Here is a 57,671-nt window from a genome sequence, read left to right as displayed (position 1 = left end):
AGCCCCGTAGATGGGCGTTTCTGGACGGCCATCCTCTTCAAAAAAATTGACCCCACCACCCACACAGAAATTTAAAGAGAGATCACTGTCTAGCGCCTCAATACAACTCACCAGCCCCTCGGGACATGGTATATCATCTGAAGCAACAAAATAAATATAGCCCTCAGCTGACATCTCAAGCCCAAGGTTCAATGAGGACACCAAACCTGCATTTTTCTTAGTCACCAGTTCAACCGGAACCCAGGGATGAACTTCAATAAACCTAGAAACTTTCTCTGCGGTAGAATCAACAGAGCCATCATCAATCACGATAACCTTGAAGGCAGGCAGTTTGATCTTAATGAGGGATTCCAGACACTCGATTATAAAATCTTCGTGATTATACGCGGGAACAATGACTGTTAACATTTTTCTACCATAACCACTGATTTATTCTTGAGTGTATAACTAACACACACCACAACAACTGCCCAATAGCATGCGTAATTTACTGTATAGGCCATCGCGGTACCCACCAGCCCGTACTTTTCACACAGCAGCCTTGTTAATACATAAAGCGTGATTGAAAACACGATCTCCGTCACCATGAACAGCTTAAACATGGCTTTACCCAGCATCACATAGGCAAACAACCAACTGCATATCTTCATGATGTCACCCACTACCTGCCAGCCGAAAAGCTCGCGCATGGGTGCAAACTCGCTGGAAAATAGCACTTGAATAATGAAGTCTTTCAATAGGTAAATAATCAAGGCTGCAACGACGGTGAACGGCACAATTATTTTATAACCGTTCAATATCTCTTTCTTAATATCAGACAGTCCGACGAGTTCTGATAAACGCGGTAAATAATAAACACTCAGCGTGGTGGTCATCAGCATCAGGTAGGCGGCACTGAGTCGCCACATGGCCTCCCAGTAGCCAGCCGCCTCCCAGCTGATGGTCTCCCCCAAGTAATCACGAATGAGAATTTGGCAGACCGGCATGCATGCCGCCGACGTGAGAGCCATGGCCGTAAACTTGCTCAAGTTTAGGGCCGTTTCTTTATCCACACGGCCAAACAAGTATCTAACTTTGAACCACGGACGCGTGGTGCACAGATACAACGTAATAAAAAAGCTCAGCGACTGGTATACCGCCAATGCAACTAGAGCACCGTACAAACCAAAGTAAATCGTGAGGCCACCGGTGACCAATAGCGCAAAGATACTCCCGGCGATATTGGCGGTCACATAAAGAACAATTTCTTTTTTGCCGTTCAGAATCGCCAACAACAATGTGTTCAACGTGAAGAAAGCCAAGGTCGCAGCAAACCAGATGAACACACCATTGAGCGCCCTGTCCTTAAGAAAGAACGCTGCCAGTTCGTGACTGAAATAAACAATCACCAACGCTGTCAACACGCTACCCACTAAGGCGATTGTGCCTGAAGCCTGCCAGACTCTGCGTTGCTTTTCTTCGTCTGCATGGTACTGCGCTGTGTATTTTGTGACCCCAGTGTTAATCGCCCCACTGGAAAAGGTAGTAATCATTTGTACAGCATTTTGAAACTGCCCTAACGCTGCATAGCCTGATGGCCCTACATACAGCGCCAGGACTTTATTAATCCCCAGCAGGGTCAGCATTTTTATCAGTACTGCGATGCCATTCAACAAGCCGGTTCTAATAAGATTCATAGTACTAATCGCGCACCGCAAAGCTGTTGCACGCGCTGATCACAGCCGTGACTTGTTCGTCGGTCAATGTCGGTCCCATTGGCAGGCTAACGACTTGATCGTGAATCAACTCTGAGACAGGAAGCGATAATTCGCTCAGCTCTTTATAAGCTTGCTGTTTGTGCGGTGGGATCGGGTAATGAATCAGTGTCTGCACACCTTGCGTCTGCAAGTACTGCTGGAACTCAGAACGGTGCGCACTGCGGATGACAAAAAGGTGCCAGGCATGCTGACCCTGCTCCGGTACCTGCGGCAGAACGAGCAGCGGGTTTTTGATTTCAGCTACGTACCGTTCGGCAATCTCGCACCGGCGCTGAGTTTCTTTATCCAGGTAGTTTAATTTCACACTCAAGACAGCCGCCTGAATCTCATCCAGCCGACTGTTCACGCCCTGATAAAGATTGCGGTACTTTTCATGAGAGCCGTAGTTTCTGAGTGCCAGTACTGTTTCTGCCAAGATCGGATCATTCGTGGTAATCGCGCCAGCATCGCCCAATGCGCCCAAGTTTTTGCCCGGATAGAAACTAAAACCTGCAGCATCGCCCCAGTTGCCTGCTTTTGTGCCGTCTATGTGAGCGCCATGAGATTGGGCACAGTCTTCTAGCACCAATAGATCGTGACGCTTGGCAACCGTCATGAGAGCAGGCATGTCCACCAAACGGCCATATAGATGCACAGGCAAGATAGCCCGCGTTCTTGGCGTGATGGCTTTTTCAATCAACGTAACATCCAGGTTATACGTTTCTAGATCCGGCTCAACGAGCACTGGAACGAGGCCATTTGCCGAAATCGCCAAGATACTAGCAATGTAGGTATTGGCCGGGACGATCACTTCATCCCCATCCTGAATTTTGCCCAGTACTTTCCAGGCGGACAGCACTAATGTCAGCGCATCCAGACCATTGGCCACCCCGAGACTGTACTCGGTGCCACAGTATTGCGCGAAAGCCGACTCGAAGGCTTTTAACTCATTGCCCTGAATGTACCAACCCGAATCTATTACACGGGAACAGGCCGCTTTCAGTTCATCAGCGTACTGAGCATTAATACTTTTCAAATCCAGGAACGGGATCATTTTTTTTACCACGCTGATGAAGTGACTGTTTTTTTCGAGAAACGGTTTATAAACCGCTGGCGTCATTACAAAATAGTCATTGTCGGCATCTTCACTGACTTTCTGTGCCCCCAGACGCTCGTGAAACTTAATAACGCCGCCATTCTCCTTTCTCACTTCGAAATGGCACGATTTGAATCCCAGCTCCTCGAAGCCTACGGCGTACACCAGCATTGCACTTTCAATTGCGGCCTTGGGTGTTTTGTCTTTATTGAGAATCCAACTGCCCCAAGAAAAAGATGCCCGCTCAGGCTGGAAATCGTACAAGCGCACAGTGCCCACCGGCTCATTATTATCGATGCGACGGATCACAAAATAAAATTCATGCCCTTCTGCTTCACGCAGCTTGTACTTTTTTAACCACTCAGCCTGGCTGGCAACACCACCCGTCACGTGTGACAAGTGCGTGTTATATGTCGGGTCCACGCGCAAGGAGTGTATAAACTGCGCATCGTCGGGAACGGCAAGATCCAAGCGTATCGTTTTGCCTGATTTACTCTGCATCTTTACTTACCCATGACATGAACGATTCATAGTTACGAATATAATCACTCTCATCGTATTCATCACTGGCGAGCACCATCATCACGCAATCCGCAGAAAACTCATGCATCTCGTGCCAGATTTTGCTTTTGATCAACACGCCTTTGTCAGGTCGATCTAACCAGATATTTTTTTTGCTCGTACCATCGTCCAGCATCATTCGGCATCGACCCGATATGCAGACAGCCATTTGGTCCAATTGCTTGTGCGCGTGAAAGCCGCGGCTGATATTTTCTTGCGTGCCAAAGAGGTAATAAACCCTTTTGATCGTAAAGGGCACGGCCAGGCCGCGGGTTAAGGCAACCAGGCTACCCCGCTCATCACCGATAACATTTAGGGTTCGAACTTCATCCGTTGGCTCGGCCTGCCACGATGGAAGTTCTGCCTGCTCTAAGCGCGGTGCAATCTGGTCTTTATCACTGACCAGATACTCTTCTAACGCAGGCCAGTTAATGGACAGCGTCGCATCATTCCAAAGCACGCTGCGCTCTGCATTTTTGTTGTAGAAGTTCGTGGTCTTGTAATGGAAATGGGTATTGTCTTCAAGCGCTACAAAACCATGTGCAAACCCTTCAGGTATCCACAGCATTTTTTTGTTTGATGCACTCAGCTCTACACCGACCCATTGCCCGAAGGTGGGTGAACCCACCCGAATATCCACAGCAACATCGAACGCAGCGCCTTGCGTCACGCTCACCAGCTTGCCTTGGGCAAAAGGCTCAAGCTGGTAATGCAGGCCGCGCAGCGCGCCTTTCTTTGAGCACGACTGATTGTCTTGTACAAACGGCTTGGGAATGGGGAGGCCCAACTGAAAAAGACCGTCTGCGAAACGCCGCTCATTGAAGCTTTCCATAAACCAACCGCGGTCATCTTCGAACACGTTAGGTTCGATCAACACCACGCCTGGCAAGGCCGTCTGGACGAAATTCATCAGGCTGATTTCTCCGACAACAGTTTGTAGAGGTATTGGCCATAGCCTGTTTTCTTGAGTTTTTCTGCCTGAGCACCTAACACGTCCGCTGAAATCCAGCCGTTATTGAATGCAATCTCTTCAAGGCACGCCACTTTCAAGCCCTGACGCTGCTCGATGGTATGCACGAAATGACTCGCTTCGAGCAGGGACTCGTGAGTGCCAGTGTCTAACCAGGCAAACCCGCGCCCTAACATTTCTACGGTCAAACCTTTCTGGTCCAGATAGGCGCGATTCACGTCTGTAATTTCAAGCTCACCGCGCGGGGACGGTTTTATGTTTTTGGCAATTTCGACTACTTGGTTGTCGTAGAAATACAAACCCGTTACCGCATAGTTTGATTTCGGCTTTTCAGGTTTCTCTTCAATACTTAATGCACGGCCCGTGGCATCAAACTCGACAACACCAAAGCGCTCGGGGTCAGACACATGATAACCAAACACTGTTGCACCACTGGCCTGCGACATTGCACTGCGCAAATTATCCGAGAAGTGCTGACCGTAAAAAATGTTGTCGCCAAGAATCAAACAGACCGGGTCATTGCCAATGAATGCTTCGCCAATGATAAAGGCCTGCGCCAGGCCATCAGGGCTTGGCTGCTCTGCGTAGCTAAGTTCAATACCGTACTGGCTGCCATCCCCCAATAATTTCTTGAAGCACGGCAGATCTTCAGGCGTCGAGATGATCAGAATTTCACGCATGCCGGCCAGCATGAGCACAGACAGCGGGTAGAAGATCATGGGCTTGTCGTAGATCGGCAACATCTGCTTGGACACGCCCAAGGTCAGCGGGTGCAGGCGTGTACCTGAACCACCTGCGAGGATGATGCCTTTACGGTTGATGGTGTTCATCTCTTGAACAATTCCTTATCTATTCAGTTCAACGCCTGTAACGCTGACAGGCGAATGGTTGAGTTCTATTCTTAATTAAACACGCTACCGCCCCAGGATTGATCGTCAATTTCCTGAGAACGGTTTTAAATTCATCATTGCCCAGGCACGAAGCCTGAGGACGGCTTAGCGGCCAGCAATACGGGTTATGGGCAAAGTAATCTGTTGCTGCTGGTTCATCAAATGAATCAGCAATACCACTCTTTCATTCCCATCCATCGCCACGAAAATAGACTCAACGCCTTCGAAACCCTCATCAAGGATCGTGACTTCATCTCCGGGGCGATAGGCAGGAATCACATGCGTCTGCGCACGCCATTGCAGATGGGTTATCAACGCATGACTTACTGCCAAGGGCCGCCCGCCGAAAGCAACCACTCGGCTCACGCCACGGGTTGAACGCAAAGGCGCCCAATTGGCGTCATGTGGCATGCGAATGAAAAGATAGCCCGGGAACAAGGACTCTTCGATGAGCCGCTGCTTGCCACGCAATTGTCGTTCACGTCGACACGTGGGGCGTGAGCACACGTAGCCCTGACGCACGAGATTGTCTTCTGCTCGTTCATCCTGTTTGGGCTTGCATTGCACCAAGTACCAGTCGCCTTGCGCGGCAAGACTGGGTACCCGCTGCACAGTGGCTAGACGCTTATCCATGGACCATTCATTTATGCGTACTTCCGTGATTTTTCATCGTGCTTGTCGTTGCTTCGACAGCAAGTCGCAGTGTTTTTATCGTGACTGTGTGCATGTTGGTTGGCTTTTATCAGCCCGAGGGAATCAACAGATTAACTGGCAGACTTTGAGTGCGGTACAACGCTTGCAGTTCAATCGCTAATGCCTCTTTTGCAGGCATCTCACCATGCACCAGGCGTATCTCCTCAGGCCACTGCCCTATCCTTGAGACGAAATGCAGTAAATCCTGCTGATCCGCATGTGCTGAATACCCGCCTATGCTGGTGACTCCTGCGCGAATGATACAGCGCTCGCCTTCCAATTCAACATAACCCCCACGGGGACCAAATTTTTGTATGGCCGCACCAGGCGTGCCTTTTGCCTGATAACCGATAAAGAGTACGTTATGTCTGGGGTTTTCGAGCATGGCCTTCAAATAATTAACGATGCGGCCATTGGAGCACATGCCATTTGCAGCAATCACAATCGCCGGACGACCGGTGCTCTTGAGATAGTTCACGGTTTGCAGGTGTTTCTTATGACTGTCGATGGTAATCAGCTGTGAAAACCGAAGCGGCTTGCGGCCACCTTTTAGGCGCTGTTGTGCTCCATCCGCCCAAAAACGTTCCAGCTTTTGATATTCATCTGTAAGCCGACTGGCCAGTGGCGAATCGAGAATGATCGGTAACTCTGGCCAATTGACGGGTAGAGTGCGGTCTACATCAGCTTCGCCAGACAACTGCGCAAGCAGCGATTTACGGTGGAGAATATCTTCGATTTCGTAAAGTAACTCTTGAGTACGTCCCAGACTGAACGCAGGAATCAAGAGCGTGCCGTGATCTGCCAACGCTTTATCAATAGCACTTTCAAGCCGTGCCTGACGGGTAGAACGGTCTTCATGCGGGCGATCGCCATAAGTGCTTTCGAGTACCAGTACGTCAGCTTTTTCGGGCGGTACGGGTGCTGCCAGTAAAGGCGCATTCGAAGCCCCCAGATCTCCTGAAAAAACGATCCGTCGGTTCACGTTTAATTGGGGGTAGGTTAGATCACACTCCACATAGGCAGACCCCAATATGTGACCTGCCTTTTGCAAACGGATCCGCGCCAGTAGTCCATCGCTTTGCTCGATGACGAACCATTGATTGAAGGGCAAAGCAATAATCTGCTCTTGTACACGCTTCACATAGCGATCAACCTTGCTTTCGTCACGACTGAAGTCGAGCTTGAAGGCATCCTCCAGTACTAATGGCAATAACTTCGCTGAAGGCTCACTGCAGAAAATTGGACCTTTGAAGCCCGCAGCCAACAAGTAAGGAATGCGTCCAATGTGATCCGCGTGCACATGGGTGACCACCAAGGCTTTAACATCACCCAGTTCAAAAGTAATCGCTGGCGTATGCTCTTCACCACCACTACCAAGCGATTTTTCGCCACCTTGAAACAACCCACAGTCTATTAACAGGCTGCTGTAGGCATCCATCCTCAATTGGTGACATGAACCTGTGACGCCCGTGACAGCGCCATGGTGAATGATGTTAGGGTACGGCATAAGCTTGCTCTCGATACAGCTCCATGAAGAGGCAATTAGCCCACAAGTGAGACTGGGTTTCAGCCAGCCTCAGGGCCGATCAGGATCGATCGTTTTGCAAGACTTTTCCATTACCCTTTTCACTTGCCAGTTTTGCTGTGATTACTGGCGAGCCAACCCCTGACAACTGAGCGCGGCGCGTGCTCAGCAAGTGGCGTATCAGCACGATGAGAACGCCCAATATGGCACCCAGAACCAACCCCAACGCAAGGATCAGTGCCTTTTTGGGCTTAACGGGACGCATCGGTTCCAGGGCTTTACGGTCCACAGACACAAGCTTCAGATTGGAAATATCGAGATTGCTCAAGTTGCCAAGCCGTACCACTTCTGCACGCAGTGGTTCTACCCCACTCAGGAAGACGTCTTCATTTTGACGCTGCTTGAGGACCTCGACTTCACGATTGCTTTGCAGCAATTGCAATTCACGCGCTATTTGAGCAATGCGTCCCTCAGTAAAGTCATCGGTTTTGCGCTGTTGCAGTGCCGAGCGCTCGGCCTCAAGCGCTTCAACACCCATAAAGTACAACGGGATTTGCTGATTGTTGATTTCAGTGCGCATAACACTGGAATCACCCATACGGGCTGAGTCACCCAGCGCAGAAGGTGTCGTCGGTTTTTGAATACCCAATGACTTGGCGATCCCGATTGCTTCAGTCAGCTGTGCCATACGGTCTGTACGCACAACTTTGAGCTGCTGGCGCAGCGCCTTGAGTTCATCTTGCAACTGGGCACGCTTCAGATTGTCGGCTTCTTGAAGCGTGGCGATACGCGCCTCTTTGCCCATCTCGTAACTTGAGCGAGCAGCATCGATCTTGCCTTTCAATTCAGTCAATCGATTATTGACGATCACTTTCAAGTCAGAGGCGATCTGTTCACGCTCAGCCTTGACTGCATAATCCACAAATCCATTAAGGATCTGTACACCGTCTACGCCCTTGGGATAGTTCAACTCCAAGGCAATAAACGCGCTTAAGGAATCGGCTTTTTTAGGATCGGGCAGGACCAGCTTCAACGAGTCTCGATTGAACTCCTCGAAGCTCTGCTCAAGGGTTCGTCCAGGGCGCTTGAACTGGGTAAAGAGTTCTTGATTGTCACGAAAAAAGCCTAATCTTGAATCATAGGATTCAAGGCTTGCACCGACTTTCAGCAATGCCTCACTCGGGGGGAGCGTGTAAACGCCGGAACGATTGAGCGCATCAAGCTCATTGATGGCGGCAGGCCGCAGTACGCTGGTGACTTGGTATTCAGGCGTTACGGCATAGACATAGCCCAATGCAACTAGCCCGCTGACGACCGTGGCGGCGATGATAATTTTCTTTTGCTGCCAAATAGCCTGAAACAAGGCAAACAGATCAATCTCATCCGACGATGAGCCACCGGGTATACGAGAAATACTAGTCACAACAAGGGCCTGCCTTCAAAAAGAAACTGCGGGCTCGTCATGCAGAAATTTTCTAACGTGCTTGTATTTGGTTTTTATTTTCTATCGGGTATTGGCATCACTGCGCACCAGATGAAGCACAAAAAATAGCTGGCAATCGAGAACAGCACGCATTCTGCCAGTATTACCAAACAATACAAGACTTGACAGTATGTAGGCGTTTTCCTCCGACAAGACGTACAGATTGATCCGCACATGCCCTATCAGGCAACTCGACACATCAATGCTCGGAAAACACCGTACTCACTCAGCCCAATCAGATCGGCAGGTTTAAACAGTCCGCAATTTGCGTTTCAGCACGGCAGATTTGCGCCAGTAGGCCAAGTAACCCAAGAGCGGACCAATCATCAACCCGACCAGCAGCGCTCCGACAAAAAACAAAGAAGCTGGCAACTGAGCGGTGTGCCAGCCAAAAAAAGTCAATGATGCGGGCTGCTGGTTTTCGAGTATGAAAATAATCACACCAAAGAAAACCAGCAGTGCGACTACCACTACAGCCGTGCGTTTAAAGCTACGCATGTGCGCCTCCTTCTTCCTTAAGGATCAAAGATCATCTTCCTCATCTTCGTTCACCCGATCGCGCAATTCCTTGCCCGGCTTGAAGTGAGGCACGAACTTACCGTCAAGACTGACAGACTGGCCGGTCTTTGGATTACGCCCAACACGGGGAGCACGGTAGTGAAGTGAGAAACTGCCAAAGCCACGGATCTCGATACGATCCCCTGTCGCCAGGCATTGTGACATTTGTTCAAGCATAGTCTTGATGGCAAGCTCCACATCTTTAGAGGAGAGCAGCCCTTGATGGGTGACAATTCGTTCGATCAACTCCGACTTCGTCATATTTTTCCCTTCTTTTTCAAGCAGCTAGATCAGCGCTCCGAAGGTTTTAGCATGATCAAATGATTTTGAACAGCCCAGGGATTGACTTATCTTCAGGAATATTGAAGGAACTTTTCATGATCCACCTTTGGCCGTCAGCACCACGAGGCTGGGTGCAGCCGATACTCAGCGAAACGACTCCTGACAGAAGCAATATTGATTAGCAGCCACGACCAGCTGCATCCCCCCCATGCGTCTCGCCTCTCCACCTTTCGAAGCTCTAGCAGCCAACATTGCGGGCTAACGCTAACCCAACCATTCGACTACCCAAAGCCACAAGCGCGCTTGCGCTTGCCCATCAAATCGCAGGCACAAAAAAGGGCGACCTAAGTCGCCCTTTTTCATGGTCAATCAGAACTTAGTTCTGTTTTTCCATTTGTGCACGCAGCAGGTCGCCCAGAGTGGTCGGACCAGCAGCGATCTCAGAGGTAGCTGGCTTGTCGCGCAGGCTCTGGATTGCTTCTTTCTCTTCAGCATCATCTTTCGACTTGATGGAGAGTTGGATCACGCGGCTTTTACGATCAACACTGATGATCTTGGCTTCTACTTCTTCGCCTTCTTTCAGAACGTTGCGCGCGTCTTCAACGCGGTCACGGCTGATTTCGGAGGCTTTCAGAGTCGCTTCGATATCGTCGGCCAGAGTGATGATGGCGCCTTTAGCGTCAACTTCTTTCACGATGCCCTTAACGATTGCGCCTTTGTCATTCTCTTGAACGTACTCGGAGAACGGATCGCTTTCCAGCTGCTTGATACCCAGGGAGATGCGCTCACGCTCTGGATCAACAGACAGGATAACGGTGTCCAGCTCGTCGCCCTTCTTGAAACGACGTACGGCTTCTTCGCCCACTTCGTTCCAGGAGATGTCGGACAGGTGAACCAGGCCGTCGATGCCGCCGTCCAGACCAATGAAGATACCGAAATCGGTGATCGACTTGATGGTGCCGGAGATTTTATCGCCCTTGTTGAACTGGCCAGAGAAATCTTCCCATGGGTTAGATTTGCACTGCTTGATGCCCAGGGAGATACGACGACGCTCTTCGTCGATGTCCAGAACCATAACTTCCACTTCGTCGCCGACTTGTACGACTTTCGAAGGGTGGATGTTTTTGTTGGTCCAGTCCATTTCGGAAACGTGTACCAGACCTTCAACGCCTTCTTCCAGCTCAGCGAAGCAGCCGTAGTCGGTCAGGTTGGTTACACGCGCGGTAACGCGAGTGCTTTCTGGGTAACGGGCTTTGATAGCAACCCATGGATCTTCGCCCAGCTGCTTGAGGCCCAGGGAAACACGATTGCGCTCGCGATCGTACTTCAGAACCTTGACATCGATCTCGTCGCCAACGTTGACGATTTCGGAAGGATGCTTGATACGCTTCCAAGCCATGTCGGTGATGTGCAGCAGGCCATCGACGCCACCCAGATCGACGAATGCGCCGTAATCCGTGAGGTTTTTAACGATACCTTTAACTTGCTGACCTTCTTGCAAGGATTCCAGCAGCGCTTCACGCTCTGCCGAGTTCTCTGCTTCAAGTACGCTGCGACGCGAAACAACAACGTTGTTGCGCTTCTGGTCAAGTTTGATGACCTTGAATTCCAGCTCTTTGCCTTCCAGGTGCGTGGTGTCGCGCACTGGACGAACGTCAACCAGAGAACCTGGCAGGAACGCACGGATGCCGTTAACGTCGACAGTGAAGCCGCCTTTAACCTTACCGTTGATAACGCCCTTAACCACTTCTTCTGCTGCGAAGGCTGCTTCCAGAACGATCCAGCATTCAGCGCGCTTGGCTTTTTCACGGGACAGTTTGGTTTCGCCAAAGCCGTCTTCGACCGCGTCCAGCGCAACGTGAACTTCATCACCGATGTTGATGTTCAGTTCGCCAGCGTCGTTGTGGAACTGCTCCAGCGGGATGAGGCCTTCAGACTTCAAACCAGCGTGAACGGTTACCCAACCAGCTTGGTAATCGATATCAACGATGATAGCGGTGATGATAGAGCCTGCCTGAAGATTCAGGGTTTTTAGGCTTTCTTCAAAGAGTTCTGCAAAGCTTTCGCTCATTTTAATTCCTGTTGATCTAGGGCGAAGGAATACGCCCATCTGCCACATTCCAGACAATGTGGGTTACGTTCATATAAAAGAAGGCATGCAGGACTATTTCTGGTCTCCTGCACGCTTTCTTGGTCATCTGGCGATATCGCGCTGGGCGATCTCGCTTCTGATGCGTTCAAGCACCTGCTCGACAGATAACTCCGTAGAGTCTAGCTGTATGGCATCAGCCGCCGGTTTGAGCGGGGCTATTGCACGCTGCATATCACGCTCATCGCGGGCACGTATCTCGTCCAGCAGACTAAGGAGACTAACATCATCGCCCTTAGCCTTCAACTGCAAGTAGCGGCGCCGAGCGCGCTCTTCGGCACTGGCCGTCAGAAATATTTTCAATGGCGCATCCGCAAAAACCACCGTTCCCATGTCACGACCATCAGCAACCAAGCCAGGAAACTCCTGAAAAGCACGCTGACGTTCCAGCAAAGCCACGCGAACCGCGGGCAAAGCAGCAACTTCGGATGCCCCGGCGGCTACACTCTCATTGCGAATATCCTGGGTGACATCGGCGCCCTCAAGAATAATTCTGGCTGGCTTACCTTCTGTCGCCGCGACGAACTGCACGTCCAGATGCCTGGCTAACCGACTCAACAACGCTTCGTTATCCACACCCACCTTCACACCATGATCGCGGGCAGCCAATGCCAGCAAACGGTATAAGGCTCCCGAATCAAGCAGGTTCCAGCCCAACTCCTTGGCCAGTCGCCCCGCGACCGTGCCTTTCCCCGAACCGCTCGGACCATCGATGGTGATCACCGGCGCCTGAGTCATCACGATTGCGCCTCTTGCGCTACACGCATGCCAACTTGCTTGCACAACGCCAGAAAGTTCGGGAACGAGGTGGCGACGTTAGCGCAGTCATGGATACGGATAGGTGCAGTTGCGCGCAGCGAGGCCACACTGAATGCCATCGAGATCCGGTGATCACCGTGACCGTGAACCTCGCCCCCACCGATGGAGCCGCCATCAATGATGATGCCGTCCGGGGTTGGCTCACACTTCACACCCAAAGCCTGCAAGCCATCTGCCATGACCTGAATACGATCGGACTCCTTAACCCGCAACTCCTCTGCGCCCCGCAGGATCGTGCGCCCTTCAGCGACCGCGGCCGCTACGAACAATACCGGGAACTCATCAATGGCCAACGGCACCAAGGCTTCAGGAATTTCGATACCTTTAAGCCTGGCTGCACGCACATGCAGATCCGCGACAGGCTCGCCGCCCACTTCCCTCTCGTTTTCAAGGGTGATATCAGCGCCCATCAAACGCAGGATGTCGATTACACCGGTGCGGGTCGGGTTGATGCCGACATGCTCAAGCACCAGATCAGAGCCTTCAGCGATCGAGGCTGCCACCAGGAAGAAGGCCGACGAGGAAATATCGCCCGGCACTTCAATGTGTGTCGCTGTCAATGCGTGACCCGACTCAACAGATGCCGTTGCCCCGTCAACATTTACCGGGTAGCCGAAACCGCGCAGCATGCGCTCGGTGTGGTCACGGGTCGGCGCCGGCTCTGTGACAGAGGTTTTGCCCTCAGCGTACAAACCAGCCAGCAGCAGGCAAGACTTCACCTGAGCACTGGCCATCGGCAAGGTGTAATCCATGCCCTTGAGCTTATGACCGCCACGAATGGTCATCGGCGGACGACCCTCGGCAGCCGTCTCAATGACCGCGCCCATTTCACGCAACGGATTGGCCACCCGATTCATTGGACGCTTGGTGAGCGACGCATCGCCGGTCAGGGTGGTATCGAAGGGTTGAGCCGCCAGCAAACCCGACAACAGACGCATCGATGTCCCGGAGTTGCCCAGATAAATTGGACCAGGCGGCGCTTTCAAACCATGCAGGCCAACCCCATGAATCGTCACGCGACCATGATGCGGACCTTCGATGACCACGCCCATGTCACGGAATGCCTGCAAGGTTGCCAGGGCGTCTTCACCCTCAAGGAAACCTTCCACTTCTGTGGTGCCTTGCGCCAAAGAACCCAGCATGATCGAACGGTGAGAAATGGATTTATCGCCTGGTACACGAATCCGGCCAGTTGCTTGGCCACCAGGGTTTGCCAGGAAAATCAGATCTTTAGAATTCATAGGGTCCACATATGCCCGGCGGGCCAGGATTTTACCGAAATGCTCGCGGGCAACCCGGGCGCGCGTGAACACGCCCAATAGCTGGTGCCCGTCCCCTGCATCGACCGCGTCGCGCAAGGCGTCGAGATCAGTGCGAAATGTATCCAATGTGCGCAGCACCGCCTCGCGGTTCGCAAGGAAGATGTCATGCCACATCACCGGGTCGCTACCTGCGATTCTTGTGAAATCGCGGAATCCACCCGCTGCGTAACGAAAAATGTCGAGGTTCTCATTGCGCTTGGCAAGTGAGTCAACCAAACCGAAAGCCAGCAAGTGTGGCAAATGGCTAGTTGCCGCCAGGACTTCATCGTGACGTTCAACTTGCATATGCTCGACGTCAGCCCCAAGGGCACGCCACATTGCGTCAACCACAGCCAACGAAGCAGCATCGGTCTCAGCCACCGGCGTCAAAATAACCTTGTGCCGCTCGAACAGGTTGGCATTGGACGCTTCCACGCCGCTCTGCTCTGACCCTGCAATCGGATGCCCCGGAACGAATCGCGCCGGCATGCCACCAAATGCCTGAGTTGCCGCACGCACGACATTGCCTTTGGCACTGCCCACGTCGGTCAGTATCGCTGGCCCCAGATCCATACCCGCCAACAGGACGAGCATTTTTTCCATGGCCAGGATCGGCACGGCCAACTGAATCACATCAGCGCCCTTGCACGCCAGCGCCAAATCAGTTTCACAGCGATCGACCACGCCCAGTTCAACAGCCAGTGCGCGTGACGCCGCGTCGAGATCGACGCCCACTACCTCTGCGCACAAACCACTTTCACGCATGCCCTTGGCGAAAGAGCCACCAATCAGACCCAATCCAACCACCACCAAGCGCCCAAAAACAGGTTTGACACTCTGACTCGACATAACATCAACCACGAACAAGCACCTTGGCCAACGCCTCAAGCAAGCGAATGTTTTCCGCTGGCGTACCAATCGTGATGCGTAAGTGGTTCGGCATACCGTAGTTGGCCACCGGACGCACAATCACACCTTCACGCAGCAGACCCTGATACACAGGCGCCGCCTCTTGCCCAAGGTCCAATGCAATAAAGTTGCCTTTGGAAGGGATCCAGCTCAAGCCCAATACCTGGAAGCCATCCTGCAATTGCTGCATCCCGGCGTCGTTCAGACGGCGGCTTTGTGCCAGGTAATCCGTGTCCTGCAATGCTGCGCAAGCAGCGGCCAGCGCCAGACTGTTCACGTTGAACGGCTGCCTGACGCGGTTCAACACATCAGCCACAACGGCAGTCGACAGGCTATAGCCAACACGTAACGCCGCCAGGCCGTATGCCTTGGAGAACGTACGCGACACCAGCAGGTTTGGATAGGCGGACAAAAACTCGAGACCGTCCGGCAACTCACCGCCGTCTGCGTATTCGATATAGGCCTCATCCAGCACCACCAGCACTCCCGGCGGAACGTCCTGCAAAAACTCGTTCAAGGCATCTGTATCGAACCAGGTCCCCGTCGGATTATTCGGGTTGGCGATGAAGACCACGCGCGTGTTGCAGTCGATTGCAGCCAGCATGGCAGGCAAATCATGGCCCCATGCCTTGGCTGCAACAACACGGGCTTGCGCCCCCACCGCTTGGGTCACAATCGGATACACCGCAAATGCATGCTCACTGAACACGGCATTCAAGCCCGGCGCCAGATAGGCGCGCGCAACCAGCTCCAGGATGTCATTGGACCCATTACCCAGCGTGACCTGATCCATCTGCACATCACAGCGCTCGGCCAGCAAGCTTTTGAGCGCAAAACCATTGCCATCGGGATACCGCGTTAGCTCAACCAGCGCATCATTTATGGCTGCCAGCGCCCTGGGGCTGGCGCCCATTGGGTTTTCGTTGCTCGCCAATTTGACGATGGTTTCAGGGCTAATGCCCAGCTCACGCGCCAACTCGTCCACAGGCTTGCCCGGGACGTAAGGCGAAAGTTGTTGCACGCCCGGCTGTGCCAGGGCGAGAAAATCATCGCTCATGTCAAACCGCCTTAAAGAACCGCTTTGGGGTAGGAGCCCAATATTTTGAGCGCTACCGCTTCCTGACTGATTTGCTCCAGCACACTTTTGACCAACGGGTCGCGGTGATGGCCTGCAAAGTCGATGAAGAAAACATAGGTCCATTTACCACTGCGCGAAGGGCGGGTCTCGATGCGCGTAAGGTCGATGCCGTTTTCGTGGAATGGCACCAATAACTCATGCAGCGCACCCGGACGGTTGCTCATCGACACAATGATCGAGGTTTTGTCATCACCGGTTGGGGGGACTTCCTGATTACCGATCATCAAAAACCGCGTGGAGTTGTCCGGGCGGTCTTCGATTTTTTCAGCCAGCCGCGTCAAGCCATACAGGCCCGCAGCCATATCGCCAGCAATTGCCGCCGAGTTCCACTCACCCTTCACTCGCTTGGCGGCTTCGGCATTGCTCGATACAGCGATGCGCTCAACATTGGGGTAGTGCGCATCCAGCCACTTGCGGCACTGGGCCAGCGACTGGGCGTGGGAGTAGATACGGCTGATGCTGTCGGTCTTGGTGTTTTCACCCACCAGCAAGTGATGGTGAATACGCAGCTCCACCTCACCACAAATGACCATGTCGTGCTCAAGGAAGCTGTCCAGCGTGTGGTTCACAGCGCCCTCGGTAGAGTTTTCTACCGGCACCACACCAAAATTGACCGCCCCCGCTGCCACTTCGCGAAACACCTCATCAATCGCAGCCATCGGCTTGCTGATGACGGCATGACCGAAGTGCTTCATGGCGGCGGCTTGCGTGAACGTGCCTTCAGGCCCCAAATAAGCCACCTTGAGCGGTTGCTCCAGTGCCAGGCACGACGACATGATTTCGCGGAACAAGCGGGCCATCTCTTCGTTACCGAGCGGGCCTTTGTTGCGTTCCATCACACGCTTGAGCACCTGAGCCTCACGCTCAGGCCGATAAAACACTGGCACTTCGCCTTCAGCCAGAGACGCCATCTTGACCCGCGCCACTTCTTGCGCGCAGCGCGCACGCTCACTGATCAACTCCAGCACTTTTTCGTCCAGGTTGTCGATGCGTACACGTAACGCCTTGAGTTCTTGCTCTGACATCAACCGTGTTCCTTCTCGAACTCTGCCATGTAGGCAACCAGCGCGTTGACCGCGTTGATATCCACTGCGTTATAGATAGAAGCGCGCATGCCGCCTACCGAACGGTGACCTTTGAGGTTCAACAAGCCACGCGCCTCGGCACCGGCCAGGAACGGCTTGTCGAGGCGATCATCTGCCAGACGGAACGGCACGTTCATCCAGGAGCGGTCAGGCTTGTTGATCGGGTTGCTGTACAAGCCGCTGGCATCAATGAAGTCATACAGCGTGCGTTTTTTGACTTCGTTAAGCTTGCCGATAGCGTCTACGCCGCCCTGCTCCTTGAGCCACTCAAACACCAGACCCGACAAGTACCAGGCCAACGTCGGCGGCGTGTTGTACATCGAGCCATTGTCGGCCGCGACCTTGTAATCGAGCATGGTCGGGCAGATCGAGCGCGCACGGCCCAGCAAGTCCTCGCGAATGATGTTGACCACAATACCGCTGGGGCCAATGTTCTTCTGAGCACCCGCGTAAATCATGCCAAAACGCGAAACATCCACGGGACGCGACAGAATGTCCGAAGACATATCTGCAACTAGCGGTACATCGCCCGTCTCGGGAACCCAGTCAAACTCCAGGCCACCAATGGTTTCGTTTGGCGCGTAATGCACATAGGCCGCGTTCTTGGTCAGATTCCATTCGTTTTGACCCGGGATCGCGAAGTAATCGTACGGCTTGGCCGTTGCCGCCACGTTGACCGAGCCAAAGCGCGAAGCTTCTTCGATGGCTTTTTGCGACCAGATACCGGTATCGATGTAGTCCGCTGTACCGGTTTCAGGCAGTAAATTCAGCGGGATCTGAGCAAATTGCTGGCTCGCACCGCCTTGCAGAAACAGAACCTTGTAGTTCGAGGGGATAGACAGCAGGTCACGCAGGTCCTGCTCAGCCTTGGTTGCAATGGACACGAACTCATCGCTGCGATGGCTCATTTCCATAACCGACAGGCCTTTGCCATGCCAGTCGAGCAACTCGGACTGGGCACGCAACAGGACAGCTTCAGGAAGCGCAGCTGGACCTGCGCAGAAGTTATAGGCTCGTTTGCTCACATCCACTCTCGCTCTGATTTGGTGGGTCACGCCATAAATCGATGGGCGTTGCGCAGTGCTGCGAGGCGGCAATCTTTTGTGTACACACCTGCATGACAGATCAAAAGATCGCAGCCGCGCGCCGCTGCACAACGCCTACACATACAACAAGGGGGCGAATCTTCATCCGCCCCCCTGTGTGTCCGCTTATTCTTGCGGCTGCTCTTCGTCAGCGCCAGCCTCTAGCGGTTGCTCGCCGTCGGCGGCATCCAGGATGACCTCGCCTTCGATCTCAACACCCCCTTCAGACGCTTCACCCTCAAGCTCTTCGCCTTCTATTTCAGAAGGCTCCTGAACGCGTTCCAGTCCGACCAGCGTTTCATCACTGGCCAGCTTGATCAGAGTGACGCCCTGAGTGTTACGCCCCAGACTCGATACTTCGTCAACACGGGTACGCACCAGGGTGCCTTGATCGGAAATCAGCATGATTTCTTCACCGTCCAGCACCTGAACCGCACCGACCAGACGGCCATTGCGCTCGTTGCTGACCATGGCAATCACGCCCTGACCGCCACGCTTGTACTCAGGGAACTCACTGATCGCGGTGCGCTTGCCATAACCACGCGCCGAAGCGGTAAGGATCTGGCTGCCCTCTTCAGGAATCAGCATCGAAATCAGCTTCTGCCCTTCAGGTAGACGCATGCCACGCACGCCGCGAGCCGTACGACCCATTGCACGCACGTCGGACTCTTTGAAGCGCGTGACCTTGCCACCGTCAGAGAACAGCATGACTTCGCGCTCACCATCGGTGATGGCGGCACTGATCAGCACATCACCTTCGTCCAGCTCCAGAGCAATCAAACCCACACTGCGCTGACGACTGAAGGATTCCAGCGGGGTCTTCTTCACTGTACCGTTCGCGGTCGCCATGAAGATGAAGTGACCTTCGGTGTATTCCTCAACCGGCAACATGGTGGTGATGTATTCACCCTCACCCAATGGCAGCAGGTTGACCAGCGGACGACCGCGTGCAGCACGGGAGGCTTCCGGGATTTCGTACGTCTTGAGCCAGTACACTTTGCCCTTGCTGGAGAACAGCAACAGCGTGGTGTGACTGTTAGCGACCAGCAGGTGAGCAATGTAGTCCTCATCCTTCACGCCAGTTGCCGATTTACCTTTACCACCACGGCGCTGAGCCTGGTACGCAGCCAGCGGCTGGGTCTTGGCGTAGCCACCATGAGAAATGGTCACCACACGCTCTTCTTCCGGGATCATGTCACCCAGCGTCAGGTCAAGGCGGTGATCCAGGATCTCAGTGCGGCGCACGTCGCCGTATTCGGCACGGATGACTTCCAGCTCTTCGCGGATCACTTCCATCAGGCGCACGGCACTGTTGAGGATGCGGATCAGCTCACCGATCTGGTTAAGGATTTCCTGATACTCAGCCAGCAGCTTTTCATGCTCCAGACCGGTCAGGCGGTGCAGGCGCAGCTCAAGGATCGCCTGGGCCTGTTCTGGCGACAGGAAATACTTGCCGTCGCGCAAACCGTATTGCGGGTCAAGGTTTTCAGGGCGGCACGAATCGGCACCGGCACGCTCAACCATCGCCACGACCGCCGTGGACTCCCAAGGCGTGCTGATCAGCGCTTCCTTGGCTTCCGACGGGGTTGGCGAAGCCTTGATCAGCGCAATCACCGGATCGATGTTGGACAAGGCAACAGCCTGACCTTCAAGGATGTGGCCTCGCTCACGGGCTTTGCGCAGTTCAAATACGGTACGACGGGTCACGACTTCGCGGCGGTGACGGACGAACGCTTCAAGCAGATCCTTGAGGTTCAGGATGCGCGGACGACCGTCGATCAGGGCAACGATGTTGATACCAAAGACGCTTTGCAGTTGGGTCTGGGCGTATAGGTTATTGAGAATAACCTCCGGCACTTCACCGCGACGCAACTCGATCACCACACGCATGCCGTCTTTGTCAGACTCGTCGCGCAGCTCGGTGATGCCTTCGAGTTTCTTCTCTTTAACCAGCTCGGCGATCTTTTCGATCAAACGCGCCTTGTTCAACTGGTAGGGCAGCTCGGTGATCACGATCTGCTGGCGACCACCGACCTTGTCGATGTCTTCAATCATCGAGCGGGCGCGCATGTAAATACGGCCACGACCGGTGCGATAGGCTTCAATGATGCCCGCGCGACCGTTAATGATGGCAGCCGTCGGGAAGTCAGGCCCCGGAATGAACTGCATCAACTCATCGATGCTCAGCTCCGGGTTGTCGATCAGCGCCAGGCAGCCGTCGATCACTTCACCCAGGTTATGCGGTGGAATATTGGTGGCCATGCCCACAGCGATACCGCTGGAGCCGTTGACCAACAAGTTTGGAATGCGCGTTGGCATAACTGCCGGGATCATTTCCGTGCCGTCGTAGTTCGGCACCCAGTCCACGGTCTCTTTGTGCAAATCGGCCAGCAATTCGTGGGCCAATTTGGTCATGCGCACTTCGGTGTATCGCATGGCGGCAGCGTTGTCGCCGTCAACCGAACCGAAGTTACCCTGACCGTCTACCAGCAGGTAGCGCAGGGAGAATGGCTGAGCCATTCGAACGATGGTGTCGTAAACCGCAGTATCACCATGCGGGTGATACTTACCGATCACGTCACCGACCACACGGGCAGATTTCTTGTACGGCTTGTTCCAGTCGTTGTTCAGTTCGCTCATCGCGAACAGCACACGCCGGTGCACGGGCTTCAAGCCATCGCGTGCATCAGGCAGTGCCCGCCCGACAATTACGCTCATCGCGTAGTCGAGGTAGGACTGTTTCAGCTCGTCTTCGATATTGACCGGGAGGATTTCTTTGGCCAGTTCGCCCATGAGAAGCCTGATTCCTTTTTCGGGTGAAACTTCGCCACATCCATTCGGGACGAACGAAGCTCGCCGATGCTGGCCACGTGCCAAGCAACGACTTACGACAAATCAACGAGTTATGACACGGATTTGCGCATTAAGGGCAACCCTTGCGAGCCACCCTGGAAACCGCCGGATGTTATCACAAACGCCGCCACGCACCTATCCCTCAGATGCGCATGGCACACAGTAAGCGCACCCATTGTCGGCTTAAACGCGCTCAGAGGAGCTGAGAGCGCATTAATGCAGACGCTTACGGCACATTAACTGAGCCATTTTGGCCGCATCCGGACGCTCGACGATACCCTTCTCGGTGACGATCACATCAATCAGATCGGCGGGCGTGACATCAAACACCGGGTTAAAGGCGGGTACATCCGCCCCGACCCGCTGGCCGCCCACACTCAGCAGCTCATCACCCGCGCGCTCTTCAATCGGGATGTCTTCGCCGCTGGCCAAGGCCATATCAATCGTGGAGCTGGGCGCAACCACCATAAAACGTACGCCGTGGTGCATCGCATTGACGGCCAGTTGATAGGTGCCGATTTTGTTCGCCACATCGCCGTTAGCGGTAATCCGGTCAGCCCCGACGATCACCCAGGTCACGCCCTTGGTTTTCATAATGTGCGCAGCCGCCGAGTCCGCATTGAGCGTTACCGGAATACCTTCGTTTACCAACTCCCACGCTGTCAGGCGCGAGCCTTGCAGCCAGGGGCGGGTTTCATCGGCATACACCTGCTCAATCATGCCTTCGATAAACGCGCCACGGATAACCCCCAGCGCCGTACCAAAGCCGCCGGTGGCCAATGCCCCCGTATTGCAATGGGTCAGAACGGTTTGCGCATTGCCCTGATGCCGACGAATCACATCAACGCCCAATTGCGCCATCGTCAGGTTGGCCTCACGATCGCTTTCATGAATGGCAATCGCTTCGGCTTCCAGCACCTGCAACACATCAGCACGGTGGTGCGCGCGCGTCAGGCGGTCACGCATACGGTTAAGCGCCCAGAACAGATTGACTGCCGTTGGCCGTGAATCTGCCAGCAGCGCGAAGTCCGCCTCCAGCGCGGCCACCCAGTCGCCTCCCTGCGCATGGCGGCTGCGTGCAGCAAGCACTACGCCATAGGCCGCCGCAATACCAATGGCGGGCGCGCCACGCACAACCATGTCGCGAATGGCCAGCGCGACACCCTCAGCGCTGGTGTAGGGCAACCAGTTTTCTTCGAAGGGCAAGATACGCTGATCCAGCAAATACAGGGCCTCACCTCGCCAATCGATGGCCTTTACCTTTTCTGCTGCCAACAGTCGATCGCGCATGCACTCCCCCATCACCCAGAACAAAGCCGCCGATTATAGCGAGCCGCCCGGCCGGGCGCTCGGGTATACTTGCCCTCCTTTTATAAAGCACTGGAATCCTTTTTCGATGCCGACTGCCCCTATGTCCCTCGACCTACTCCTGCTGCCAACCTGGCTGGTGCCTGTCGAACCTGCCGGCGTCGTACTCAAGGACCATGCCGTCGGCGTTCGCGATGGCCGCATCGTGTTCATCGGCCCGCGTCACGCCGCGCTGAAGCACACGGCCAACGAAACCCGCGAACTGCCAGACATGTTGCTTTGCCCCGGACTGATCAACGCTCACGGGCACGCTGCAATGACCCTGTTCCGCGGCCTGGCCGATGACCTGCCCCTGATGACCTGGCTGGAACAGCATATTTGGCCCGCAGAAGGTAAATGGGTAAACGAAGACTTCGTTCGCGACGGCACCGACCTTGCCATTGCCGAGCAGCTCAAGGGGGGCATCACTTGCTTCAGCGACATGTATTTTTTCCCTAAAGTGGCCTGCGACCGCGTGCACGAAAGCGGCATTCGCGCTCAAATCGCCATACCGATTCTCGACTTCCCCATTCCGGGCGCCAGTTCGACTGATGAATCGCTGCGCCAGGCTGTCGAACTGTTCGGTGATCTGAAATACCACCCGCGAATCAAAATTGCCTTCGGCCCTCACGCACCGTACACAGTCAGCGATGACAATCTGGAAAAAATCCGCCTTGTGGCCGACGAGCTGGACGCCTCGATTCACATGCATGTGCACGAGACAGCCTTCGAGGTAAACCAGGCTGTCGAGCACAGCGGCGAACGTCCGCTGGCCCGTCTGGCGCGCCTGGGCCTGCTGGGGCCGCGCTTTCAGGCCGTTCACATGACCCAGATCAGCGATGACGACCTGACGATGCTGGTAGAAAGCAATACCAGCGTCATTCACTGCCCCGAATCCAACCTGAAACTGGCCAGTGGCTTTTGCCCGGTTGAACGCTTGTGGCAAGCCGGCGTGAACGTCGCGGTTGGCACCGATGGCGCTGCCAGCAACAATGACCTCGATTTGCTGGGTGAAATACGCACTGCCGCCCTGCTGGCCAAGGCCGTTGCAGGCTCGGCCACAGCCCTGGATGCCCATCGTGCCTTGCGCATGGCGACCCTCAACGGCGCGCGCGCACTGGGACTGGAAAGCGACATCGGCTCGATCGAAATCGGCAAGCTTGCAGACTTGGTGGCCTTCGACCTCAGCGGCCTGGCTCAACAACCGGTCTACGACCCTGTGTCACAGCTGATTTACGCCACCGGCCGCGACTGCGTGCAACACCTGTGGGTCGGCGGCAAGCAACTGATCGAAGACCGACGCCTGACCCGCCTGAACGAACCACACCTGATCGCGACCGCCAAGGCCTGGGGCGAACGCATCAGCGGCCACACCCATTGATTCCAACGCTTGGGGCATGGACCCGGAGCATTACCCCGTTTTAGTTTTAGAGGATTGACCCATGAGCAACGTTGACCACGCCGAGATCGCTAAATTCGAAGCGCTTGCCCATCGCTGGTGGGACCGTGAAAGCGAGTTCAAACCCCTGCATGACATCAACCCGCTGCGCGTCAACTGGATTGACGAGCGCGTACAACTGGCCGGCAAAAAGGTGCTCGACGTGGGGTGTGGCGGCGGCATCCTCAGCGAGTCCATGGCGCAACGCGGTGCAGACGTCATGGGCATCGACATGGGCGAAGCCCCGTTGGCCGTCGCGCGCCTGCATCAGCTCGAATCCGGGGTGAATGTGGAGTACCGCCAAATCACCGCTGAGGAACTGGCCGCTGAAATGCCAGCACAGTTCGACGTGGTCACTTGCCTTGAAATGCTGGAACACGTACCCGACCCGGCCTCGGTGATCCGCGCCTGCTACCGCATGGTCAAGCCGGGCGGCCAGGTGTTCTTTTCGACCATCAACCGCAACCCGAAAGCCTATCTGTTCGCGATCATCGGCGCTGAATACATCATGAAGCTGATCCCGCGCGGCACGCATGACTTCAAGAAGTTCATTCGCCCCTCCGAGCTGGGCGCCTGGAGCCGCCAGGCGGGACTGAGCGTCAAAGACATCATCGGCCTGACTTACAACCCGCTGACCAAGCACTACAAGCTTGAGTCCGATGTTGACGTCAATTACATGATCCAGACCCTGCGCGAGGAGTAAGACATGCGTTTAAGAGCAGTTCTTTTTGACATGGACGGCACCCTGCTCGACACCGCGCCGGACTTCATTGCCATCTGCCAGGCCATGCGTGCCGAGCGCGACCTGCCCCCTATCGCAGACAAACTCATCCGCGACGAAATCTCGGGCGGTGCGCGCGCGATGGTCGCCGTGACCTTCAACATGGACCCTGAGGCGCAGGGCTTTGAAGCGTTGCGCCTTGAGTTTCTGGAGCGTTATCAGCGTGATTGCGCCGTCCATACCAAACTGTTCGACGGCATGGCCGAGTTGTTGGCCGACATCGAGAAGGCGCATTTGGTATGGGGCGTGGTAACAAACAAACCCGTGCGCTTTGCCCAGCCGATCATGGAGCGGCTGGGGCTGGCGGAACGCTCAGCGGTACTGATCTGCCCTGACCACGTAACCCACAGCAAGCCCGACCCCGAGCCGCTGATTTTAGCCTGCAAGATGCTCAACCTTGATCCTTCCAGCGTGCTGTACGTCGGCGACGACCTGCGCGACATCGAATCCGGGCGCGATGCTGGCACCAAGACTGCTGCCGTGCGCTTTGGCTATATCAACCCGGACGACAACCCCGATCACTGGGGTGCTGACGTGGTGGTCGACCAACCTTCAGACTTGCGCAAAGTATTGGATAACGCGATGTGCAGCTGCTGAGCAGCCTGCACCGCGTTCGTTCGTTGATTTTTGTAGAGGTGTTTTATGTTTGATTATTCTGCTCGCCCTGACCTGCTTCAGGGCCGCGTAATTCTGGTCACTGGCGCAGGTCGAGGTATCGGAGCTACCACCGCTAAAACCTACGCCGCGCATGGCGCCACCGTTCTGCTACTGGGCAAAACCGAAGCCAACCTGAGCCAGGTATACGATGAGATTGAAGCCGCAGGCCACCCTCGTCCCGCAGTCATTCCTTTCAATCTGGAAACCGCACTGCCTCACCAGTACGACGAACTGGCGGCCATGATCGAAACTGAATTCGGTCACCTTGACGGCCTGCTGCACAACGCCTCGATCATCGGCCCACGCACACCGATAGAGCAGTTATCTGGCGAGAACTTCATGCGCGTCATGCAGGTGAACGTCAATGCGGTATTCATGCTCACCAGCACCCTGCTGCCACTGCTCAAGCTGTCGCAGGACGCATCGGTGATCTTCACCTCAAGCAGCGTAGGTCGCAAAGGTCGCGCTTACTGGGGTGCGTATGGTGTGTCGAAATTCGCCACAGAAGGCTTGATGCAAACCCTGGCGGACGAAGTCGAAGGCATCGCGCCCATGCGCTCAAACAGCATCAACCCCGGCGCTACACGCACCAGCATGCGCGCGCAGGCTTATCCCGGCGAAAACCCGCAGAACAACCCGCTGCCGCAGGACATCATGCCGGTGTATCTGTACCTGATGGGCCCGGACAGTACCGGGATCAACGGGCAAGCCTTCGACGCACAGTAATCGCGCCACAAACAAAAACCGCAGGCTGCCTATCATGCAGCCTGCGGTTTTTTTCACACCCTCGGATCGTTAACTGGCCTCAACCAGCTCCCGACGCTCCTGCGCAACAAATGTCTTTTCGTACTGAAGGCAGGCTTGCAGAAACAAGTATTTATAGTCGTAACTTTTGCAGACTGCTCTGCGCAGTGCAGCAAGCTCTTGCTCCGTCGGATTCAAACCCACCAGGGTACAGATGATTTCCAGCGCTTCCCATGGATGCTCATCATCGTACTGAGCATGCATTTTCAGCCACTTCATGGCGCGCTTACGCCCCTCTTCCGGGAACGACTCTTCGTACACATTGGTTGAGCACACCACTGCAGACCATTCACCCACCGCCCCTTCGATCGCGTAGTTGGTGGCCGCCATCGACACTTCGAGCGAATCCGTTGCACAGGTATGCCAGCACCAGTCATTAAGCGCCTGGAATTCAGCCGGAATCTCTTGCTTGATCATGTCTTCAAGGCTGACACCATGCGCCTTGGCCCAGTGCACCCAATAATCGGCATGGTTGAGCTCGACCCGAATATTACGAATGAGCCAGCGACGCGCCATATCCTCACCCAGGCGCCGCCCGTAACGGGTTTTGCCCAGGTTATGACCCATGTACAACGAAAATTGCTCAACGACTGGCCAACCCCCGATCAAATACATGCGCATAGTCTTGGGGTGGATCGTGTTGTCACGCATGCGCTTGTAGATTTCATGCTCGACAACTCGACGCTTGCTCTCTGCACAGTCACGGATGAGCTGTTGGGCCCACTGTGGATAACTGGCGGCGTCCATGAGCGGCCCCGTACGATTAAATGTATCGATCACAATCGAGTTCCTTCTGAGAGGTGATTAAGACATACCTGCTAGACATCAACGGAACGTGCCCGGCGCCTTCATTGCCAATGGCAATGCGCGCTTGGGGCGACACAACAAGCTGTCACAGGTAAACAATTGCGGGCGTTCAATGATGTAACCCTGAGCATAATCGACGCCAATTTCGATCAGCGCCTGCTCAATTTGCGGGGTTTCAACAAACTCGGCAATCGTGCGTTTACCCATAACATGCCCGATATGATTAATAACCTCTACCATAGCGCGGTTAATAGGATCGTCCAGCATATCCTTGACAAAACTGCCATCTATTTTAAGAAAGTCGACGGGCAGGTGTTTTAAATATGCAAACGACGACATACCCGCGCAAAAATCATCCAAGGAAAAATGACACCCCAATCCTTTAAGGTCATTAATGAACCGAATGGCACTGCCAAGATTGGAAATAGCGCTGGTTTCCGTTATTTCGAAACAGACGCGCGACGGTGGCACGGCATAGCATTCGAACTGCTCATGCAAAAACGCCAAAAAGTCATCATCCCCAATGGTGGAGCCTGACAAGTTGATCGCGCACATTGCCATCGGCTGGTCCGAGCCCAAGGCCGTGCACTGCGCAATCACTTTGAACACATTCTCAACGACCCAGCGATCGATTGAGGTCATCAGACCATAACGCTCTGCGGCCGGAATAAAGCTGTCCGGCAAGATGATATGCCCCGACTCATCGTGCAGACGCAGCAGTATCTCGATATGGCCACCCTCAATACCCTGCCCCAAAGGGGTGATTTCCTGGGCGTAAAGGCAAAAGCGGTTTTCTTCAAGCGCGACATGCAGGCGTTGCACCCAGGCCATTTCACCAAAGCGCAACGACAGTTCAGAGTCATCGGCGTGGTAGACCTGAACACGGTTGCGGCCTTTCTCTTTGGCCATGTAGCAGGCCATGTCCGCTGCACGCAGCAACCCTTCCAACGTAACGGGCGCCTGATGGATGTGCACCAGCCCAATGCTGATGGTGTTGAGAAATGGCCGTCCTTTCCAGGCGAAGTGCAGACTTTGCACGGTTTGTCGCAGGCCCTCAGCGATTTTTTCTGCCACATCGGGAGGACAATTCTCCAGCAGGATGCCGAACTCGTCCCCACCCAGACGGGCCAATGTATCGCCCTCGCGCAACCCGGATTGCAGCAGCGCACAAATATGGCGCAGCAATTCGTCGCCTGCTGCATGGCCGCAGGTGTCATTCACCAGCTTGAACTGATCCAGGTCCAGAAACATCAACGCATGCCGACCGTGCTGACGCCCGAGGTTTTGCAACACCAGATCCAGGCGGTACTCAAACTCGCGTCGATTAGCCAAACCCGTGAGTGCATCGTGCGTGGCCTGCCATGACAAATTGGCAATGTATTGCCGCTCCTGCGTCATGTCATGCAGCACCAGTACAGAGCCGCTGACTTTGCCGCCACTGAAAATCGGTGCCCCCACCAACGTCACCGACACGGTGCTGCCATCCATGCGTTGAATCAGTTTGGAGTGCTCACTGCTGTTACCCAGTTGGCCACTGAGGATATGGTCCATCAGCTTAAAACCATCGTCTTGAGCATTTTCATCCAGCAGTTTGAACAATGCCGCCAACGGCACCCCTTGGGCCTGCTGCAACTTCCAATGGGTGAGTAATTCGGCCGCCGGGTTCATGTAATCGATGGCACCGGTCACGTCGGTGGTAATCACCCCGTCACCAATCGATTCAAGAGTGACTTGCGCGCGTTCTTTCTCAACCTCCAGCGCTTGAGCGAATGCACGCCGTTGCGCCAGGATTTTATGGGTGCGCAACAGCGCCAGCAGAATCAGCATCAATGCCGTTGCCAGGTTAATAAAAATCAACAATTGCTGAATAAACCGTGAACCCTCGCCCAAGGCGTCGCTAAACGCTTTGGCAGCGGGAGTCACCGCCTCGTTGATGGCAAAAATATTGGCTTTCCAGCGTTTCACATCCGCATCAGTCGCTTGGTTGGCACTGATTTTTTGGTGTATTTCCTGAGCCAGCGCGTGGAGCTGCACCAGGTAATCGTCGCCCACCGTCCACTTCTGTATCGCGGTATCCAGATAGCTGAAATTACGAAAATTGCGATAAAACCAAATGATGCTCGTCACATCATCCGGGCTGTTGCCACCTTGCAGAATGCCTTCACGCGCAGCGTTCAAATCGGGAGGTGATTGATCCAGCGCAAGGCGCAGGTTATGGCCGCCTTGCGGCACGCGGATGGCTTGCTGGTACTTTTCGAAGATGGCCTGATCGCGGCTGTCAGCGTACAGATTCAGGTAATAAATGGCGTCCTTCTGACCTTTGGACCACAAACTCTCCCCCGCGACATAGCCGCGTACCGCAGAGAGCATGTACAGGCTCACGCCCCCTAATAACGCCTGAAACAGCACCACGGCGATAAAGGGCCAGACAATCCCCAAAAGCCGCGGTGTTGCAAGTGGACGTTTGCGTTTCATGAGTTCCCTTTCATTCAGACTGCCAGACGAAAACCAGAGAAAATGCCTCATTGCTGCTTAACCCTGGCCAGATTCTGACAAACGAAACAACCAGACGTGGTGACACGTTTCGATGAACCCGGCTCAGGGCAATCTGTAACATAAAAGAGAATCATGGAGGGGATTCAAGCACTCAACACAGAAAACGCAACGTCACCCCTGCGTCAACTTTGCTGCAAATGCCCGTACAACTTCGCGTACAAGCCACCTTCGGCCAATAGCTGTTGATGCTCGCCCTGCTCGGCAATACGGCCGCCATCGAACACTAGCACCCGATCCGCCTGTTTTACCGCAGATAAGCGGTGAGCGATGATCAACGTAGTGCGCCCGCTCAAGAATTTTCCCAAAGCGTGATGCAGGTTGTATTCCGTGGCCGCATCCAAAGCACTGGTGGCCTCATCAAGGATCACTACTCTGGGATCAGCCAGCACCATGCGCGCAATGGCCAGACGTTGGCGCTGCCCCCCTGACAGGCGCACCCCTGAACGCCCGACAATACTGTCCAGCCCTTGTGGCAAAGTGCGAATCGTCCCGTCGAGCTGAGCGATTTCTAGCGCGCGCCAGCAGGCTTCATCGGTGCGTTCACGCCCCATTGTCAAGTTGGCGCGCACCGTGTCGTTGAACAAAGCCGGGTGTTGCAAAACGACCGCGACGTGTTCGCGGATGGTTTCCAGGCCGATATCCGGCTGGCTTTCACCCGCAAAAAAGATGCTGCCCGACTGCGGCGTATAAAGCCCCAGCAGCAGTTGCACCAACGTGCTTTTACCCCCGCCGCTGGCCCCGACAATGGCCACTTTTTCACCTGGCGCGATGGTGAGGTTCAGGTGATCGAGCACCCGCTCCTCGCCATAGCTAAAGCACAGGTCACGCACTTCAAGCCCCACGGTCTGCCGGCCCTTGAACGGATCGGCCCCCCCGGGGTATTGCGGTTCGTCGGCACGCGCCAGCAGTTGGTTGATACGCGTCATTGCTCCACTGGCTGCGTAAAACGCATATTGCAGGTTCAACAACTGCTCGACGGGTCCGATCATGAACCACAGGTAACTGAATACCGCGAGCATCTGCCCGATCGACAGGTCCGAAAACAGCACTGTCAGCATCGCCGCGGCGCGAAAAATGTCGATACCGAACTGAAACAGCAAACCACTGGCACGATTGGAGGCGTCACTTTTCCATTGCGACGCGGTAGCAAAATCACGCACTTCTTTGGCCCGATGCCCCAGCCGTCCGAGGAAATAACCCTGACGATTGCCAGCACGCACTTCCTGGATGGAATCCAGGGTTTCAGTCAGCGCCTGGGTGAAGTGCGAGGTGCTGTCGTTTTCGAGCTTTTTGAGGTGCTTGACGCGCTTGCCCAACTGTACGGTGGCGTAAATCACCAATGGATTGAACAGCAGAATCAGTAACGCCAACTCCCAATGCATCCATAACAAAATGCCCGATGTGCCCACCAGCGTGAGCATGGCGACTAAAAACCGGCTCAAGGTTTCACCCACAAACTTGTCGAGGGTCTCAAGGTCGGTGACTAGATGGGTCGTCACCGTGCCGCTGCCCAGGCTCTCGTATTCGGCCAGCGAAATACGCTTCAAGCGTTCGATCAAGCGCAAGCGGATGCGGAACACGATGTCCTTGGCCAGGCGTGAAAACAGCCGCGCTTGCAGCACGTTGAACAGCAGCGCGCCACAGCGCAGCATCAGCGTCACCAGCAGCATCAGGCCGATATAGCCCACAGAAGACTGCCAGGTGGTGGGCAGCAACTGATTCATCACCTTGAGCGCCGCATCACCGTTGCCCAGCAAGACCTCATCCACCAGCAGAGGCAGCAGCAACGGAATGGGTACGCTGCACAACGTGGCCAGCACCGCGACGCCATTGGCAATCCACAAGGCTTTTTTGTGACGCAGGGCTAATCGACGGATTTCAGCCCACGTCAGGCGGTCCGGTATCTGGGTGTTAAGGGTATTCAGAGGGAGTTCCTTGGAGTTACGCACTCGCAGCGCGATCAAGCCAACGGCCGAGCAAGTCAGATAAAGGTTTGAGGGGTTGGTAACCGTTAGTCAGTAGCGCCAATTGCCCCTGACGCTCGGCCAACAAGGTCGGGAAGCCTGCGATGCCCAAATCTTGTACCCAGGTAAAGTCCGCCGCTGTGGCCGCGTGTTGTTCTGCACTGTCAAAAGCCGCCGCAAACTCGATGCGCGGTAGCCCTGCCGTTTCGGCCAGCTCCACCAGCACACTGGCTTGGGTCACGTCCCGCCCCTGGACGTAAAAGGCCTGCTGGATCAAGCCCAGCAACGTCCATGCGCAATCGGGCGCCAGACTGCGTGCGGCCACGATGGCCCGGCACGCCGGCTCGGTGTCGTACACAAAGCCTTCGGGCAAGGCGCCCTCAAACGTGAACGCCTGACCGGTGGCTTCGTTCACCGCCTGCCAGTGCTCAAGAATGTAGCGTCGGGTCGCGGGTTCGAGCGCCGCGCCGCTACCGGTGCGCAAACCGCCGACCACCAGATGCAACTCAACCCCGGCTGCCTGCGCCTGCTCAACCAAGGCTTGCGCGGTGGCTGCAAACCCCCAGCACCACGAGCACATGGGGTCCATCACATAGAGCAGGCGCGCGGACATGGCTCAGGCCTCGGCAGGTTTACGGTAGTTGTGGCCAATTGGGTGCGGCTGGTTCCGAGCCTTCGCCAACTCGATCTGCTTTTGACGGTCAATGGCGCTGCGACGGGTTTTTTCGCTCAGTTTGTCCCAGCAATGCGGGCAACTGATACCCGGCTGATAGTGCTCGGATTCGCGATCGACGGCACTGATCGGTGTGCGGCAGGCGTGGCACTGGTCGTACTCGCCCTCCGTCAGGTCATGACGCACGGTCACACGGTTATCAAATACGAAGCAGTCGCCCTGCCATTTGGTTTCTTCTTGCGGCACGTTTTCAAGGTACTTAAGGATGCCGCCCTTGAGGTGATACACCTCATCAAACCCTTGGCTGAGCATATAGCTCGACGCCTTTTCGCAGCGAATGCCCCCGGTGCAAAACATAGCGACTTTCTTGTGTTTGGCCGGGTCGAAGTTGGCTTTGATGTAGTCCGGAAACTCACGAAAACTGGTGGTCTTCGGATCAATGGCCCCTTCAAACGTACCAATCGATACTTCGTAGTCGTTGCGGGTATCGATCAGCAGCACTTCAGGGTCGCTGATCAGCGCGTTCCAGTTCTCAGGGTCGACATAGGTACCGACTTTCTTGTTCGGGTCTACGCCTTCAACGCCGAGAGTGACGATTTCTTTCTTCAGCTTGACCTTGGTCCGATAGAAAGGCTGGTCATCGCAGTAGGATTCTTTGTGGTCGATATCGACCATGCGCGGGTCGGCACGCAACCAGGTCATCAGCCCGTCAATGCCTTCACGGCTGCCGGATACCGTACCGTTGATGCCTTCTTCGGCGATCAGCAGCGTACCTTTGATGCCGTTATCAACCATCGCCTTGAGCAAGGGCTCGCGCAGTTCAACGTAATCTTCAAGCGTGACGAATTTATACAGTGCAGCAACAACGATAGGTGCAGTCATGGGTATGTCTCCAGGTGGCTACCCTCGTAAGGGGTGAACCGGATGCAAAAAAACGCGCCGGCTAAGCGGCGCGCTGCGGATTCTAGCAAAAAGCCGACGTGTTAAGCCAACGAGTGACCACCGCCAGCACAGGTCGGCGATGCCGGGGCTGTGCCGATTTTCGCCCACTCATCAGGCGTGTAGGTGTGCAAGGCCAACGCATGGAACTCACCCATCAAGTCACCCAACGTGGCGTAAACCTTTTGGTGACGCTTGACGCTGTTAAGCCCGGCGAACTGCTCGCTCACCACCACCGCCTTGAAGTGCGTCTGCAACCCGCGACTGTGCATGTGGCTTTCATCCAGCACGTTCAGGTGCACGGGCTGCAACGCGCTCAGCGTCGACTCGATACGTTGTTGCATGTTCATTCAGGCTCCGCTTACTTCTTTTTGGCCGGGGCCGCTTTAGGCTCCAGTTCTGCTGTCATGTCGGCCAACAGCTTGTTGACCACCGGCACCGCGCTTTCCAGCTTGGCCTGGGTCATTTGGGCCGATTGCTGAGTCAGTTGCGGCATTTTTTCCAGGACTTTCTTACCCAACGGCGACTGGTAGAACGCCACCAGGTCCTTGAGTTCGGTTTCGCTGAAGTTGGTGGTGTACAGCTTGATCATGTCCGGTTTCAGTTTGTCCCAACCAATGGCCTGGTCCAGAGCGGTGTTAGCTTTGGCCTGGTAGGTTTCGAGCAGGGCTTTCTTGGCCGCCGGGGCTTTGGTTTGCTCAAAACGCTGGGCAAACATTTGCTGCACTTGCATGTATACCGGGGTACCCAGCTTGTCGGCATGGGCCAGCTTGAGGAAGGTTTCAGCACTGGCAGCGTGGCTAGCAGCATCGGCAAAAACCTGGCCGCTGGCGCATACCAGAGCAACTGCTGTACAGATGGCGCGAAGACGGGTCATCGAGTTTCCTTTATCTAGCAAGCGAGGTCTAACCCCAAGGGCGCCCATTCTGCGCCTAACAAAGTGTGTCACTCAACCCCGCATCTGATAGTCGTTCTCATCCCATCGACAAAAGTCGCTAAAACCAAAGATTGAACCCCTATGCTCAATCAGCGCCTAAGCTCTGTGATCACATTCTGAGAGGAAGCCGCCTGATGAGCCGTATCGAAACCGACAGCCTGGGTGAAGTGAATGTGCCGGAGGACGCCTATTGGGGCGCGCAAACTCAACGTTCGCTGATCAACTTCGCCATCGGCAACGAGAAAATGCCACTGCCTGTGCTGCATGCGCTCGTGCTGATCAAAAAGGCCGCGGCCAGGGTTAATGATCGCAACGGCGATGTGCCTGCCGACATTGCACGCCTGATCGAACAAGCGGCAGATGAAGTGCTGCGCGGCGAACACGATGACCAGTTTCCACTGGCCGTGTGGCAAACCGGCAGTGGTACGCAAAGCAACATGAACGCCAACGAAGTGCTGGCCGGTCGTGCCAATGAGTTGGCGGGCAAGGGGCGTGGCGGCAAATCGCCGGTTCACCCTAATGACCATGTCAATCGCTCGCAAAGCTCCAACGACTGTTTTCCGACCGCCATGCACATTGCTGTCGCCAAAGCCGTCCACGAACAATTACTGCCTGCGATCAGTGAGCTGGCAGGGGGGCTGGCCGAGTTGTCGGCTCGCCACATGAAACAGGTCAAAACCGGCCGCACTCACCTGATGGATGCCACACCCATCACCTTTGGTCAGGAACTGTCTGCATTTATAGCGCAACTCGATTACGCGGAGCGCGGCATCAACGCCGCCCTGCCCGCCGTCTACGAGCTGGCGCAGGGCGGCACTGCGGTGGGCACCGGCCTGAATGCACCCCACGGCTTTGCCGAGGCGATTGCGGCTGAACTGGCGGCGTTGTCCGGCTTGCCGTTTGTCACGGCACCCAACAAGTTTGCCGCCCTGGCGGGTCACGAACCCCTGACCAACCTGTCGGGCGCACTCAAAACCCTGGCCGTGACCCTGATGAAACTTGCCAATGACTTGCGCCTGCTGGGTTCGGGACCGCGCGCGGGGCTGGCTGAAATCAAACTGCCAGCCAACGAGCCTGGAAGCTCGATCATGCCCGGCAAGGTCAACCCCACTCAGTGCGAAGCGCTGTCGATGCTGGCGTGCCAAGTGATGGGCAACGACGTAACCATCGGTTTTGCTGCCAGCCAGGGTCACTTGCAGTTGAACGTGTACAAACCGGTGATCATTCACAACCTGTTGCAGTCCATCCAACTACTGGCAGACGGTTGCAGCAACTTCCAAAAGCACTGCATCACAGGCTTGGAAGTGGATGCCGCCAAAATGGCTGAACACCTGGAGCGCGGCCTGATGCTGGTCACCGCCCTGAACCCCCATATCGGTTACGACAAGTCGGCTGAAATCGCCAAAAAGGCCTACGCCGAAGGTTTGACCTTGCGCGAGGCAGCGCTGCAATTGGGCTATTTGACGGATGCCGAGTTCGACCAATGGGTACGGCCGCAAAACATGTTGGGAGCAGGCAAACATTAAACCTGCTCACAACAAGCTGGCGTAGCCGCTGGCGAAGGCGATGTCCGAGTGCGCAGCGATCACAAACCCTCGATTGCGGTGTTTATGAAGCACCGCGTTGATTGGTCTGCAACCGCTTCGCGCCCGGATGCAAGAAAGCGCCGTTACTTCTTGTGCTTCTTGTCGTGCTTGTCCCGCTTCTCGAACGCTGCTTGCAGTGCATCGTTAATGGTGCGCAATACCTTGACCCGGGCCCAACGCTTGTCATTGGCCTCAACCAGCGTCCAGGGTGATATTTCAGTGCTTGTGCGGTCGACCATGTCGCACACCGCCGAGCGATACAGGTCCCACTTTTCGCGATTGCGCCAGTCCTCTTCGGTGATTTTGAACCGTTTGAAAGGGATAGCTTCGCGCTCTTGAAAACGCTGCAACTGAACCTCTTTATCAATCGCCAGCCAGAACTTGACGACGATCACGCCCGCATTACTGAGCTGCTCTTCAAAATCGTTGATTTCACCGTAGGCGCGCAGCCAGTCCGCTTGCGTGCAGAAACCTTCGATGCGTTCGACCAGCACGCGCCCATACCACGAACGGTCAAATACCGTGAACTTGCCGCGGGCCGGAACTTTTCGCCAAAAACGCCAAAGGTACGGTTGCGCCCGCTCATCTTCAGTGGGCGCAGCGATCGGCACAATGCTGTATTGACGCGGGTCCAGTGCTGCGGCCACTCGCCTGATAGAGCCACCCTTGCCGGCCGCGTCATTGCCTTCAAACACCGCGACCAAAGCATGACGGCGCATACGCTTGTCGCGCATCAACCCCGACAAACGTGCCTGCTCAGTGATCAGTTGTTCTTGATAGTCGTCTTTTTCCAGGTGCCGGGTCATGTCCAGACAGTTAAGCAAACTCAGGCCATCAATGGCCTCGGTCAACGGCGCAGCACTGCTGGGGCGCGCTTTAGGTTTGGGTGTATTGAGCGCCGCTTGCAGCCCTTCGAGCAAGATTTTGCCGACTGTCAGACTGCGGTAATAAGGGTCGACACCTTCCACAATGTTCCAGGGGGCGTAGTCGCGACTGGTACGGCGAATTACACGCTCACCAAATCGTACAAAGCGGTCGTAAGTTTCTGACTGTTGCCAATCCAGCGGACTGATACGCCAGCTGTGCAGCGGGTCATCTTGGAGTGCTTTCAAGCGCGCCTTCATTTGCTTCTTGGACAGATGAAACCAAAACTTGAAAATTACCGCGCCTTCATTACAGAGCATTTTTTCCAGGCGTTCAGCACCGTTGATTGCCTGGTCCAGCACGGCATCCTTGAATACACCGTGCACCCGGCCTTGCAGCATCTGGCTGTACCAGTTGCCAAAGAACACGCCCATACGGCCTTTGGCCGGCAATTGGCGCCAATAACGCCACGCTGGAGGGTGCGCCAGTTCCTCGTCGGTTTGCGTATCAAAGGTGCGCACTTCGATCAAGCGAGGGTCCATCCACTCGCTGAGCAACTTGACCGTTTCACCCTTGCCAGCCCCTTCAATACCGTTAATCAATACGATGACTGCCGAGCGTTTCTGCTGCTGCAAATCGTATTGCGCTTCGAGCAGGGCTTCGCGCAACGCAGGCACTTCGTTGTCGTAGGTTTCTTTGTCAATGAAGTGACCGATTTCAGCGGATTCGAACATGGAAAACTCCCTGGCAAGAGTTCACAAGACTAGCGCAATGCTCTGTCATACGTTGCAACAATGAACACAAAACTGTCATAGGTCATTCGCGCGCGTACCGATCAGCTAGAATGGCCGCCTTGCCGATGTCGAGCCGCACATGACTATTGAAATGCCCAATGCCCAGCTTGACTGGGATGACCAAGGTCGCCCCCATTCGCGGGTGTTTGATGATGTCTATTTTTCGGACACCACGGGCCTTGAAGAAACGCGCTATGTCTTTATCGAACAGAACGCGCTCAAAGAGCGCTTTGCCGCCTTGCGGGCTAATGGCCAAATGGTCATTGGTGAAACAGGCTTCGGTACGGGTCTGAACTTCCTCTGCGCCTGGCAGCTGTTTGAACAAACGGCACAACCGGATGCGCGCCTGCACTTCATCAGCGTTGAAAAGTACCCGCTCACTCGCGACGATTTGCACCGCGCCCTGGCCCTGTGGCCGCAATTAAGCGATGTCAGTGAGCAGTTACTGGCTGCTTATTTCGCGATCCACCCGGGGTTTCAGACGTTAACGCTGGGCAATGGCCGGGTGACGCTGACGCTGCTGATCGGCGATGTGCTGGAACAATTGAGCCAACTGGACGCACAGGTTGACGCGTGGTTCCTGGATGGCTTCGCACCGGCAAAAAACCCGGCCATGTGGACACCCGAACTGTTCGCTCAACTGGCCAGGCTGGCGGCGCCTGACGCCACCATCAGCACCTTCACCAGTACTGGCTGGGTGCGCAGGGCGTTAAATGACGCAGGCTTCAAAATGCGTCGAACGCCCGGCATAGGCCACAAGTGGGAAATACTGCGCGGCACTTTTCTGGGCGTGCCTGAACAGGCGCTGGCCACGTCAGCTGTCAAGCCCTGGTATGCCCGCCCTCCCCAACCGACAACTGAACGCAAAGCACTGGTCATCGGCGGCGGATTATCGGGGTGCGCCAGCGCCAACAGCCTGGCCAGACGTGGCTGGCAGGTGGTTCTGCTGGAGCGCCACGAACGGTTGGCCAAGGAAGCCTCGGGCAATCCACAAGGGGTGCTGTATCTCAAGCTGTCGGCTCACGGCACCACTTTGTCGCAAATGATTGTCAGCGGTTTCGGTTATACCCGACGCTTGCTCGAACACCTGCAACGCGGCCGCGACTGGGATGACTGCGGCGTACTGCAATTAGGTTTCAACGCCAAAGAAGCACAACGCCAGGCTCAACTGGCGGGTGCGTTTGCGCCAGCCCTGGTGCACGTGCTCGACCAGCCTCAGGCCCAGGCACTGGCCGGGATAGAACTGGCGCAGGGTGGCTTGTTCTATCCAGAAGGCGGCTGGGTTCACCCGCCTGCGTTATGCCAATACCAGGCGATGCACCCCAATATTCAGGTGTTGACCCACCATGACGTGTTGCAACTGAATAATGTCGACAACCAGTGGCAAGCCTGTGATGGAGAACGGGTATTAGCCAGCGCACCGGTGGTAATTCTGGCAGGTGCCGCCGAGGTTAAACGCTTCCCCGCCAGCAGTGGTTTACCGCTCAAACGCATTCGCGGGCAAATCACTCAACTGGTGCAAACCGAACACAGTGCCGTGTTGAATACCGTCGTGTGTGCCGAAGGCTATGTCGCACCTGGCCGACTGGGTGAACACACCTTGGGCGCCAGCTTCGATTTCCATAACGATGACTTGACCACTACCCCGGCCGGACATCAGGGAAACCTCGATTTAATGCATGAAATTTCGCCGCAATTAAGCAGCCTTTTCGGCGAGCAACTTGATCCGGCACAGCTGCAAGGCTGGGCGGCGTTTCGGTGTACCAGCCCGGATTACCTGCCAATCGTCGGCCCACTGTCAGACCCTGAGGCGTTTGCGAGCACCTATGCCGTGTTACGCAAAGATGCACGGCAAGTACCTGATACCCCATGCCCTTGGTTGCACGGCTTGTATGTCAACAGTGGGCATGGTTCTCGCGGTTTGATTACCGCACCGCTGTCCGGTGAAATGCTTGCTGCCTGGATCAATAACGAGCCACTGCCAGTCCCGCGCGCAATTGCTGAAGCCTGCCACCCCAATCGCTTCGCATTGCGTGCGCTGATCAAAGGGCTGTAGTGGACGAACCTGATTCCTCGGTCTCCAACAACTCGTTCGTTTTTTGCAGGCTCCAGGCATCAACGGCGGCGTCCATTTGGTTGCGCACTTCGCTGACCCTGCGCAGATAGCGCTGACTGCCCATCTCGGGGGATTTTTTTAACAATTCACTCAGCGCCTCAAAATAAGGCTCTGTCAAAACGCTGTACTCTGCCTGGGCCCCATTGATCAAATATTGTTTCCAATACTCAAGCGTGCTGATAAACGTGTTTTGTTCAATGGTTTTCTCGGCACTTTCAACAGCTGATCGGGCTTGATTCAAATCTTCTTGGGTCACACCTGCCAGATTTTTGAACGTCATGCTGTGAGGCTGACCGGGCAGTTTGAGGACTTTGGCCAACCCAATGCGGTAGGCCAAAAGCACCTCAAGTTCGTCCGGCGCGGCCCCTCCCTGTTGCACGACCAGCTCGCAGTGTCGCTTAGCAATTTTTCTCAGTTTTTCCAGACGAAACAAACTTTTGCCCAACGAAGAGAACTCTGACAGTTGAGTTTCCTCCAGGGCTGATACCCGCGCCAGCTCCATTTGAATCTCAAGGTTGCTGAAAGCCATCAACACACTGTCCGTACAACTGCGAGGAGCGGCGGCAATATTGATCAGGTCCTGACGCAAAAGTATGTTGTCATTGGCAGCCTCAATCATTTCCCAGACGCGCCGGCTCAGATCATGGCGAACGGTCTGGACGTCCGCGGTGGTGGTAAGCCGGGAGAACACATTGAACAAGTCTTCAGAAGCAGGCTCAGCTCTCAGGTTATTCCAGAGTTGTTCACGCTTGGACTGCTCAAGGCTGGTAATGCCGGTGGTCCAGAATTCAAACGCAGCAGCTTCACTGAGCAGTTCATCACTGTTAATCCCCATGGAACTTCCGCCCTGCATGATATAGCGGCCCAAACGTAGCTTGCTGGCATTTGATAACGGGTTCTTTGACAGTGTGATGTTGCGTGTGAATTTGGACGGAGCTTGATAAACCGCTTCCGGTATTTCTGCGATGCGGTTTTCTCGTAAATCAGCCGCCTCCAGCAGTGGGCGGGTAATCAGGCCCTCTGGCCATTGATCAATCCACGTACGGCGCAGGTACACCCGGCGCAAGTACCTCAATTGGCTGAGGTCCAGTTCGGCCCCTAGAAAGTTGTCGGTAAGATTGAGGATTTCCAACTTGCCCAAGGCGTTGAGGGTCTCCTGAGTGCCTGAGCTCAGCAACAAATTGTTTCTAGCCGCAGATAAGCGCCGCAGGTTGGGCATTCTTTCCAATTGAGAAGGCAAGTGACTCATTTCGTTGTTGTCCATTGCAAGAGACTCCACCCCCTTGAAGTGCTCCAGAAAATTAGCAGCGGTGTCCTTGCAATTCATATTGCTCAAGTTGAGTTCGCGGACATGACTGAAATCGGCCATGACGGGCAATGCCGGAAAACTTAACAGGCGCAGACCTTCCAGACTCAATTTGTGGCCTTCGGCAATACCGGCCAAACCAAAATGCTGAGGATCGTGGCGCCATATTCGTTCAATCAACCCTGCGGCTTGGTACCTGTTTTCCGAATAGTCAATGTAGGACGCACCGACCGGTACATCCGTCAATGGTGCATCGATCCAAATCTGCAAGCATTTGCGTAACTCTGTTCTTATACGCTTGCGTTCGCGCAAAAAGATCAACGGGTTTACACCAGTCGCTTCCAAATTTTCAAGATAATAGAGCACCTGATCCTGATTAAATTCAGGAAACAAGTTACGCACCCGTAGCTGCATGGCCGAGGACTGAACCCCTGCATCCAAGCCGCACAAGGGATAACCAATTTGGCCATCCGCCATGATGGTGGGCGGTTTAAAGCCGGGCTTAACCGGCTGCATGCCAAGCGCTTGAGCAACTTCATCACGGCTTTGAGCCGCCCGGGCAGCCAGCGCCTCATTGATATGAGCGGTCTCCGGTGAGAGACCCAGCCCCATCGCCTCACGTTCAAGCGCCGTCAATGATTGAAAGACAGCCTCAGTCAAGGACGCGGATATACCCGGTTCAAGCACCTGAACAGATCCACGCAACTGATAGCGTTGATAGCCTGCGCCTGTTTTAACCAGCACACGCGATGTCATGGCCTGAGAACTGCCGATGCGACGAATCACAGGCCCTTGCAAGGCCCCCTCTCGAACCTCCAGCACCATGCCTGTAGGCCAGCGGGGTGAGCGTGTCAGTAAATGCAGCGCCAACTTTTCAGTGTCCGCATTGCTACTACTGCGCAAATAAAACCCTTCAATGGCTCGATTCAACCTGGCCTCGCGCAGATACACCCGTGCGGCCTCTGCCAACTGAAGCGGGACTTTAGAGGTGCGTAAAACTGCTCGCTGATCGAGGTTGGCCGATTCATACAGCGCCTGGGCCAAAGGGCGCGGTAGCCCTGGAAACATGGCTTCTATAACGCTCGCCTCGGGTACAGACGACACGTTGAATAAGGCATACAACCGGTCAAACACTGCTGGGCGATTATCCCTGACAAAATTGCCCAAGGATTGAGCCAACGCTTGGGCGGGTTTGAGATCCCCCTTCAAACCATGACTTAACAGTGTCTTGCTCTCAGCACTCGACAACGCAGCCAGGACAGCATCCAACAATTTCCCTTGCTTCAGGATCGTGTCCGTCAGGTTGATATGCGAAGTCGTTGCCCACTGCGCATTGCCATACTGTGCAAGGGTCTTGCCTGACCCATCAACCACCATCAGGCCCTTACCTGAAGGCCACTCTGGCAAATAAGGCAACTGATGCAACTGCCAATCGGCCCAGCGATGAGCGTTATAGTCAGCAGTGTTCATCTGTTCGATAAACGCATCGAGGCGGCGGTCTATCTCAAAACGTTTAAGGGTTACCGCCAATAAAGGTGGTGCGGCCAGATTATCAAGGTGTACACGGCGCATCACGGCTTCGGGCGTATGGGTCAACTGCCTGACTTGCTCCAGTGCGCGCTCATCCAGGCCAGCCCTCGCATCGCTCAACCGGCCGACTAAAACCTCACTGCTTTGCCACACTAACGGTTGCTCATGGGCGTGCTGCCAAGCGCCCTTGCCGTTATGCAGTAACGCAGGCTTAAAGGCCTCGGGTCTGCGACCGTGAGTGATGCGCCACTGCCCAAGGGCCTCATCAAATTCAACCGGATAGTGCTTGCCATCCACACCAACATACTGCTTGCCAGCGACAGTGAAAAAACCCTGCTCATCAGCCGTGTGATGGTGCAAAGCTGCCTGCTCATTCACGTAGTGCTGCATGTTTGTGTCCCAAAGGCGAACCGCTCCATCATCGCGTTTGATGGGCTGCAAGCCTTCGAAGTGCGCCTTGGTCGCAGCACTCAAGCGACTGGCAACGCTCTTGAGTACGGTGGCCCCGCCTACAATGCCTGCATCGATTGCGACCTCCTTGGCAACGTTGAGCAAGTGTTCACGAGCGTGATCGACATCGCCCTGAGACCAGTCCTCAACACCCTCATAAACCTCCTTGAGCATGTCGCCAATCGCTACAGCCAGCATCAAGTCGCCCAATACGGGTACAAACAGGGCCGCCACATTGATCAATAACAAGCCCGCATTTTTGTAGAACTGCCAACGCGCTTCACGCGCCTGTTCGTCCAGCACGCCCGTCGGCACTGCCAGCATCCGGGCATCGGCAAACATGTTTTTAAGCTGCACTTGGCACAAGTAGTGATCCGCCCTCATGTTGAGAGCGGCTGTTGTGAGGCTTAAACGATCGCGTTTCTCATCCACTTTTTGCATGAAATCTGCACGCGCGCGCAGGCTGACAAAACGCGAAAAGAAATGGGCATAAGCCGGCTCTTGCAGTCGCAGCCTTAAGGTATTGGTAAACGCCTGTAATGAACTGAACTCAAAAAACGGCGCCACCGGATCGTTCGGGATATAGACAATCAGCCGGTTATCGGGATGCAGCAGAGGCGCGTCAGACGTGAACAGCACCACCCCGTCAATCACGGTATCCAGAATGGACATTGAACTGAGCAATACGGGCTTTCCATCCAGCACCCCCGCTGTCACGGATTCAGCCCCTGTAGCACCCGACAACTCGGCCAACACGGCCTGATAAGCGGTTTGTCCTATATTTTTTTTTAGCAGCCCAATATGCGCATCCACCTGCATGTCATAGGCTTTGAGCCGTTGCAGGTGAGTGAGCGTCGCTTGCTGCGCGGCGCTGGGTTGGGCAGTGCCTGAAGCGGGGACCCCCAAAAACTGCTGAAGATAGGTTTGATATTTTTGCCCAAGGTCCAGCTTGCGGCACAGGGCGGCAAACTGCTGGGGTTTAACCGCACTGACCTGCTCTACATGCCCGCCGTGACGAATATGACTTTGCGGATTGAAGCCACCCGGCAGTGCTTCAGCCTCAGAAAAGTTTTGCAGTGCTGCCCACAACAATGTTTTTGGCTCATCGCGCACCGTGTAATGACGCAACGAAAAAGCAAGCGTGTCGTCCACAACCAGATGAACGTGGACGACTGCCAGATAATCGCGGCGAACATCCAGCAAAGGCCCGAATTCACGCCACGCCTCAGCCGCCAGCAGCGCCCCGCAATACACCTCCACACTCTGTAGCTCACCGAACTTTTTGCCGATCAAGCCATGGTAGGAGCGGCTTTGCGCCATCGATTCATTCAAGGCCGTGAGAATGCCGGGATCGGCGTCCACCAGCCACTTGGGCAGGTGACTTTGCACCATCTCCAAGGGCTCAAAGTCACTGAAAGTGGCTTCTCGGGCGTCTAAGGGTAATTTGTTCAGTGAGCGGGTCATAAGCGATCTTCTTCAAGTCAGAGCAAACAGGCCATCACGCTACCTGCGCCGTGCGGGGAAGATGCCGTACATACTTATGAGTAGACTCAAGTGAGCGCCTGCGAATTTTTTTGAACGTTCACGCAAACCAGGGACTCGTAAAAAACAGACGACTTACGGCGGCGCACTCTGACGATGTGTTAGCGCCGAAGGGATCGGGAGACAGGTCAGAGCTTTTTATCCGATCCAAAAACAGGGCCATAACGCAACAGGCCCGGCTTCAAAAGGGTTCAAGCTTTATGTGTGGATTAGCTGGCGTATTCCAAAGGCGCTAGACAAGGGGCTTCAGCGTGCTCTGAAGCCCCATAGAGTCCCTCAAGGGAACATTGATTGGTACAAAAACTGGTACGAGATTTCCCACCCTCCCCCGGCGTCCTGCCGAACGAACACAATCCTAAAAAATCAGTTTCCGCTCACCTGCCGCGTTCGCTGAGTCAATTTGTAACAACTCCGCCTTGCGTAAGGTTTGTCGCGTTGAGAGTATTTACTGTTGGGTTTTGTGGGTGGATATCATGACTACATTTCAATTCAACACCGGCATGGTTTTTTGTCTTGTAGCACTCGGGGTTAGAGCGTATCTAATCATGCGTAGCTGCAACAGAGACAAGACTAGCCGCCCGAAGAGTTTTATCAAAAAGTTAGCGCGATCAGTTCGCCGTGAAAGATTCTGATAGCGCGCCACGCTCACTGAAATTGAGTGGAGGATATGGGAATAGATGCCCCGGAGCCGCGAACTTCTGGGGCTTTGCTTTTCACTTTTTACGCAAGCACGCAATCAGTCCAACCACTACGCCAAGCCAGATAACCCCGAGTACGCCCAATAGCTCGGGCAGCTGTAATCCGAACATTATCCACACCAATCAAACGATAAATTTCTCTAACTATAATCGATCTAATATTTACTTAAAATTGCACAGCAACACTTTGAAAACCAATAGAAAATTCAGCGTACTTCATCCGAGCTTTTAGCTTTGCGCATGGTTCTGTAGTGTTCTAATGAAACCGGACACCCATTTAGGAACGCCTGGACTTGGACGGCAATATACGTGGGCGCCTTCAGGTTAGTTCGATCTTGCCGTGCTGACCACCAGTGATATAGGGCTGGAAACTCTTTGGCAATCACGGCACGGCAGGGTTTAATCCAGCTCCACGTGGCACTGGGCGAAATACCCATGGATTTGGCAATAGCGGACGTAGGCCAACCCGCTAACAGGTACTGACCATAGTTCGACCACCGGTACATAAGCCCGTACCCCGAAAACGGGGTTTTAGACAGACAGTTAAAGCCTTTATTACAAGCTGCGCAGCGGTAAAACGACAGACGCAGATTTTGGCTGGCTTCCAGTCTAAAGCGTGGATGACCGCACACTGGGCACTCGACCGGTGATTTATTGGGTAGCTCGTGCAGATAGCGGATAAAGGCATCCGCTTGGCTGTGGAGCTCGGCGGGTAGGCATCTGTGGTAGTCGGGTGGAGCACGAATCTCGACCATTGAACTTGAGTTTTTCATGAGAAATCTGGTGAGTTAACCGGTCAAGCTCGAGACTCGGTCTGACCGGAAAACACGCATCGCAATAAGGTAACTCCTAGTGTACGGGGATGGACTCGAGGGAAGTTTTCCAGGTACGACCCACGTGTTAGCCATAGCAAAGGCGCCACTGGCTTGTGCGTATTCCACGCACAAACCGGTAGACACTCCCACTAAACAATAGAATCGATGTCCAGCGTATGAGGCGCACCTATACGAGAGGCGAACATCAAATCGCCATCGTCCTGCTGAGGAATCATTGCAATCTGCACGTTCCGCATGTTCTCCCGCTGTCCCTTCCAGCGATCGAGAGCGGCTTCCAAGTTGGGAGATTGCGCAACACTGCCGTAGACATCGACAAGTGTAAGATGGCGCCCTTTTTGTATTTTAAGTCGTTGCAGCGAGTCGAGAAGATTTCGCGACTCGTTGTTCAAGTCAGTTACTGTTTGTAGGTACTCTGGGTCATTGTTGGCATAACGCAGAGTGTCTCTTGTTTGCTTGCTTTGATCCTTCACCTTGCTGTTCATCGTCTCCAATGCTGCCGCCACCAGATCGTATTCACCCTTAGTGACCACCGTCCCGCCAGTTTCTTGAGTTTGCTGCCAACGTCGAAAGGTCGCCCAAGAGAACGGGATATAGGACCCCGGTATACTGTGATCACCTAGATTCATGGCTTGATCGATAAAACCTCCACGAAATGGGAGATCGCCATCTTTGGCCAGAGCCCGAGTGCAAGCGGCCTCTTCTATGGAGACACATCCCGGATCCCAGAGAATCGCCGACTTTTCCTTCCCGGTAAAATCCACGGGCATGAAGTGATGCAACGTGCCGTGGTGCTGATAAGGATCACCACCAACACGAACCATGCCTGCGAGGAAGATCAAGATGCCTAAAACAGGGTTGGTAATAAAAAGTGTCGCAAGCCCAGGAATCCAAATAGTTCGTCGTGCGTTCATCCAAGGCGCAGGGACACCGGGAATCATGTCGTTGTTGTTCACCATCCGGTGGTGCGTCAGCGGCTTGGCAGCGGCGACGAACGTGGCATCCCCCACGCGTGGCGATCCATAGGTGTAGAGGAGAATGTCGTAATCGTTATCAGTAGAGTTGCGAAGAGCTTCAGCCAGCAGCAATGCAATCGCGCCCCCCAGACTATGACCGCTGATAATGATTTTTTGCCCGATGTGAAACCGATCCAAATAGTCCTTAACAAACTCCTTCAACGCCTGATAGGCATCGTAAAAGCCATTGTGGACCTTTCCTTTACCTTCTTTGAAGGGCACTTGTGCCGCATCCGCGTCCCGCCACCAATCTGACAATTCCAGTGTTCCACGGATAGCAATCAGTATGACTTCATCATGGTGAGTGATGAACGCCTGCGTGCTCTTTTCGCTAACCCAACACTCATTGATGTCGTCAAAAAAATGCAGATTGGTAGGATGCTCCTGAGTGTCGCTAGGCTTATTCTGCTCATACACCGTTGGGTCGAACGGCAAAATTTCAAAGCGCTTTGAGTAAGGCACTTCTTCGTACAATGGATAGTAACGGTGAACCGACGACTGCGAACTGTCTACCTTCCAACTTTCTCGATAGTTCGAAAGCGCGTCACCAAAAAAGTTACCGACGCTTGGATCCAGCGGAAAACTCACGAAGTCCACAGGATTTTTAACGGGGTTTTGACCGAAATTGGAATAGCTCAAATTCGACATAATCGCGAGCTGGTACAGGTTCAACGCACTGAAAGCATTATCGGTTGACAGCATGGGTCTAAACGCACGCAGTGGTCGCACTTGTAGCAGCGTGTGCCGGTTCGACAGTAGCCCAACACCTACTTGAGATACCGGCTCTGGACCAAAACTCAGCTCATCGAGCGCTCTTACCAAGATGTCATCTGGCGGATATTTACGGTCAACGCGCGGGGGTAAATGCGCACTACGTTTGACCAGATCCCTCACCTCGACCTGGATGAATTTATCTCCGGCTTTGTACGCGGGGTTGTGATCGACAGGAAATCCGTCTTTGTGGAAGAAACGGGTTTGTTCGGCGCGGACCTGGAGTTCGGTAATCGGCAGTGGGTAAGAGTCCCTATCCACGATCTTTTCATACCAAATATCAAAGCCACCTTGATACTCACTATCGAACATTAATACGACAGGCCCACGATAGCAGTCTTCAATCTTGGCAAACCCTTTGGCGTCCAGCACCCCCGTGTACTGTTGCTTCGCGCTGTCCTGAAGGATATAGGCAAGACCAGCATACGGTTTGCCATCACCGAACTCGTCTACCAACTGAAAACTAACCCAGTGCCCTTTGTTTGGGCAGGTAAACATCTTGTCGCTAAAAGCCGACTTATCCCCATCTTCCATGGGTTTATACGAACTCATCCTTTGATGTCCTTATTCGGTGCAATTGGGGTAGACGGTACAGTCACGTCCATCAGGCATTTTGAAGTCTGTGAAACTCGGCGGAGTTTGGCACCGGAACGTGTCCTTCGTTTCGACACAGGGCTTCCACCCATTAGGAGTTTCTAGCCATGAACGACCAAAGTAAGGCTTTTCCTCTTTCGCCTCTGTAAGGACCAATTTCACAGTCTTGCCCGCTAACTGATCGCGCTGCAACGCTCCGCCCGCCAAGCTTTTCTGCACAACGCCATTCGCGTCGAGCGCCCGGCACTGTAGGATTTTCCTGATAAACCGTTTCGATCCCACCGTACGAAACAACCACTGGCACTGGCCCTGAAAGACTAGAGGTCCAGACTCAGGGAACGGGCGAACCGATTCTGATGGTTCATCATGAATCGATAAACCAGCAGTCTGTAGACTCATGTCCAGCTCGCGCTTGCCCCACTGTCCTTTGATATGCAGCACCACTTTTGTCAAAACCATTGAACAACCCTTCGCTGTGTCCGTCAGTGGCAGCTTGAACTCAACCGGACGCACTCCCTTAGGCTGCTCGCTTTGGATAAGGTTATGCCCGGAACACGCCTCGCCTGAGGCTGAGTCGTAATACGCCATCGGCCTAACGGTGAAGTTCTCTGGCATGTCAGCCTGGAAGGTAAAGCTTTCTGTCTGCGCCATTGAGCAGCCCGAAACAACCAAGGCCATTGCGCTCACAAATAAGACCCGAAGGCAATGAGGAGTAAAGTGTCGTACGTGCATCATGCTGATGGCTCTCCTGACCAGAATTTCAATTCATTAAAAAGGCGCTCGAAGTGAACCTGTGGCGCTTCGCCGGCATGAGGCAACCAGTTTTTTATGATGGGAGGTTCAGTTTCATTGAGTTTGTTGATAATCAAGAAATGCAATTGCTCAGGGACAGACCATCCCCATTGCTGAGCCTGGGTGAGTTGTTCTGCAAGCCAAAGGCTTGGGTCTTGACGCTGGCTGAGTCGCATCAGGTCGCCGCTGTGTTCTGCCCACAGATACCGGTAGATATTGGACTGAAGCATCTCCATCGACTGACTGGCCGGTGCTGGGATGTTCAGCCACATCGGATCAGCAGGAAGCGGGTACTCTCCGGGAGCAGGATTGTGGATGACTTCCCAGCTTACGCCTTGCCAGTAACACGCACTGATCGTTGGCCCCAAATACTCAGGGCGAGCTTCTTCAGGGAGATGCCCCAGGGCACGGGTTAGGACGCGATTGTCGTGGAAGCGGTACAGCGCTTGATTGGGCCGCGTACCGATAATCAGCCGTTCACGCCAGTGTTGGATCAGCGTAGACAGGTCACCTCTACGAATACTGGCAAGCCAGCCCCAATTACGCTCAGGCACCTTGAGTAGACCTCGGATGCGTTCATCGTCAGGATTGTCGACGAGGAATATGAAAGGCCCCGCATCCGCCAAATCGGAGACCTGAGTCTCGCTGTACACACTGCAATGCTGATCAGGGCCACTGTTTTTCAGCAAGGCTTGGCGAACGTCGAGCTCGCCTTCCGAATCCAGAATCAGGCACAGAGCATGGTCGAGTTTTAGCTGATCGATCATCCATTGCTGAGGGCAGGCAGCCATCATGATGTCATTCCTTGGGGCCGGCAAAGACCATTCTTGCAGGCCTCGCAAAGCGGGCAGAAGTCAGCGCCTTTAACTTTACTGGCCGCCATCAGCGCGCTTTGTGTCGGTGCCATAATAGGCAGTGCGGGTGGGGTGAATAGGGCCGCTAATACACCCGGCAACAACGGATTAGCAGCCGTTCCTCCAGCCGGCGCACCGCCGATTTGAATCTCGGTGCTACTGAAAATGCCACCGGGACCAATCACGATGTGTTGGCCACCGGCCTTCAAGGTGATGCTGGCCCCGGCATCAAGGATTAAATTAGCCCCGGCTTTGAGGTGTACTTCCTGGCCCGCTTCGACCACCATCGTTTGACCGACACGGGTGTGGCTGCTGTTGGCTACCTGCAAGTTGTCATTAGCCTTGAGCTGGACTTTGCGGTCAGCCGTAACGGTGCGCTGATCTTCAGCCTCAAGCACAGCGATGCTGTTGCCCTTGATGGTTTCCCTCCGTTCGTTACCCACTTCCAGCCGACTGTCATTTTCGACCTTGTGCTCCATGTCACGCTGAGCTCGCAGGTAGATCAACTCCTGGCCGCTGCGGTCTTCAATCGACAGCTCGTTGTAGCCGCCACTGGCGGGCGAGCTGTGACTGCGCAGAACCGTTTTGGTTTTGTTCGCGGGCAAGGGATACGGCACAGGCGTGACCTTATTAGGCACGCAACCAGTAATTAACGGATTGTCGGGATTACCTTCTAGGTAGGTCACCACCACTTCCATGCCGATACGCGGGATGGTCACCGCACCGAAACTATCCCCGGCCCAGCTGGATGAAACCCGTAGCCAGCAACTGCTCTTGTCGCTGCCTAGCTCGGCGCGATCCCAGTGAAACTCGACCTTAACCCGCCCGTAATCATCGCAAAAGATTTCTTCCCCCGCTGGACCGGTTACACGGGCTGTCTGGCTGACCAGCATCGATTTTCGCGTGAGCAGCGGTGGACGGTAGAACACATCCCAGGGAATCGCGCTGAAGTTGTTGCGGTAACCTTGGGTAAAGCCGTCTTCAGGACTCACGTCGCTGATGGTCGCTTCTTCAAGAGCTTGGGGTTGTTTTCCGACGTGATTGACACTGAGCAACAACCACAACGCGTTGCACTGCTGACGCGGGTGGTCGGTCAGGTCGAAGAAGTGGCCGCTGCGCAGGATTGGCTGGTCGCTTTTACCCTCAGCCAACTGGTAGTCGCTTCGGTGCCGCTCCAGGGCCTGGCGGGCAAGCTGTTTGCCTAGCTTTTCATTTTTGTGCAGCACCGGGTAACGGTAGTCTTCGAGCGCAGGATTAAACTCGGCAGTGAATTGGCTTTCCAGCAACAGGCTTGGGCGTTTTAAATCATAGCTCCTGCGCGTGGCCGTGCTGGTACGAGTACTAAAGCGCATGGAGAATTGGCTGACGATCGGGTGATCAGCCGCCAGGCCTGAGCCTTGCTGATACGGTGTGCCCCCCAGCTTGGGGAAATAGGTCTGATCATCGGTGAATACCAGATGATGGCCATCCTGACTGTGTTGATGGTGCCACGAAATCCCATCCTCACTGCACAACCTCTGGATGAACTCGAAATCGTTTTCGCCGTATTGAGTGCAGTATTCGCGCTCAGTGCTTGTGCTGACATGAAAGGTATAGGCATCGGCCTGAATGCCATGACCTTTAAAGACCTGGGCGATGATTTGCGGCACCGTCAGGTGCTGGAAGATCCGCTGGTTATGGCTGAACTGCAAATAGTGCAGAGCGGGCACCAATGTCAGTTGATAACGGGTCAGGCGTTTACCGGCCTCACCCACGAACACATCTTCGATTCGCCCATGGATACCTTCGCCATTCAGGCCGAACTGAAGGAAAGCAGGCTGACTTAGTAGACTTTGTAGATCGAAATCAGGCGACTCGCTGACCAGTTCAATCTGGATCGAATACAAGCTGCTGATAGCTTCGGTGCCGTGAAAGGCCAGCACCTTAAAATCGTTACGAACAGATGGGATCAGTAACGTGAAGTGCGCAGCATTAGCCGGCGCGAACATACGCTTATCCTTAAGCTGAGAGAGGAGACAAAACGCGAAGCCAAAGCCATACCTAGCCTGAGCAAGCTTAAATTTTCGATCACGCTAACAAAACGGCAGAAAAATTGATGTAGGAATTGAAGCAATTTGTAGTGGTCTAATGAAACCCGGGGTGTAGTGATCTAATGAAACCGGACACCCGCTTAGGCGAGAATGCTCGCCAGACTGAGGTGTCAGATGACCAAACAAAGCCGTACCTTTTCATCAGAATTCAAACGCGAGGCTGCCGACCTCGTGCTCAAGCAAAACTACAGCTTCATTGAGGCTAGCCGCTCACTCGGTGTTGGGGAATCGGCACTGCGCCGCTGGGTCGACCAGCTTCAGAAAGAGCGCACCGGCATCACCCCGCAAAGCAAAGCGTTAACCCCAGAGCAGCAAAAAATCCAGGAGTTGGAGGCGCGAATTACTCCCCTTGAACGCGAGAAGTCGATACTAAAAAAGGCCACCGCGCTCTTGATGTCGGAAGATCTCGAGCGTGCGCGCTGATCGATCAGCTAAGTGCCCATGAGTCTGTTGACTGCTTGTGCGAAGCATTTGAAGTTGCCCGTTCGGGCTACTACGCACATCGCCTCAGGCGGCGAACACCAGACGTTGAGCGACTTAGGTTGCGTAGCAGAGTGAAAGAGCTGTTCACCCAAGGACGAAGTGCTACGGGCAGTCGAAGCATCATGTTAATGGAGCACATTGGACGCTTCAAGGTACGCAGGTTGATGCGTGAACTGGAACTGGTCAGAAAACTTAGCCACCCTGCGTTTCGTAGACCCCTTCAGGCCTCAATGGCGCTCGTCTAAACCGTTGAGGACAGTCAGCTTTGGGTTGTGAATTCAACCGGTCGAGGATACTCAGGATGCTGGTCAGGTCCTGTGCAAACGACTGGTCAGTTCGAATGCAATTGACTGGTCAGCAGCAATGCAAATGGGTGGTCAAGTGGAATGCAATTATTTGTGAGTTTTGCTCAGTAGTCAGACCCAATAGAATCAAGGGTTATCCGCTGTCTCGCCCCGCAGCAATACGCACGAAAACACACCAATAGGTACTGTAAAAGGTACTGACCTACGGCGTCCTGCCGAACGATCACCATGCAGCAAACAGCTCCAGCTTATACCCAGCAAACTGGCGATGGACTGCCTGCGAAACAGAATTAGAGCGAATGTACTAAAATTACCTGCTACTGGCGCAAGTAATCGCCTAATGACATCGCCCCACAGACCGTGTAAGGGTGAAATCCCCGCCCCAAGAACCGTTGATCGCTTTTAGAAACCCAAGGCGAACCAATTGCTACTACATTGAATCATGAGTACATGAATCCGAGCCCGGGGTGAACTGAATGCTCCTCGACATTATCGAAAACCTTGCCCTGCTGATGACTCTTTGCTGGCTACACGAGACGCTCATACGTAATGTCAAGGGACATATTCTACTAAGCAAAATATGTACCGGTGCATTATTTGGCCTAGTCTGTATTGTTGGCATGATGACCCCTTTAGTCTTAGCACAAGGGATCATAATCGATGGCCGCACTGTAATTCTCAGCTTGTCCGCTCTATTTGGAGGGCCCTTAGTGGGTCTTATCGCTGGGTGCATCGCGGGACTTTATCGCTTCTGGGTTGGAGGTGTTGGTGCCATACCGGGGTTGCTCAATATTCTGATGTCGGTGCTGATGGGGATGGCCTTTCACTATCTGCATCAGAAGCGAAGTATTCCTTTGAACGCCCTATCCCTACTAATATTCGGCTGCATTGTTCAAGGGTTGCAAATTTTAAATATAAGGCTATTGTCTGAAAAAATATTTGCAATATTTGTAGAGAACGCATTATGGCCGCTGGTATTCGTACAGCTGCTCTCAACTCTACTACTAGGTCTAATTCTGCGGAATATTCATCAGCAAAAGAATGACCGCGAGGCCCTACATGAAAGTGAAGCTTATTTACGAGCCATTACTGAAGCTATGCCCGATACAGCCATAGTAATAGACCAGGGTGGTAACTACACAGTCATCAAATCTTCAGATAAACAGCAGTTCCCTACAAGCGCTACTAGACCAACGAGTAAGCATCTGCAGGATAGTTTTCCTCAGATACAGGTTGAATTGCTTATGCAGTTTATACACATGACTTTAGCCAGCAATGAACCACAGACAATTGAGTACAGCATGCAAACTCAGATCGGCAAGCGTATATTTGAGGGTCGTGCTCGCCGCTTGGACATACTGAGTGGAGACCTGCCTGCAGTGATATTTATGGCACGAGACATTACCGAGCGGGTGGCTCTAGAGCAAGAAATTCGGATATCTGCTATAGCTTTTGAATGTCAGCAAGGCATGCTTATTACCGATGCGCAAACACGCATCATCAAAGTTAACGGAGCATTCTCCAAACTATCAGGCTATAGCGAAGCTGAAGTGATGGGACAGCCAACTCGAATACTCGCTTCAGGTAAGCAAGGTCCGCAATTCTATAAAAACATGTGGCAAACCCTCAAAGAAACTGGCGGCTGGGCGGGAGAGATCTGGAACAGACACAAAGATGGTGAAATATCGCCCGAGTGGCTGACTATAAGTGCTGTGCATGACGAACACGGACAAGTAAATAATTATGTGGCTTCATTTATCGACATAAGCGAGCGAAAAAATAACGAACAAAAAATTCAGCACCTGGCTTTTTTTGATCCATTAACCGGACTTCCCAATCGGCGCTTGCTATATGACCGCCTGCAGCAGGCGCTCGTCGCGTGCAGCCGAAAGCATACTTACGCGGCTCTGATTTTCCTAGACCTTGACGATTTTAAAAACATTAATGACCTGCATGGCCATAAAGTTGGTGATGAACTGCTCTGTCATGTAAGCACTCGCCTCGCAAATAACGTTCGCGAGCTCGATACAGTTGCACGCTTGGGCGGAGATGAGTTTGTGATTCTGCTAGAAGAGCTTAAGACCGGTAAGAAAGAGGCTGCAATTCAGATTGAGCATGTCGTTAGCAAGCTCCTAAAGGCGCTACACGAACCTTATCTGTTCAATCATCATCGCCTCACAACGAGCGCAAGCATGGGCGTTGTATTATTCAATGACGAGCAGTACACGCCGGATGAACTAATGCAGCATGCAGATCTATCCATGTACGGCGCCAAGGCTTCAGGTAAGAATTCAATGTGTTTCTATGACCCACAGATGCAGGCGGCAGTAAGCATGAGCCTGAAACTGGAGCAGGACATTGGCCGCGGTCTGACAGAAGGTGAATTTAAATTATTTCTTCAGCCCCAAGTCAATATTCAAGGGGAACTGGAGGGAGTTGAGGCTCTCACACGCTGGCAGCACCCCCAGCTAGGCATACTTGGACCGGATATTTTTATCGAAATTGCAGAGCGAAGCGATCTGATCGAACTTATCGATATGGAAGGTCTGCATAACGGCTGCTTAATACTTGCGGAATGGGCTAAAAATCCGCGCACGGCCAACCTGAGTCTTTCTGTAAATATCAGCACTAGAACTCTTTACAAGACTGATTTTACCCAATCAGTCACACAATCACTTACCACAACACAAGCTAATCCATTATACCTAAAGCTCGAAATAACTGAGTCTATTTTGCTAAAAGATAAAAAAAAGGCAGCGATACACATGCAGGCGCTGCGAGAATTAGGTATCAGCTTTTCAATTGACGATTTCGGCATAGGATACTCGTCAATGTCATACTTACAACAATTACCGCTAGACCAACTTAAAATTGACCAGTCGTTCGTGCGCGACTTACCAGAAAGCACAAGCAGCTTAGCTATTGTGTGCGCCATTCTTGCCATGGCGCAGAGCTTAGGGCTTGAAGTAATTGCCGAAGGTGTGGAAAACCTCGCGCAGCACGACTCACTTATAGGTTGTGGCTGCAGACACTTTCAAGGCTATCTGTTTGGCAAACCTGTTATCGCAGAGTGCTTTGAGGCATTAATATTAGATTCGCCCCCTGAGCTACTCAACGGTCCACGCTAGCAACTCTTTCGAAGTGTAACTTTAAAAACTATAAATTAGAACGCAGTCAAAGCACCCCATACATGCACTAAATAATGCATCTACAAAATTTAATTATAATCGCATGCATTCGCCACACATCGACGGTTGGGCTAGAATTCTCCGGCACATCGCGCTTACTGACAGGCAGTAACTGCTGCCACTAATCCTCGCTCATACCCAATCCGCTGACGACGCTCAGCAAGCAGCGCCCTCACCTTTACTTCAAGCGAATCAGACTTTTTGAGCCCAGCGGCGGCCCAAAGCGGCACCGTAACTTCCCGCGTTTTGCACAGAACCATCACCGGCACTTCAACCCGCACATTGCGCACCGCTGGCTCGGGAGTTGCGCAGCCCGAAAGTAGAGCCAGCACTAATCCGGTTGATAAAGATCGCGCCAACCAATTTTTCTTTTTAGTCGATTCCGTCAACCAGCTCATAACCCAAGCTCCTGATCAATGATAAATGTTACGGATTCGGCCGGATCACCACCGGTTCGGTCCCGCAGAAGTTTGTTAGCTGCGGCGTAATCTGGCTGGGCGTCTTCCTTAGCTTTTGCGATCACCATTGCCGCATTCCGCTCCCGCATATCTCCAGCCAAAACCAGTTCACCAAGCTTTCTGCCTTGCTCACCCGCCAAGGTTTCGAGGTTGTCGCGGCTATGCTTGACCGCGGTCAGGCCTGTGTTTGCGATATCAAGCAACGGTCGGTAGTGACAGGCGGTCAGCCAAACCCCGCCACCGGCACCCAAGACCATCAGAAGGACCACCGCAAGCCCTATACCCACAATTTTCCAAACCCCGGGGATCACACCAACACCTTCATCGCCCGTGCGTACAGTTCCTGACGATCCGCTAGCCCATTCAGCCCACCATTGATACGCCGAGTGATGGTGTCGAACTTGCCTTCATCAGCCAGGGTATTGAGGCCTCGGGTAGCCCAGAACCACGCAGCCGACATACATGCGTGTTGTGGTTTTTCCAACAGCCCGGGTTGATCGATCAGGTTAAGGCCCAGCGCTTCGCCGCACGTTTTGTAGTTGGCGCGGCCGGTGATCTGGATCAGGCCACGCCCGCGAAACTTGGAGCCGTCCCCCGACTGAGTGTTGCCGAGGTCGGCCCTGCCCTCATATCGAGCTTGAGCGACGGTTGGGCCCCAGATTTCACGCATGTATTTGAGCTGGCCAGACTCGTGGCCGATCTGGGCGATGAAGGCCGCGACACGCTGCGGGCCGACGATCTGGTACCGGTTCATGGCGGTGTTGAGTACAGGTGCAAAAACGCCGGCAACGTGGCCGGCGTTGGGGAGGATTTGCAGCAGCTGCTGCGCGGTGATGGGCATGGCTTTCTCCAGGCAAAAAAAATCCCGCACTCGGCGGGGGTCGGTGGTGCGTGCGGCTTTAGTCTTTGGTCGGAACGACCGCCTTGGGCAGCGGGAAGCGTTTCTTGATGTCGGCGACGGAGGCAAGCCACGCGGTGTAGTCCGGCGCGTTGCCCTGGCTCAGGCCGTCATAGTCAGCCTCCAACCGTAGCGGGTCTGACTCGCTCAGGTAAGCCGCGCGGCGTGTGGCTAATATGCCGTCGAGTTCGACGCGTTCTTTATCGGCCTGAAGCTGTTCGGCGGTTTTGAGTTGGCTGAAGTCGATGTTCATTCAGGAAGCCCTATGTGGCCGTTGCGTGGGTTGACGATGTCTTCGGGGAAGTTGGCAGCGTCCGAGGAGTCCGGGCCGCACGGCAACATCAGGCAGATGATCAAGTGACCGTTGCTACGGGTGATGTCGCCGATGATGTATTCGCAGTTGATAGCCGGACTCAGGCAACACCGCGCCTTCGGGAATGGTGGTGAAGTCGAATGTTTCGCCGTTG

Annotated in this window: 41 protein-coding genes and 4 pseudogenes (1 of these 45 running past the window's edge); 8 read left to right on the top strand and 37 right to left on the bottom strand. The window is 54.2% G+C overall.

Annotated features, from left to right (window positions below):
• The 19 genes and pseudogenes from TU86_RS17570 to mtnA all read right to left on the bottom strand — a co-directional run.
• A protein-coding gene (locus TU86_RS17570) for a glycosyltransferase family A protein (protein ID WP_048365596.1) crosses the window boundary here: on the bottom strand, window positions 1-408 show its start. It extends 516 nt beyond the left edge of the window; the window shows 408 of its 924 coding nt (coding positions 1-408); it begins with the start codon at window positions 406-408; the stop codon falls past the left edge of the window.
• Entirely contained in the window at window positions 402-1,676 is a 1,275-nt protein-coding gene (locus tag TU86_RS17565) for an O-antigen translocase (protein WP_048365595.1), read from the bottom strand. Before TU86_RS17565 ends, TU86_RS17570 begins: the two co-directional genes overlap by 7 nt.
• 4 nt (window positions 1,677-1,680) lie before the next feature.
• Window positions 1,681-3,333, bottom strand: coding sequence for a bifunctional GNAT family N-acetyltransferase/PLP-dependent aspartate aminotransferase family protein (locus TU86_RS17560; protein WP_082149310.1), 1,653 nt, complete (start codon window positions 3,331-3,333; stop codon window positions 1,681-1,683).
• Window positions 3,323-3,703 (bottom strand): annotated as a pseudogene (locus TU86_RS23360) (sugar 3,4-ketoisomerase); the annotation flags it as partial. The pseudogene TU86_RS23360 and the gene TU86_RS17560, both read right to left, overlap by 11 nt.
• Before the next feature lie 45 nt (window positions 3,704-3,748).
• Window positions 3,749-4,303 (bottom strand): annotated as a pseudogene (gene rfbC, locus TU86_RS23355) (dTDP-4-dehydrorhamnose 3,5-epimerase); the annotation flags it as partial.
• The gene (gene rfbA / locus TU86_RS17550; protein WP_048365593.1) at window positions 4,303-5,193 is read right to left on the bottom strand and encodes a glucose-1-phosphate thymidylyltransferase RfbA; all 891 of its coding nucleotides are present in this window, start codon (window positions 5,191-5,193) and stop codon (window positions 4,303-4,305) included. The pseudogene rfbC and the gene rfbA, both read right to left, overlap by 1 nt.
• Window positions 5,194-5,358: 165 nt before the next feature.
• On the bottom strand, window positions 5,359-5,886 hold the full coding sequence (gene rfaH / locus TU86_RS17545) for a transcription/translation regulatory transformer protein RfaH (RefSeq protein ID WP_193387789.1): 528 nt from the start codon (window positions 5,884-5,886) through the stop codon (window positions 5,359-5,361).
• Window positions 5,887-5,995: 109 nt separating this feature from the next.
• On the bottom strand, window positions 5,996-7,453 hold the full coding sequence (locus tag TU86_RS17540) for an MBL fold metallo-hydrolase (protein ID WP_082152917.1): 1,458 nt from the start codon (window positions 7,451-7,453) through the stop codon (window positions 5,996-5,998).
• A gap of 79 nt (window positions 7,454-7,532) precedes the next feature.
• Window positions 7,533-8,894 (bottom strand): Wzz/FepE/Etk N-terminal domain-containing protein, encoded by a 1,362-nt coding sequence (locus TU86_RS17535; protein ID WP_088500073.1) that lies wholly within the window; start codon window positions 8,892-8,894, stop codon window positions 7,533-7,535.
• A 309-nt stretch (window positions 8,895-9,203) separates the two neighbouring features.
• On the bottom strand, window positions 9,204-9,452 hold the full coding sequence (locus TU86_RS17530; protein ID WP_048365590.1) for a lipopolysaccharide assembly protein LapA domain-containing protein: 249 nt from the start codon (window positions 9,450-9,452) through the stop codon (window positions 9,204-9,206).
• 24 nt (window positions 9,453-9,476) lie between these two features.
• The gene (ihfB, locus tag TU86_RS17525) at window positions 9,477-9,773 is read right to left on the bottom strand and encodes an integration host factor subunit beta (protein ID WP_048365589.1); all 297 of its coding nucleotides are present in this window, start codon (window positions 9,771-9,773) and stop codon (window positions 9,477-9,479) included.
• A gap of 397 nt (window positions 9,774-10,170) precedes the next feature.
• Window positions 10,171-11,865 carry a 30S ribosomal protein S1 gene (gene rpsA, locus TU86_RS17520; RefSeq protein ID WP_048365588.1) on the bottom strand — a complete coding sequence of 565 codons (1,695 nt, stop codon included), beginning with the start codon at window positions 11,863-11,865 and terminating at the stop codon, window positions 10,171-10,173.
• Window positions 11,866-11,988: 123 nt separating this feature from the next.
• The gene (gene cmk, locus TU86_RS17515; protein ID WP_239658826.1) at window positions 11,989-12,681 is read right to left on the bottom strand and encodes a (d)CMP kinase; all 693 of its coding nucleotides are present in this window, start codon (window positions 12,679-12,681) and stop codon (window positions 11,989-11,991) included.
• Window positions 12,681-14,912: a bifunctional prephenate dehydrogenase/3-phosphoshikimate 1-carboxyvinyltransferase gene (locus TU86_RS17510; RefSeq protein ID WP_048365713.1), complete on the bottom strand. Its 2,232-nt coding sequence runs from the start codon at window positions 14,910-14,912 to the stop codon at window positions 12,681-12,683. The genes cmk and TU86_RS17510 overlap by 1 nt, the downstream gene beginning before the upstream one ends.
• A 4-nt stretch (window positions 14,913-14,916) precedes the next feature.
• Window positions 14,917-16,029: a histidinol-phosphate transaminase gene (gene hisC, locus TU86_RS17505; RefSeq protein ID WP_048365586.1), complete on the bottom strand. Its 1,113-nt coding sequence runs from the start codon at window positions 16,027-16,029 to the stop codon at window positions 14,917-14,919.
• A gap of 11 nt (window positions 16,030-16,040) precedes the next feature.
• Window positions 16,041-17,135 carry a prephenate dehydratase gene (pheA, locus tag TU86_RS17500; protein ID WP_048365585.1) on the bottom strand — a complete coding sequence of 365 codons (1,095 nt, stop codon included), beginning with the start codon at window positions 17,133-17,135 and terminating at the stop codon, window positions 16,041-16,043.
• Window positions 17,135-18,220, bottom strand: coding sequence for a 3-phosphoserine/phosphohydroxythreonine transaminase (serC, locus tag TU86_RS17495; RefSeq protein ID WP_048365712.1), 1,086 nt, complete (start codon window positions 18,218-18,220; stop codon window positions 17,135-17,137). Before serC ends, pheA begins: the two co-directional genes overlap by 1 nt.
• Window positions 18,221-18,406: 186 nt before the next feature.
• Window positions 18,407-21,073 carry a DNA gyrase subunit A gene (gene gyrA, locus TU86_RS17490; protein WP_048365584.1) on the bottom strand — a complete coding sequence of 889 codons (2,667 nt, stop codon included), beginning with the start codon at window positions 21,071-21,073 and terminating at the stop codon, window positions 18,407-18,409.
• 273 nt (window positions 21,074-21,346) lie between these two features.
• Window positions 21,347-22,423, bottom strand: coding sequence for an S-methyl-5-thioribose-1-phosphate isomerase (mtnA, locus tag TU86_RS17485; protein WP_048365583.1), 1,077 nt, complete (start codon window positions 22,421-22,423; stop codon window positions 21,347-21,349).
• Window positions 22,424-22,529: 106 nt separating this feature from the next.
• Here mtnA and TU86_RS17480 point away from each other — a divergent pair, with 106 nt between their 5' ends.
• The 4 genes from TU86_RS17480 to TU86_RS17465 all read left to right on the top strand — a co-directional run bounded on the left by TU86_RS17480 (window position 22,530) and on the right by TU86_RS17465 (window position 26,082).
• Entirely contained in the window at window positions 22,530-23,861 is a 1,332-nt protein-coding gene (locus tag TU86_RS17480) for a TRZ/ATZ family hydrolase (RefSeq protein WP_048365582.1), read from the top strand.
• 61 nt (window positions 23,862-23,922) lie between these two features.
• The gene (gene ubiG / locus TU86_RS17475) at window positions 23,923-24,621 is read left to right on the top strand and encodes a bifunctional 2-polyprenyl-6-hydroxyphenol methylase/3-demethylubiquinol 3-O-methyltransferase UbiG (RefSeq protein WP_048365581.1); all 699 of its coding nucleotides are present in this window, start codon (window positions 23,923-23,925) and stop codon (window positions 24,619-24,621) included.
• Window positions 24,622-24,624: 3 nt separating this feature from the next.
• Complete coding sequence (gene mupP / locus TU86_RS17470; protein ID WP_048365580.1) at window positions 24,625-25,296, top strand: N-acetylmuramic acid 6-phosphate phosphatase MupP; 672 nt, start codon at window positions 24,625-24,627, stop codon at window positions 25,294-25,296.
• A gap of 45 nt (window positions 25,297-25,341) precedes the next feature.
• On the top strand, window positions 25,342-26,082 hold the full coding sequence (locus TU86_RS17465) for a YciK family oxidoreductase (protein WP_048365579.1): 741 nt from the start codon (window positions 25,342-25,344) through the stop codon (window positions 26,080-26,082).
• Between the two features lie 69 nt (window positions 26,083-26,151).
• Here TU86_RS17465 and TU86_RS17460 read toward each other — a convergent pair whose 3' ends face one another.
• The 7 genes from TU86_RS17460 to TU86_RS17430 form a co-directional block, all read right to left on the bottom strand.
• The gene (locus TU86_RS17460) at window positions 26,152-26,940 is read right to left on the bottom strand and encodes an iron-containing redox enzyme family protein (RefSeq protein ID WP_048365578.1); all 789 of its coding nucleotides are present in this window, start codon (window positions 26,938-26,940) and stop codon (window positions 26,152-26,154) included.
• A 45-nt stretch (window positions 26,941-26,985) separates the two neighbouring features.
• A complete protein-coding gene (locus TU86_RS17455) occupies window positions 26,986-29,442 on the bottom strand; it encodes an EAL domain-containing protein (protein WP_048365577.1) in 2,457 nt (818 codons plus the stop codon).
• Between the two features lie 203 nt (window positions 29,443-29,645).
• The gene (locus TU86_RS17450) at window positions 29,646-31,427 is read right to left on the bottom strand and encodes an ABC transporter ATP-binding protein (protein ID WP_162207810.1); all 1,782 of its coding nucleotides are present in this window, start codon (window positions 31,425-31,427) and stop codon (window positions 29,646-29,648) included.
• 37 nt (window positions 31,428-31,464) lie between these two features.
• Window positions 31,465-32,100: a DsbA family protein gene (locus TU86_RS17445; RefSeq protein ID WP_048365576.1), complete on the bottom strand. Its 636-nt coding sequence runs from the start codon at window positions 32,098-32,100 to the stop codon at window positions 31,465-31,467.
• Window positions 32,101-32,103: 3 nt separating this feature from the next.
• A complete protein-coding gene (gene trhO, locus TU86_RS17440) occupies window positions 32,104-33,042 on the bottom strand; it encodes an oxygen-dependent tRNA uridine(34) hydroxylase TrhO (RefSeq protein ID WP_048365575.1) in 939 nt (312 codons plus the stop codon).
• Between the two features lie 101 nt (window positions 33,043-33,143).
• A complete protein-coding gene (locus tag TU86_RS17435; protein ID WP_048365574.1) occupies window positions 33,144-33,449 on the bottom strand; it encodes a BolA family protein in 306 nt (101 codons plus the stop codon).
• Window positions 33,450-33,460: 11 nt separating this feature from the next.
• On the bottom strand, window positions 33,461-33,976 hold the full coding sequence (locus tag TU86_RS17430) for a DUF2059 domain-containing protein (RefSeq protein ID WP_048365573.1): 516 nt from the start codon (window positions 33,974-33,976) through the stop codon (window positions 33,461-33,463).
• A 194-nt stretch (window positions 33,977-34,170) separates the two neighbouring features.
• Here TU86_RS17430 and TU86_RS17425 point away from each other — a divergent pair, with 194 nt between their 5' ends.
• Window positions 34,171-35,562: a class II fumarate hydratase gene (locus TU86_RS17425; protein ID WP_048365572.1), complete on the top strand. Its 1,392-nt coding sequence runs from the start codon at window positions 34,171-34,173 to the stop codon at window positions 35,560-35,562.
• 143 nt (window positions 35,563-35,705) lie between these two features.
• Here the strand turns inward: TU86_RS17425 and pap are convergent, their stop codons facing one another.
• A complete protein-coding gene (gene pap / locus TU86_RS17420; protein WP_048365571.1) occupies window positions 35,706-37,220 on the bottom strand; it encodes a polyphosphate:AMP phosphotransferase in 1,515 nt (504 codons plus the stop codon).
• Window positions 37,221-37,359: 139 nt separating this feature from the next.
• Between pap and mnmC the strand changes: the two genes are divergently transcribed.
• Window positions 37,360-39,336 carry a bifunctional tRNA (5-methylaminomethyl-2-thiouridine)(34)-methyltransferase MnmC2/FAD-dependent 5-carboxymethylaminomethyl-2-thiouridine(34) oxidoreductase MnmC1 gene (gene mnmC, locus TU86_RS17415; protein WP_048365570.1) on the top strand — a complete coding sequence of 659 codons (1,977 nt, stop codon included), beginning with the start codon at window positions 37,360-37,362 and terminating at the stop codon, window positions 39,334-39,336.
• Here mnmC and TU86_RS17410 read toward each other — a convergent pair.
• The 5 genes from TU86_RS17410 to TU86_RS17390 all read right to left on the bottom strand — a co-directional run bounded on the left by TU86_RS17410 (window position 39,323) and on the right by TU86_RS17390 (window position 51,770).
• A complete protein-coding gene (locus TU86_RS17410; RefSeq protein WP_048365569.1) occupies window positions 39,323-44,146 on the bottom strand; it encodes an NEL-type E3 ubiquitin ligase domain-containing protein in 4,824 nt (1,607 codons plus the stop codon). The two genes, mnmC and TU86_RS17410, sit on opposite strands and share 14 nt — an antisense overlap.
• 1,740 nt (window positions 44,147-45,886) lie before the next feature.
• Window positions 45,887-48,094 carry a lipase family protein gene (locus TU86_RS17405; RefSeq protein ID WP_082152916.1) on the bottom strand — a complete coding sequence of 736 codons (2,208 nt, stop codon included), beginning with the start codon at window positions 48,092-48,094 and terminating at the stop codon, window positions 45,887-45,889.
• A 12-nt stretch (window positions 48,095-48,106) separates the two neighbouring features.
• On the bottom strand, window positions 48,107-48,871 hold the full coding sequence (locus TU86_RS17400) for a hypothetical protein (protein ID WP_053076056.1): 765 nt from the start codon (window positions 48,869-48,871) through the stop codon (window positions 48,107-48,109).
• Window positions 48,868-49,695, bottom strand: a complete 828-nt coding sequence (locus TU86_RS17395; RefSeq protein WP_239658824.1) for a DUF4123 domain-containing protein — start codon at window positions 49,693-49,695, stop codon at window positions 48,868-48,870. The genes TU86_RS17400 and TU86_RS17395 overlap by 4 nt, the downstream gene beginning before the upstream one ends.
• A gap of 23 nt (window positions 49,696-49,718) precedes the next feature.
• Window positions 49,719-51,770, bottom strand: coding sequence for a type VI secretion system Vgr family protein (locus TU86_RS17390; protein ID WP_048365567.1), 2,052 nt, complete (start codon window positions 51,768-51,770; stop codon window positions 49,719-49,721).
• A gap of 216 nt (window positions 51,771-51,986) precedes the next feature.
• On the opposite strand from TU86_RS17390, the pseudogene TU86_RS22585 reads away from it, so the two are divergent.
• Window positions 51,987-52,546, top strand: a pseudogene (locus TU86_RS22585) (transposase); the annotation flags it as partial.
• Window positions 52,547-53,136: 590 nt separating this feature from the next.
• Window positions 53,137-55,788 carry an EAL domain-containing protein gene (locus tag TU86_RS17380; protein WP_048365565.1) on the top strand — a complete coding sequence of 884 codons (2,652 nt, stop codon included), beginning with the start codon at window positions 53,137-53,139 and terminating at the stop codon, window positions 55,786-55,788.
• Window positions 55,789-55,943: 155 nt separating this feature from the next.
• On the opposite strand, the gene TU86_RS17375 is transcribed toward TU86_RS17380, so the two are convergent.
• The 5 genes and pseudogenes from TU86_RS17375 to TU86_RS22950 all read right to left on the bottom strand — a co-directional run.
• Entirely contained in the window at window positions 55,944-56,246 is a 303-nt protein-coding gene (locus TU86_RS17375) for a hypothetical protein (RefSeq protein ID WP_239658823.1), read from the bottom strand.
• Window positions 56,243-56,617, bottom strand: coding sequence for a hypothetical protein (locus TU86_RS17370; protein ID WP_239658821.1), 375 nt, complete (start codon window positions 56,615-56,617; stop codon window positions 56,243-56,245). The genes TU86_RS17375 and TU86_RS17370 overlap by 4 nt, the downstream gene beginning before the upstream one ends.
• Window positions 56,614-57,147 carry a glycoside hydrolase family 19 protein gene (locus TU86_RS17365; RefSeq protein WP_048365564.1) on the bottom strand — a complete coding sequence of 178 codons (534 nt, stop codon included), beginning with the start codon at window positions 57,145-57,147 and terminating at the stop codon, window positions 56,614-56,616. The genes TU86_RS17370 and TU86_RS17365 overlap by 4 nt, the downstream gene beginning before the upstream one ends.
• A 58-nt stretch (window positions 57,148-57,205) precedes the next feature.
• Window positions 57,206-57,457, bottom strand: coding sequence for a hypothetical protein (locus tag TU86_RS17360; RefSeq protein ID WP_048365563.1), 252 nt, complete (start codon window positions 57,455-57,457; stop codon window positions 57,206-57,208).
• Window positions 57,454-57,671: pseudogene (locus TU86_RS22950) on the bottom strand (hypothetical protein); the annotation flags it as partial. The pseudogene TU86_RS22950 and the gene TU86_RS17360, both read right to left, overlap by 4 nt.

Source organism: Pseudomonas weihenstephanensis (assembly GCF_001043055.1).
Classification (GTDB): domain Bacteria; phylum Pseudomonadota; class Gammaproteobacteria; order Pseudomonadales; family Pseudomonadaceae; genus Aquipseudomonas; species Aquipseudomonas weihenstephanensis.
The sequence above is the reverse complement of the archived record's forward strand: the minus strand, read 5'-3'. Positions and strand labels throughout refer to the sequence as shown.

What these genes read in the sequence shown, in the direction of transcription:
- TU86_RS17510 (WP_048365713.1), bottom strand. Translation starts at nt 14,912, where the DNA reads ATGTCGAGTCAGAGTGTCAAACCTGTTTTTGGGCGCTTGGTGGTGGTT.
- trhO (WP_048365575.1), bottom strand. Translation starts at nt 33,042, where the DNA reads ATGACTGCACCTATCGTTGTTGCTGCACTGTATAAATTCGTCACGCTT.
- hisC (WP_048365586.1), bottom strand. Translation starts at nt 16,029, where the DNA reads ATGAGCGATGATTTTCTCGCCCTGGCACAGCCGGGCGTGCAACAACTT.
- mtnA (WP_048365583.1), bottom strand. Translation starts at nt 22,423, where the DNA reads ATGCGCGATCGACTGTTGGCAGCAGAAAAGGTAAAGGCCATCGATTGG.
- TU86_RS17465 (WP_048365579.1), top strand. Translation starts at nt 25,342, where the DNA reads ATGTTTGATTATTCTGCTCGCCCTGACCTGCTTCAGGGCCGCGTAATT.
- rpsA (WP_048365588.1), bottom strand. Translation starts at nt 11,865, where the DNA reads ATGAGCGAAAGCTTTGCAGAACTCTTTGAAGAAAGCCTAAAAACCCTG.
- TU86_RS17395 (WP_239658824.1), bottom strand. Translation starts at nt 49,695, where the DNA reads ATGATCGATCAGCTAAAACTCGACCATGCTCTGTGCCTGATTCTGGAT.
- TU86_RS17435 (WP_048365574.1), bottom strand. Translation starts at nt 33,449, where the DNA reads ATGAACATGCAACAACGTATCGAGTCGACGCTGAGCGCGTTGCAGCCC.
- TU86_RS17480 (WP_048365582.1), top strand. Translation starts at nt 22,530, where the DNA reads ATGCCGACTGCCCCTATGTCCCTCGACCTACTCCTGCTGCCAACCTGG.
- TU86_RS17375 (WP_239658823.1), bottom strand. Translation starts at nt 56,246, where the DNA reads ATGAGCTGGTTGACGGAATCGACTAAAAAGAAAAATTGGTTGGCGCGA.
- TU86_RS17380 (WP_048365565.1), top strand. Translation starts at nt 53,137, where the DNA reads ATGCTCCTCGACATTATCGAAAACCTTGCCCTGCTGATGACTCTTTGC.
- TU86_RS17540 (WP_082152917.1), bottom strand. Translation starts at nt 7,453, where the DNA reads ATGCCGTACCCTAACATCATTCACCATGGCGCTGTCACGGGCGTCACA.
- mnmC (WP_048365570.1), top strand. Translation starts at nt 37,360, where the DNA reads ATGACTATTGAAATGCCCAATGCCCAGCTTGACTGGGATGACCAAGGT.
- ihfB (WP_048365589.1), bottom strand. Translation starts at nt 9,773, where the DNA reads ATGACGAAGTCGGAGTTGATCGAACGAATTGTCACCCATCAAGGGCTG.
- TU86_RS17530 (WP_048365590.1), bottom strand. Translation starts at nt 9,452, where the DNA reads ATGCGTAGCTTTAAACGCACGGCTGTAGTGGTAGTCGCACTGCTGGTT.
- TU86_RS17390 (WP_048365567.1), bottom strand. Translation starts at nt 51,770, where the DNA reads ATGTTCGCGCCGGCTAATGCTGCGCACTTCACGTTACTGATCCCATCT.
- gyrA (WP_048365584.1), bottom strand. Translation starts at nt 21,073, where the DNA reads ATGGGCGAACTGGCCAAAGAAATCCTCCCGGTCAATATCGAAGACGAG.
- pheA (WP_048365585.1), bottom strand. Translation starts at nt 17,135, where the DNA reads ATGTCAGAGCAAGAACTCAAGGCGTTACGTGTACGCATCGACAACCTG.
- cmk (WP_239658826.1), bottom strand. Translation starts at nt 12,681, where the DNA reads ATGACTCAGGCGCCGGTGATCACCATCGATGGTCCGAGCGGTTCGGGG.
- TU86_RS17430 (WP_048365573.1), bottom strand. Translation starts at nt 33,976, where the DNA reads ATGACCCGTCTTCGCGCCATCTGTACAGCAGTTGCTCTGGTATGCGCC.
- TU86_RS17360 (WP_048365563.1), bottom strand. Translation starts at nt 57,457, where the DNA reads ATGAACATCGACTTCAGCCAACTCAAAACCGCCGAACAGCTTCAGGCC.
- rfaH (WP_193387789.1), bottom strand. Translation starts at nt 5,886, where the DNA reads ATGGATAAGCGTCTAGCCACTGTGCAGCGGGTACCCAGTCTTGCCGCG.
- TU86_RS17445 (WP_048365576.1), bottom strand. Translation starts at nt 32,100, where the DNA reads ATGTCCGCGCGCCTGCTCTATGTGATGGACCCCATGTGCTCGTGGTGC.
- mupP (WP_048365580.1), top strand. Translation starts at nt 24,625, where the DNA reads ATGCGTTTAAGAGCAGTTCTTTTTGACATGGACGGCACCCTGCTCGAC.
- TU86_RS17560 (WP_082149310.1), bottom strand. Translation starts at nt 3,333, where the DNA reads ATGCAGAGTAAATCAGGCAAAACGATACGCTTGGATCTTGCCGTTCCC.
- TU86_RS17405 (WP_082152916.1), bottom strand. Translation starts at nt 48,094, where the DNA reads ATGAGTTCGTATAAACCCATGGAAGATGGGGATAAGTCGGCTTTTAGC.
- pap (WP_048365571.1), bottom strand. Translation starts at nt 37,220, where the DNA reads ATGTTCGAATCCGCTGAAATCGGTCACTTCATTGACAAAGAAACCTAC.
- rfbA (WP_048365593.1), bottom strand. Translation starts at nt 5,193, where the DNA reads ATGAACACCATCAACCGTAAAGGCATCATCCTCGCAGGTGGTTCAGGT.
- TU86_RS17365 (WP_048365564.1), bottom strand. Translation starts at nt 57,147, where the DNA reads ATGCCCATCACCGCGCAGCAGCTGCTGCAAATCCTCCCCAACGCCGGC.
- ubiG (WP_048365581.1), top strand. Translation starts at nt 23,923, where the DNA reads ATGAGCAACGTTGACCACGCCGAGATCGCTAAATTCGAAGCGCTTGCC.
- TU86_RS17425 (WP_048365572.1), top strand. Translation starts at nt 34,171, where the DNA reads ATGAGCCGTATCGAAACCGACAGCCTGGGTGAAGTGAATGTGCCGGAG.
- TU86_RS17400 (WP_053076056.1), bottom strand. Translation starts at nt 48,871, where the DNA reads ATGATGCACGTACGACACTTTACTCCTCATTGCCTTCGGGTCTTATTT.
- TU86_RS17565 (WP_048365595.1), bottom strand. Translation starts at nt 1,676, where the DNA reads ATGAATCTTATTAGAACCGGCTTGTTGAATGGCATCGCAGTACTGATA.
- TU86_RS17410 (WP_048365569.1), bottom strand. Translation starts at nt 44,146, where the DNA reads ATGACCCGCTCACTGAACAAATTACCCTTAGACGCCCGAGAAGCCACT.
- TU86_RS17455 (WP_048365577.1), bottom strand. Translation starts at nt 29,442, where the DNA reads ATGAAACGCAAACGTCCACTTGCAACACCGCGGCTTTTGGGGATTGTC.